Below are 57,671 nucleotides of genomic sequence, written 5' to 3' on the forward strand. Positions count from 1 at the left end.
CGGTCACCCCGATCGGCACCGGCCGCAGCCAGGTATCCAGGACCACGGCGGCGGCCCCGCGAATGGGCGCGCCGATGGTGATGGGTTCACCGGGCCGAAGTTCACCCGGCCCGGTCGCCCAGATGCTGAATTCGGTGGGGCCGTACAGGTTCACCATGCGCCGCCCGGGGGACCAGTCGGCGACCAGCTCCGGTCCGGACGCCTCACCCGCGACGGTGAGATTGCGCAGTTCCCCGAGCCCGGCCGGATTCATGGTGGCCAGCACCGACGGTGTGATCACCGCGTGCGTCACGCCCTGGGTGCGCATCAACTCTTCGAGTTCATTGCCGCCGTACACATCCGGCGGTGACACCACCAAGCGCCCGCCCATGGCGTGCGCCATGAACATCTCGTGCACGGAGGCGTCGAAGCTGGGCGAGGCCACCTGGAGCGGACTGCACTCCTGGTTCAGATCGAGGAAGGTCTCCTGCGAGGAGGCGAGGTTGGCCAGCCCACGATGGGTGAGCAGCACCGCCTTGGGTTTACCGGTCGATCCCGAGGTATAGATCAGGTAGGCAACCTGATTCAGGTCGATCGGCCCGCCGCGCTCGGCATCGGTGATGGGTGCGTCCGAGACCGTCATCACCCGTCGAATGGTGTTGAGGTCATCGAGCAGCAGCCAGTCGATACTCCCCGGCAGCGTCTCGCCGACCGCGCACACCGTCACCCCGATGGGCGCGCGCGAATCGGAGAGAATGTGTTCGATCCGCTCCACCGGATAGTTGGGGTCCAGCGGCAGGAACGCGGCCCCGGTCTTGGCCAGCGCCCACACGGCCACAATGGATTCCACCGAGCGGGTCAGCGCCAGCACCACGAACACCTCGCGTCCGACGCCGCGTCGCAGCAGCACCCGGGCGAAGCGATTGGACCAGGCGTCGAGATCGCGATAGGTCATGGTGAGCGTGCCGGAGCTGATGGCGATACCGTCCGGATCGACGCGCGCACCCGCACCGAGGATTTCGGGCAGTGTGCGCATGGGCACCGGATCGCCGCCGCGCACCGGCAGCAGCCGGCGCCGCTCGGCGGGCTCGCAGTGCTGCAGCTGCGCGACCCGATGCTGCGGGGCATTGGAGATCTGGGTGAGCAGATAGCCGAAGCGTTCCAGCAGTCGCCGCGCCTCGGCCTCGGACAGCTGATCGGCCATGAATTTCACGGTGATCCGCAGGCTTTCGGCTCCGTCAGCGGCGCGCTGCGGAATCACCATGAGGTTCAGCGGATACGGGGTGGCATCGGTGCCGGAGACCTCGAGAATCCGCATTCCGGCGATATCCATTGCCTGCGACAGTGTTTCGCGGTCGATCGGATACGACTCGAAGACGGTGAGGGTGTCGAACAGCTCCGGCAGCCCGACCGCCTGGTGAATGGCGGCCAGCCCGACATGCTGGTGATCCAGCAGCCGCGCCTGTTCGTCCTGCACCCGCGCGAGCAGATCCGCCACCCGCTCACCGGGATCGAGCCGCACCCGCACCGGCAGCGTATTGATGAACAGGCCGATCATCTCCTCGACCCCGGCCAGCTGCGGCGGCCGCCCGGAGACGGTGCCGCCGAACACCACATCGGTGCGGCCGGTGAGCATGGCCAGCAGCAGCGCCCACGCGGTCTGCACGGCGGTGTTCACTGTGGCCCCGGCCGCGCGCACGGTGGTCTCCAGGCGCGCCAGCCGCTCGGGCCCGAAATCGAGGGAGACCATGCCGGATTCGGTGGATTCGATGCCCGCCAGGCTCGGTACCGCCCGGGTCGGCGAGTCCACGCCCGCGAGCGCGTCGGTCCACGCGGCCATGGAGGCGGCATCGTCCTGTTCGCCCAACCAGGCCAGGAATTCTCGATAGGAATGCGCGGGCGCGCCGAGCAACTGTTGCCCGGTGACGGCCGAGAGGTAGCCCGCGAGCAGTTCGCGCACCACCAGCGGGGTGGACCAACCATCGAGCACCAGATGGTGATTGGTCATGAGCAGCGTGTACGCCTCGTCGCCGGTGCGAATCAGCGTGAAGCGCAGCAGCGGCGGCCGGCCCAGATCGAAACGGGTGCCCGCGTCGACCGCGATCAGTCGCTCCAGTTCGCGGGAGCGTTCCCCGGCATCCTCGATATCGGTGAGATCGATTTCCTGCCAGGGGAGTTCGGTCGCCCCGAGCAGGAGTTGCCGCGGTCCGGCGTCCGTCTCGGTGAAGACGACCCGCAGCACGTCGTGCCGGTCGAGCAGGCTCTGCGCCGCACCGTGCAGGCGTGCGCCGTCCACCCGGCCCGCCAGTCCGAGCCGGGTCTGCACGGTGTATCCGTCGGCGGTGTCGGTGTCGTAGCGGGCGTGGAAGAGCAGCCCGTACTGGAGCGGTGAGAGCGGCCAGATATCGGTGAGCCGCTCGTAATCGCGTTCCCACGCATCGATATTCGACTGTGTCACGGTGACGAGCGGGAAGTCCGAAGGGGTGTGGCCGCCCGCCCGGGACCGCCGCGCATGACCGGTGAGCGCGGTGAGCGCCGCCGCCCACAGCTCGGCGAATTCGCGCACCTGCGCCTCGCCGAGCAGCCGTGCGGCGTACGCCCAGGTCACCTCGAGCCCGGCCTCGGTGTGGATGGCGTTGATATCGATCGCCGCCGCGAGCGGTGCGGCATCGTCATTGGTGGCGTCGAAATACTTGGGCAGCCAAGGGGTGTCGGCGTCCACCGCACGACCCGCCCCGGTGCGGCCGAGGTAGTTGAAACTGAGCTGCGGTGTGTGCGCGCCCGAAAGCGCCTCCGCCGTATCCGAATTCAGGTAGCGCAGCATGCCGAAGCCGACGCCCTTGTCGGGAATCGCCCGCAGCTGCTCCTTCACAGCCTTGAGCGCCGGTCCGGCGGCCGAGCCGCCCTCGAAGGCATCGTCGATATCGATCCCGCGCAGATCCAGCGCGACCGGGTACACGCTGGTGAACCAGCCGATGGTGCGCGAGATATCCGCACCCGGCAGGATCGCCTCCTCACGACCGTGGCCTTCGAGGGTGAGCAGGGTGCGATTGTTGCCACGCCAGCGCGCCGCCGCCAGCGCGAGCGCGGTGAGCAGCGCGTCGTCCGCACCGCAGTGGAACCGTTCGGGAATGAGTTCCAAGGCGGCCGAGGACGTTTCGGCATCGATGGTGGTGCGCAGCTGTCCCATGGTCGCCACGGTGTCCACCGCGGTGTCGAAGGCGCGCGCACCGATCGGCGGATCGGGCGTCGCCAGGATCCGCTGCCACAGCCCCAGCTCCGTCGCGCGCTCCGCGGCCTGCTCGTGCTGTGCGTGCGCCCACCGCCGGAACGAGGTCCCGACCGGTTGCAGGTCCACCCCGGCCCAGGCGGTCGCCAAGTCGGGCAGCAGAATTCGCCATGTCACCCCGTCGCTGACGAGGTGGTGCAGCACGATCCACAGCAGCGGATCGGTATCGGGCGGTTCGATCAGGACGAATCGCGCCATGATTCCGGCGGCCGGATCGAGCAGATCCGCCGCATGCTCGAGCTCGGCCGCCCCGTCCCGCCCGGTGGGCGCGTGCGAGCTGTCCACGAGCGTCTCGGCCCGCACCGAACCGGGCTCGCCGACGAGCCACTCCCACTCCTCATCGGTGCGCCTGAGCGTGCTCCGCAGCAGGTCGTGGCGATCCAGCAGCGCCTGCACCGCCGGGACGAGTTGGGCCCGGCCGACTCCCGGGGGGAGCCCGATCAGCACCGCCTGCGCGTACCGCTGCCAGGATTCGCCGTGCTCGAGCATGTCGCGGACGATCGGCGTGAGCGGTATAGGTCCGATGCCGCCGCCCGGCAGTTCCCGCACCACCGGCGTGGTCACCTCGGTGGCGGCCAGCGCCAATCCCGCAATGGTCTTGTGCTCGAACACATCTCGCGCGCGCAGCGCCAGTCCGGCGGTCTTGGCCCGCGCCACCAGCTGGATGGCGATGATGCTGTCCCCGCCGAGGGCGAAGAAATTGTCGTCCGCGCCGATATCGTCGGTGCCGAGCACCTCGGCGAAGATCGAGGCGAGAATCCGTTCCCGTTCCCCCTCGGGCGCCCGTCCGGTGCGGGTGCGCGCCCCGAACTCCGGTTGCGGCAATGCCTTGCGATCCACCTTGCCCGCCGGGGTGAGCGGGAAGGTGTGCAGGACCATCACCACCGACGGCACCATATGCGACGGAAGATGATGGGCCACCGTGGCTTTCACGGCCTCGGGATCGACCGCCGCACCCGGCGCGGCGACCACGTAGGAGACCAGCGCCGTCGCACCGCTCGGGGTGGTGGCCCCTACGGTGACCACCGATTCCACGCCCGCGTGCCGCGCTACCGCGGCATCGACCTCACCCAGTTCGATACGGAACCCGCGCACCTTGACCTGGGTGTCGCCGCGTCCGGCGTACTCGAGTTCATTGCGCCCGCCGCGCCGCCGCCAGCGCACCAGATCCCCGGTGCGGTACATCCGCTCCCCGGGCGCGTACGGATCGGCGACGAAACGCTCGGCGGTGAAGGCGATGCGCTGGTGATAGCCGCGCGCCACCCCCGGCCCGCTCAAATACAGCTCACCGGTCACCCCGGGCGGCACCGGCCGCAGCCACGGGTCCAGCACCACGGCCCGCACCCCGCGGGCGGGTACGCCGATGGTGATGGGCGCACCGGGGGTGAGCGGTGAACTGAGCGTCGCGGTGACGGTGGTCTCGGTGGGACCGTAGCCATTGAGCACCGAGCGCCCCGCCCAGCGCACCGGCAGTTCGGGCGGGCAGGAATCGCCGCCGACCACCACGGTCCGCAGCCGCGGCAGAGTGTCCGGCTCCAGGGAACCGGCCACGGCCGGGGTCACATTCAGATGCGTCACCTCCAGGGTGCGCAGCACCCGTGCCAATTCCTCACCGGCGTAGGCGGCGGGCGGCACCACCGCCACCGTCGCGCCCACGGCCAGGGCGACGAGCAGCTCCTCGACCGAGATATCGAAGCTCGGCGACACCGCGTGCGCCATAACGGCATCCGAACCGACGCCGAACGCCGCCCCGGACCCGGTGGCGAGATTGGCCAGCCCCCGATGGGTGACTCCGACGCCCTTGGGCAGCCCGGTCGAGCCGGAGGTGTAGATCAGATAGGCCAGCTGGTCGACCCGCACCGGCGAACGCCGATCGGCATCGGTGATCGCACCGGAATCCGCTGCCGCCATCCGGGTTTCGGTGGATTCCTCATCCAGCACCAGCCAGCGCACCCGATCCGGCAGTGCGGCGCGGGCCCCGGTCACCGTCGCCCCGGTCACCACGCCGCTGTCGGTGAGCATATGTTCGATCCGGTCCGTCGGATATCCCGGATCGATGGGCACGAAGGCCGCCCCGGTCTGCGCGACCGCGATCATGGCCAGTACCGACTCCGCCGACCGGGGAATCGAAATGGCCACGGCCCGTTCGGGTCCCGCGCCCGCCTCGATGAGCACCCGTGCCAGTCGATTGGTGTACTCGGTGACCTCGCGGTAGGTGAAGGCGGTGCCGTCGGCGCGCATGGCGATGGCCGAGGGATCGAGCCGGGCTCCGGCACCGAGGATCTCGGGCAGGCTGCGCGGGTTCACACCCTTGCGTCCCTGTGCCGGAACGAGTTCCGCGCGTTCGGTCGCCGACAGCGCGGTGACTCCCGCCAGCGGCGCGCTCTGACCGCCGGACAGGAATCGGTGCAGGAAGTCCAGGAAGCGCGCGTGCAGGCCGGCCAGTTCCGCCTCGTCGTAGCGGTTCGGATTGGCCTGGAAGTCGATATGGGTGCGCTCGCCGCCGATCCCCGGATACACATTGACGAACAGATCGTCGATGAGTCCCGAGGTCAGTACGTGCAGCTGACCGGTGACCCCGCCGAGCCGGATGCGGGTATCGGCGAGCATGAGGTTCACGGTCGGCCCGAATCCGGCGATCTCGTCCATGGCCCAGCCGAGGTCCCGAATGATGTCCTCCTGCCGGTACCGCTGTCGGCGCAGCGCGGCGGTGAGTTCACCCTGGGTGGCGCGGATCAGCTCGCCGACGGTCGCGGCGGGCGCGGGATGCAGGCGCAGCGGCACCACATTGGCCACCATGCCGCCCGAGCGCCGCAGCGCCGCGGTGGTGCGCCCGGAGACCGGCAGGCTCAGCACGATCTCCCCGCTGCCGGTCATGGCCCCGACGAACGCGCCGAACGCGGCCACCACCACGGGGGCCGCGCTGGTGGAGAGTTCGGTGGTGATGGCCTCCAGCAGCGCCGCGGTCTCGTCCGGCAGCGCACCGCTGAGCAGGCGCGGGTGCGCGTCCACCGCCCCGGCGTGTCTGCCGAGGTACACCGGTTCGGGCATCCCGGCCAGATGCTGTTTCCAGTACTCCCGATCGGCATTGATGCGATCGGAGTTCCGGTATGCCACATCGGCTTCGACGATATTGCGGAGCGGTTCGGCCTTGCCCTCGGGTGCCTCGATCCCGTTCACCCGGCTGTTGTAGAGCTCCGAGGTGCGCTGCAGCATGGTGAGCGCGCCGACCCCGTCGAGCAGGATGTGATGCAGTCGCGAGTACCAGAACCACCTGTTCTCGGCCAGCTTCAGCATGGCCACCGTGCACAGCCGGTCGCGGGTGAGGTCCAGGGGTGCGGTGTACTCCGCGCGCATCCACGCCTGTGCGGCGGCCTCCGGATCCGGTGCGCCGCTCAGGTCGATGGTGAGAATGCGGTCGTCCAGGCCGGTGTCGACCAGCTGCCAGGGGAGTTCGTCGATCTCGAGCAGGCGCAGATAGCCGGTGCCGAACTCGCGACCGGCCTGGCGCGCCGCATCGGCGAGCAGTTCCACATCCACCGCGCCGTCGAACGAGACGTACTGCGCGATGGAGATGGGGGTGTCACGAGCCAGCTGCTGGGCGAACCAGATGCCACGTTGCGCAGCGGACAGAGCGAAGGCCGAGGTGGCAGAGCTGGAGACCATGAAACATCCTGCGTGCTCGGGTGATTCGACGGATCGCGGGTCGAAGGCGCTCGGCTCGTGCGATCAGGAGGCCAGCGGGGTCAGCTGCAGCTCCGCGGCCGAGAGCGGTGCGTCCGAACCGGTCAGGTACTGGATCAGGGTGGAGCGCTCGTCCAGCACCAGCCAGTGCGCGGTATCGCCGAGGCGGTCCCGCTCGTCCTTGACGGTGATACCGAAATCGACTCGGGCGGTGGTGATTTCGGTGGTGTACGGCACCGGGGTGGCGCCGGTCTTGGCAATGGCCTGGCGGGCCACGATCGACTCCAGCTTCGGGGTGCCGGCAATGGCGACCCGGGTGCCGGGGCGGGCGCCCATGCTCAGCAGCATGCGGGCCATCCGGTTGGACCAGCGGTCCAGCTCGGCATAGGTGAGTTCGCAGTCGCCGACCGTGGCGGCGACGGCGGTGGGGTCGGCGTGGGGGGCAAGCGGCTGCGCGCTCGTACGGCGGGGAACGAGGGTGGCTACGGGCGATTCGACCGGCTTGCACATCGGTAATCATCCTCTCGGAGATGCGGCTACGTGGTGCTGTTGGGGATGTATCCAACTGTCGTCGCATTCGGTTCGATCCGACAGCAACCTCAGTGCTGCCGATCACCCCTCCGAGGGGTGCGCCTTTCCCCACCTAGGGTGGGTGTTCGATCATCTGCCCATTTCCTCGATGGCCTGTTCGATCATGGTGATGGAGTCGCGCGGGCTCAGCGCCATGGCGCGGAGTTGGTCGAACATGACGCCGTACCGGCGGACTTCGGGATGGCCCTCGATCAACTCGTCGCTGGCGATGCCCTCCACGTACACCAGTTCGGGATCGGCGGGGTCCGGAAAGTCGAGCAGGGTGAAGGAGCCGAGCATGCCGGGGTGCGCGCCGGCGTCGAAGGGCAGGATCTGGAGGATGACATTGCGCTTGTTGGTGTGGTCCAGCAACTGATCGAACTGCTGGCGCATCACCTCTTTGCCGCCGACGAGGCGTTTGATCACGGCCTCGTCCAGGACCACCCACAGTTCGAGCGGATCGTGCTTGCCCAGCACCCGGGCGCGCTCCATACGAGCCCGAACTCGTTGTTCGCGAACCTGTTCGGAGATCTTGGGCATGGTGGTCTCGTAGACCGCGTTGGCGTACGCCTCGGTCTGCAGCAGGCCGGGGACGAAGCTGGCCTGGAAGAAGCGGGCGCTCAGCGCCTCGGCCTCGAAGTTGATGTACGCGCCGTAGACCTCGGAGACCGCATCCTCGAAAGACCGGGCCATACCGGGTTTGAGCGCGTCCACCAGCAACTGCAAGGCATCTGAACGCTGCGGCTCGGGGATGTCGTAAAGCTCCAGCATGGCGGTCAGGGTGCGGCGCTGTGGCCGGGCCTGCGCGGTCTCGATGCGGTACAGCGTGGTGACGTTGATACCGGTCTTGGCGCTGACCACCTCTTTGCTGAGGCCCGCGGTTTCGCGCATCTCGTGCAGCATCGCCGCGAGCCTGCGCAAACGTACGGTAAGCACGGTTCGCTTGCCTGCCATGGCATCCCTTTCCCCTGGCGCACTTGCCCGAACGCAGTATTGCGTTCTTGCATTTGTAAGAGCATGATCCGAGCTAGCCTATTCGTGAACAACCGATCCGATGAGCGGTATAGCTGAATCCGGAGACCAATCATGTTGGTGCGATTAGTGATGTTGTCGGGTGCTTATGGGGAGTCGCGATGACCATGTCGATAGCGGGCGCCCTGCCGACCGCTCCGCAATTGCTCTGTGCCTTCCAGGGCAGGCGTTTTCAAGATCGAGTTCTGCTCCGGACCGCGCACGCTCTGGCCGAGCTGCACGAACGCCGAGCCGAGATAGGCGATCTCATGTTGATCGCCGAGATAGATTGTCGGCGCACCGAACTCGTTGACGATATCAACGAATGGGTGGAACAGGAACTGCCGCAGCACCGTAACGGTGCGCTGCTGCACACCGAAAGTCTGGGTGCGGTGGTCGACCGCATGGCCATGAGCTGGGTGGAAGCCAACCAGGTCATCGACCACGAGGGTGCGGGCAGCGATAATACCCATAAACACTGGTACCATCTCGCCGAACTCGTGGACGGCTACACTGATCTCGTAATCGACGTGGCCGGTGGCCGTCGCCGTTTACCAGAACAATGATTCCAAATGCATTGACACAATTGATGCATTGCCACGGGACCATTGTCGCCCGCGGTGACGTCAACCGAGTCGCGCTATCCGACCAGTAGCCCGCTCGAACCGCGAGACGTCGCCCGCCCCGAGAACGGCGGGCGCAACGGGGCGCCCCGCCCGGCGTGCCGCGTGGTCGACTGGCGCGGCACGCCCGTGATGAATGCGCGGGCCGTTTCGATGAAGACTTCGCTCGATTGATCTTGATATGTCATTCGCGAAATTGCGGGTGAAATCCGGCATTTCACTCGAGTGGACGGAGTGCTGTCATGAATACGGGGGAGACAGTCGCGGCCGATCTCTATCACGGCGCTCGCGACGGCACATTCCACCTGGACCCCGCGGTCGCGCGCGAGTGCGCCGCACACTTCCTGCGATTCGCGGATTCGCTGGAACCACGCCTCGAGCAGTCCCACCGCATCCACACCCTCACCGGCTTCGGCACCCTCGATTCGGCCCGTCAGCTAAGCCGTGGCTTCGAATCCAAGGCCGTAGCCCTCACCTCCACCCTCGCAACCCTGCGATCCACCGCCCTGACCATGGCCGCCGCCCACCTCCTGGCCGCGGGCCTGCTCCAGCAAACAGACGAAACCCACTCCCGCGCACTACTTTCCGCCCGCGCGGGCCTCTGACTCCGGGACCGATCCCTCACCGGAGAACAGCTGGGCCGGTACCACTGCCAAGGTACCGGCCCAACTGGTGTGTCCACAGACGTTTCAGCGCAGTGCCGCACGGCCTTTCAGCCGGCCCAGGATGATCAGGGCGATGAGGGTGGCCAGGACCAGCAGGGTGGTGCTGGCGGCGGCGTCGAAGACCTCGCCGCGGTCGGTGGCGGCGAAGATGCTGACGGGCAGGGTTTTCCAGGTCGCGGGGTAGACCATGATGGTCGCGCCGAGTTCACCCATGGACAGGGCGATGGCCAGGCCCGCTGCCGCGCCGAGGGCGGGGAGCAACAGGGGCAGGGTGATGCGGAACAGGACGCGCACGGGGCCCGCGCCGAGGGATTCCGCGGCCTGCCGGTAGCCGGGGTCCAGGCGATCCAGCGCCGCGGAGACGCCGCTGAAGGCGTAGGCCAGCACCAGGACCGTATGGGCCAGGATGACAATCCATTTGGTGCCGCCCAGCAGCAGTGGGCGCTCGTTGAAGGCGATGAGAACGCCGAGGCCGATGGCGACCGAGGGCACCGCGACCGGGACGTGGAAGATCGCATCGGTGATGCGGCGCAACCACTGCGGGGCCTCGCGCGAGGCCAGCGCGGCCCAGGTGCCCAGGATCAGCGAGATCAGTCCGGCCAGGAGTGCGGTTTGCAGGCTGACCGAAAGGCTGGCCGATTCCTCGCCGGAGAGCACGTGATCGAAATTGGCGAAGCCGAGATCGGAAGGGAGCGGGCCGGTCCAGTGTCCGGCCAGCGCCGCCGCCACCACGGTGGCGATGGGAGCGACGAAGACCACCGCGACCACGACCGCGAAGAACGCCAGCACCGTCAACCGGCCGCGGCGAGTCCATACCAGCATGGTTCAGCTCTCCTTGCGGGCGCTGCTCAGGCGGGCGAACAGCAGCCGGTAGCCGAGGTAGAGGGTCAGCGACAGCAGCACCTGCACCGAGGCCAGCACCGCCGCGCCCGGCAGATCGAAGGTGACGATGCCGCGGGTGTAGATGAGCGCGGGCAGGGTGATGACGCCCTTGGCCCCGGTGAACAGCACGATGCCGAATTCGTTGAGCGTCAACAGCAGTACGAGACTGCCGCCCGCCGCGAGCGCGGGCCACGCCTCGGGCAGCACCACCTGGCGCAGCACCCGCCACGGCGTCGCGCCCAGGCTGGAGGCCACGTCGAGTTGTTCACGGGGCAGCTGCGCGAACGCAGCCAGCAGCGGTCGCACCACGAACGGGGTGAAGAAGGTGATCTCCGCCAGGATGATGCCCCACGGGGTCGACAGGAAGTTGATCGCGGGTTCCTTACTGCCGGTGAGGTTTCCGATGAACGCGTTCACCGCGCCCGCCGTGCCGTACAGGAAGGTGAAGGACAGCGTCACCAGGAATGAGGGCAGCGTCAGCACGGTATCGATGAGCCGCCCGACGAACTGCGCGCCGGGAAACGGTATGAACGCCAGCACGATCGCCAGGAACGTTCCCAGCACCAGGCATCCCACCGTCGAGCCGACCGCGACGGTGATGGTGCGCCACAGCGCCTTTCGCACCGACTCCTCGGCCAGCACGCGGGTCCAGGTGGAGGTTCCGCGCCCACCCGCCTTGGTGGTGGTCGATTCCCACAGCACCCGCACGATCGGGTAGACGGCCAGGAACAGCACCACCAGTACCGGCGGCAGCGTCCACAGCACCGGCCGCCACGACCGCCGCGGTGCGTTCACCTCGGGAGCCGAAGCCGCCGAAGGTGATTCGAGCAGTGCGGTCATGCCCGCACCTCGGAATCGGCCGCGGCGGCATCGGTTCCGATCCCCGGCGGAATCAGCACGCCCGCCGGATCGGGGAATTTGACGCCCACCATGTCACCGGCGACCAGCTCGGTATGGCCCGCGATATCGGCGGTGAACTCGACCGGAATGCCGTCCACGCTCAGCTGCAACCGGGTGGCCGCACCCTTCCACACCGCGGTGATCACGGTGCCGCGCAACGCATCCTGCTCGGTGAGCGGCACGATCTTCACGGTGTGCGGGCGTACGCAGAGCATGGCGTCGGCATCGGGCATCCAGTCCGGGCGGCCGACGCCCGGACGCGGGGCCTCCGCGCGCAGGGTGTGCTCGCCCACGGTGACCAGCGCCGCCGTACCCGACACATGCCGGACCACACTCGGCAGCAGATTCGCACCGCCCAGGAACGAGGCGGTGAAATCGGTGGAGGGTTGCTGCCACAGATTGTGCGCGGTATCTATATCCACCAGCCGGGCGTCGCGCATGACCGCGATCCGATCCGCCAGCGCCAGCGCCTCGGCCTGATCATGGGTCACATACAGCATCGCCGTGTCCGGCAATGCCTTTCGCAGCTGCTGCAACTCACCGAGCATGGACTGGCGCAGTTGCGCGTCCAATGCCGCCAGCGGTTCGTCCAGCAGCAGCACCTTGGGGCGGATGGCCAGCGCGCGGGCGATGGCCACCCGCTGCTGCTGTCCGCCGGAGAGCTCACGCGGCAGTCGTTTGGCATAGGACCCCATGCCGACCATCTCGAGCGCCTCGGTCACCCGGGTGGCGATCTCACTGCGCGGCACATGATGTGCCTTGAGCCCGAAGGCCACATTGTCGTGCACCCGCATATGCGGGAAGAGGGCGTAGGACTGCACCACCACCCCGATCCCGCGCTTGGCGGGGGAGAGGTTGGTGACATCGCGGCCCGCCAAGCGCACCGCGCCCGAGGTCGGCCGGACGAATCCGGCGAGAGCCTTGAGCGCGGTGGACTTGCCGGAACCGCTGGGCCCGAGCAGCGCAACCGTTTCCCCCGCGGCGACCCGCAGGTTGAAATCGGCCAGTGCGACAGTGGATTTACGGCCGCGGCCGTAGGTGACCCCGACCCGGTCGAACACGATGGCCGGTTCGACGGCGGAGGTACCGGTCACCGTGGATGTCGTCAATGCGGAGGACATGGTTGCTACTCCCGAATGTGAAATCAGCTGCCGGTGGCCTTCTGGTACGCGGCGACGTCGGTGTCGAGGGAATCCAGGACCGCGTTCCAATCCGGGTGCACGACATCGACATTGCGAACCAGCGAGGCGGGCGAGAGGGTACCGGCCGGAGCGGCGGCACCCGCGAGATCGGTGCGGGCCGAGACGGCCATGGCATCGGTCAGGGTCTTCTGGGCATCGGCCGAGAGCAGGTAGGTCATCAGCTTCTTGGCCGCGTCCGAATGCGGCGCGCCCTTGGCCAGACCCATCAGGTACGGCAGCGCGACGGTGGTCTGCTTACCGTCGGTGGTGGCGGGGAAGAAGACGTTGAACTTGGAACCCTTCTCCTTGATGGTCGCCAGGTTCATCTGCACATCGCCATTGGCGACCAGGATCTCGCCCTTGTCGACCTTGGCCTGCAACTTGCCGGTGGAGGAGGACGGGCCGACATTATTGGCCTGTAGCTTGGCGAGGTAGTCCAGCGCGCCCTGCTTGCCGTAGAGCTGCTGCAGCAGGATCAGCACCGCGGTGCCGTCACCGGCCTGGCCGGGGGTGGAGTACTGGATCTTGCCCTTGTAATCGCCCTTGAGCAGGTCGTCCCAGGTCACCTTGGCGGCCTCGACGGACGGGTTGGCGATGAAGCAGAGGTAGTTGCCCGCCAGGCTGACCCAGTTGCCGGCGGCATCCTTCTCCGAGGCGGGGAACGCGCTCAGGTCGACGCCGCTGGGCTGCAACAGATTCGACTTGGCGGCCTTCTGCATGAACGGCGGCAGGGTGACGATGACATCGGCCTGCGGGTTGGACTGCTCCTTCTCGACGCGGTTCACGACCTCGCCGGAGCCGGCCTCGACCAGATTGACCGAGATGCCGGTCTGGTCCTTGAACTTCGCGAACTGGGTCTTGTACCAGTCGCCGACACCGTCGGCGGAGTAGACGGTGACGGTCTTGCCGTCGCTCGAATCGCTGCCGGTGCCGCCGCAGGCGGTGAGGCTGAACGCGACCGCGGTGGCCGAGGTGAGAATGAGAGCGGTACGGGCGATGGTGCGTGCGAGGCGGTTGTTCTTATTACGCACGGTGACTGCAACTTTCAGTTCGTGGGGTTGGGGCGTCGAAGGGGCAGTGGGGTTCTCCGCCACCCCTCATGCGAAGCGGCGGAAATCTGTGGGGGTCAGCCGCGTTCGGCCAGCAGCAGGGCGGCGAAGTCGACGACCGACGGCACCACGTGGGTGGCGCCGGCGGCCCGCAGCTGCTCCTCGTTGTGCGCGCCGGTGAGCGTGCCCGCGACAATGCGCGCGCCCGCGGCCAGTCCGGTGCCGATATCGCTGGACGTATCACCCAGCACCGCAACGCGATCCACCGCGTCGATGCCCAGGCGCAGCAGGGCGGTCAGCACCATGTCCGGGTAGGGGCGGCCGCGCCCGGCTTCGGACGGGGCCAGGGTCAGGTCCGCGATCTCGTTCCAGCCCAGGGCATCGAGCAGTTTGTCCTGGGTCCGACGGCTGAATCCGGTGGTCAGCGCCACCTTGATACCGGCCTTGCGCAGCGCCGAAATGGCTTCTTCCGCACCGGGAATCGGGGTCACACCGGCATCGGCGAACTCGGAGTACGCGGCCTCGAAGGCGGCATTGGCCTGCTGCGCCTTGTCCTCGTCGCCGAGCAGGGCGCGAAAGACCACGATCTTGGACTGGCCCATGGTGTCGATCACGTACTGCCGGGCGGCCTCGCGCTCGGGGCCTTCGGCGGGGATGCCCGCGACGGTGGCGGCCTGCTCGAAGGCGCGAATCACCAGGCCGTCGTCGGCGACGGTGGTGCCGGCCATATCCAGGACGGCGAGGTCGATCTGCTTGTCGGACACGGTGTCTCCTTTGACGTCAGAGGTTGAGCAGGTCGGCGGTTTCCTCGCCGAGGGCCGGGCCGAGCGTCATACCGCGACCACCGGGACCGGTGATCACCCAGACGTTGTCGGCGGCCTGCGCGCGGGTCACGATCGCGCCCGGATCGATGGACTGGCTGTAGACGCCCGCCCAGCGGCGCACCACCTGCGGAAGTTTGCGGCCGAGCAGTTCCTCGGCGACGGTGACCAGGTGTTCGTACGGGGCCTCGTCCACATCGAAGTGGAACGGTTCGTCGTACTCGTGGGTGTCACCGATGGTGAGGCCGCCGTGCAGGCGCTGCACGCAGAGCAGCTGCATCTTGTGCTGCGCGGCCGTGAAGGGTTGTGCCTCTTCGTTATTGAGGCGATCCAGCTCCGGCCCCTGGAAGGCCGGGTAGTAGCGGAAGCTGTCGCCGTCGGCGAAGGCGGTGGTGAGATCCTCGCCGAGCGGCGCGGTCTGCATCATCTGCAACCGCACCCGGCGCACCGGGATATCGCCGACGAGTTCGCGGGTGAGGCCGGAGTGCGCCGCGCCCGGGCAGGAGATGATCAGATCGCCCTCGTGGCGGCGGCCTCGATCATCGAGCACCGTGGTGCCGGTGATGGTGCGGGCCTCGGTGCCACCGAAGAAGGTGTAGCGACCCGTCGCCTCCATATAGCGGCGCAGCGCGGGCAGCGCCTGGCGGGACTCGACCGCGCCGTCCTTCGAACAGTGCAGTCCGGCAAGGAATTTGCCGCGCAGCGCCGGATTGACCTTGCGCACATCCTCGGGTTCGAGCAGTTCGAACCCGCGCTCGGCGGCCGACGGATTCTTGACCGCGGCCTCGGCCACGGCGAGCTCGCTCGCACTGCGCACCAGGGTCATCGACCCCGCGGGCCGGAACCCGACACCGGGCACCTTGCCGCCGATCTCCTCCCAGAGCTGGCGCGAGCGCAGCGTGATGTCGAGTTCGTTCGCACTGCGACCGGACACCCACACCAATCCGAAGTTGCGCACGGTCGCACCGCGCGCCTCCGCCTCACGTTCGAGCTGAACGACTTCGTGGCCGCGTCCGATCGCGGCGAGGGCGTGGGCGGTGCCGAGAATGCCGCCGCCGATGATGACCAATCGCATGAGACCCATGGTGGCCAATGGTCTAGACCTAGGAGTGTTTCGTGTGCAAACGCCAGGTTAACAATTGGTATAGACCAATCTTGTGTACATTGGGGGCATGGACACAACGGACGTCGCCGGGCTGGCAGCCCCGCGCTCGGGGGGCCGTGCGCAGGCTGAAATGTCCAGTGCGAGTACCCTTTCCGCGGCGGAAGCCCGCATGCCGAAGTCGTATCGGGTCCGCACCGAACTGGAAGCGCTACTGGCCGAGTTGAACGAGGGCGACCCGCTCCCGTCGGAGCGCGACCTCGCTCTGCGCTGCGGCGTCGCCCGCGAAACCGTCCGCCAGGCGGTGCGCGAACTTCTGGTCGAGGGCCGCATCCGCCGCCAGGGTCGCGGCACGGTCGTCTCCCGCCCGAAAATGGTGCAACCCCTGACCCTGCGCTCCTACACCGAGGGCGCGCTGAAGTTCGGCCGCACCCCCGGTCGCCTGCTGGTCGACTGGACCGATGTCCCCGCCGACGCCGACACCGCCGCGGACCTGGGCCTGACCCCCGGAACCACCGTCATGCACCTGGAGCGCATCCTGCTGGCGGACGGCGAAAGGATCGGCCTGGAAAGCACTTTCATGCCCGTCCCCCGCTTCGCCGTCCTGCGCGACTTCTACAACCCCGAGACATCCCTCTACGCCGCAACCCGTTCGATGGGCGTCGACTACGCCTCCGCCACCGAACGCATAGAAACCGTCCTGGCCTCCCCCCGCGAGGCCACCCTCCTGGAATGCACCACCGCCCTGCCCATGCTTCTACTCCACCGCCGCAGTATCGGAACCGACGGCATCCCGATAGAACGCGTCCGCTCCCTCTACCGAGGCGACCGCATAGCCTTCCAGGCCACCCTCACCGACTGACCCTGTGCGAGTGTGCCCCCGCCCACCGGGCGCACACTCAATCCCGTTGCGCCTCAGCCTTTCCAGATCCCACTGGCAAGGAAGCGATCCCACTGCTCCCCGGTGAATATCAGCGCAGGCCCGCTGGGGCTTTTGGAATCGCGTACTCCGACGTGGCTGGCACCGCGGCCGACAAGGGCGACCTCCACGCATTCGCCACTCGGCTGACTGAAGCTGCTCTTGAACCATCTCGCGCCCGATAGATCCACGGTCATGACGTGTGCTCCTTTGCGTACTTCCGCATCAGCGTGCTGGTTTCGTCCTCGCTCAACGCTAACCGCTGAATGTCGTTGATCGCCCGCCGATATCGGTCGATCACCGCCTCTTGCTCGAGGAAGAGGGCACCTTCGTACCCCTCTGCGTAGACGATCGGTGGCTCCACCACTCGGTTCGAGAGTGGAGGAAATTCCAACAGGGCGAACGCTTGAACCATCAGCCAGAGTGGACTCTCCGCATCGAGCGGGATCATGCGGATGGAGATGTTCGGTCGTTCCGACAACTCGGCGAGGTGCATCAGTTGCTGTGCCATGACGTCGGGTCCGGTTGGCTTGCTGCGCACTATTGCTTCGGACAGAAAAGCGTCTATCCGAAAGGAACTGTCCTGCACACGTTCTTGCCGTCGAACGGTCAGTTCGATTCGTCGCTCCACGTCAACCGGGGACAAGTCGGGGTAGGCGGTGCGAACTATCGCGCGCCGGTAGTCGGGTGTTTGAAACAGCCCCGGAATCAGCGCGAGCTGGTGGGTGGTGAGGTGATTCGCGGCGGATTCCAGGCTCAGATAGTGGTCGAAATGCGCGAAGTATTGATCGCTGTACGCCCGCCACCAACCTTTCGTGGCCCCAGCGATTTTCGCGGCCTGATCCTGCTCGCGGACCTCCTGCCACAGGCTGAGTATCTCGTCCCGCTCGGTTCCCGGATCGTCCACCTCATAGAGGTCGAGCAGGTCCTTGAGCTGAGAGGTTGCGAGTCTGACCTTGTGGCCCTCCTCCAGTCGACTGATGCTCTGTGGCGAAATCTCCGCCTTGATCCCGGCGGCCAACTGACTCTTCTGGGCGCGCTCCCGGAGGCGGCGAAGCGTGCGCCCGAGTGCCCTACGCGGAAGCGATGATCCGGCCATTTCCTTAGCCTCGCTATCTGGGTTGTTCCGTACTGGAATGCCCCGCAGCGGTAGCCCCGTTCTCGAATGCCTCTACTGGGTAGCCCCTAGCTGGACACCAATCATTTTGCCTGAGAACGCCTTAGTGAGTGTTCCAGTTCGTCGAATTCGGGTGTCTACTGAAACCTGGGCGCCATCAACCAGCGGCGACGCAGTATCGAAAGGAGTGTCGAAATGCGGTGGGACACTTGGGCTCTGCTGTCGATCATCGTCCTCTGCCTAGTGGTGATCGCCTGGGCCGCATGGGGATTCCACAGGGATTCCCGTGATGCCCGATATCTCCGACTCCCGCTCGCAACCGGAGGACACCTCACCATCCCACTCGCGAGCGGGCACCCCACGGGATGGCGGCACCGAGGTCGGCACCGAATCCAATTCCAAGGCACCGCATCATGACCAACCCCTTCGCCCACATCCCCCGAACCGACCGCCCCGCCATCTACCACGGCCACCCGTCCGAGGACGCCGTCTACACCGCCGATGACATCGAGCGCCGCCTCCTCGACCACGGTGCCCAATGCGAAGTCGAAAACTGCCCCATGCTCCGCCACCTACGAACCCTGCAATCCCCTCCCGCCCCGAAAAAGCCACAGCACCCTTCCCACCTGCACCTGGTCCGCCCCCACACCAACCACCCCACCCCCTGACAACGGCGGTTGTCCGATTCGTTCAAGACTTATTCACTCCGACTGCGTTGACTGATTGCGGCCGTCGTCGCCATCTCGGTCAGCCCGGGGGCGTGCGGCAGTCACGACGCGGGAGCCCACTGTGCACGCTTCCACGACAACACAAGCATCGGTGCAGACCGGTGAGAGGAGTTCCGGGTATGAAGGCCAATATCTCCGCCATCACCCTGGGTGTACAAGACCTGGAGCGTTCGCTGCGCTTCTACCGGGAGGGGCTCGGGTTGTCCTCGCCCGGGGTCATCGGCACCGAATACGCCCGAGACCAAACCAATCCGGGCGGCGCGACCGCCATGTTCACCCTGGAGAACGGTCTAATCCTGTCTGTCTACGCGCGTGATGATCTGGCCAAGGACGCAGACGTCGCACTCGACCGGATGGCGGGCTCCGCGACGAGCCTGGGCTACTTCGTGGACAGTCGCGACGACGTCGACCGCGTGCTGGAACGCGTCAAGGAAGCCGGCGGCACGGTCGTCCGCGCTCCCTTGGAACGGCCATGGGGAATCTACGCGGGTTATTTCTCCGACCCCGACGAACATCTGTGGGAGGTCGTCTACTTCCTGCACGGCAACAGGCCGAACTGACACCGCACCCGCACACCGCCGAACCCGCCCGCGCCCGGACCTATTTGCGAGCACTGAAACGGCCCGAGTTCACCTCGGACCGTTGATCTTCCGAAGTGGCGGCTGGTGCCCCATCACAACGCACGGATCGCGGCATTACAGGTTGTTCGGAGCCCTCATGGCCTGTGCTCATTCCTCGAACGGTGTGATGTCCGCGCCGGGTGCAAGTCGTTTGCGGGGAGGGTAGATCGGATCCGGGTGGTGTCCGAACAAGTAGTCGCGGAAGGTTCGCAGATATTCGTTCTGATGCTGTTGATCGAGGAACGTGGTCGTGTTCGGGTCGAACCAATCGCTCGGTGTCGGACGTCGAGCGATCACGTAGTCGAGGGCTTCGCGCACCATGTCCCCATAGCTCGGCTCCTCGATGATGGCGCGGCGCAGTTCTGGTGCGTACCGCCACATCTGATCGCCCAGATAGGTGTAGGGCATCTTGCCGACCGGCCACAGCAGACTGTCGACATGCGGGATTTCGTCCCACCACTCCGGCAGTGGGTCGGGGCGCACGGCGGCCCCCGGCTGCGTGGGTGAATCCGTGCGGCGTTCCGGGCCGGAGGCGGGTGCGGCAGGATTTCGGCCGACGCCGCGGGGACGCCACGTCGGCCCGGTCCGGAGGTTGCTGGGCGGATACCAGACGCCGCGCCACACCGGGACTCCGAGAGCGCGAATGTTCACCGCAAGGTTCTCGTCCACAACGATATCCGGCGTGATGCGGCGCACCGGGCGTAACTCCACGCCCGCGGGGAGCAGATCGGCCACCATAGCCAGACAGTCCTGCTCGCCGTAGCCGGTCACACCGACGTACGATCCGGGCCAAGCCGGTTCGCGGTCCCGCTCGAATTCGATCCAGAACCGCCGCACCACGGGCATATTTGTCCCTTCGTGATCACCGATCCCTTGCACGGTAGCAACGTCCGTCCGACGCCCACCACTCGATAATCGGCACGTGCGGATGGTTGAGATGTCGTGTGGCGGAAGCCATGTAGGCGGCGAGTATGTAGTTCGGGTGCCGGTCGAGGTTGGTGCGCGCGGTCGTACTGCATGGTGGTGCGCGGGTCGGCGTGCCGGGCGGCGATCTGGACATCACGCAGGTCCACTCCGGCATCGAGCATGGTGGTGACGAAGGTGTGGCGCAGCATGTGCGGGTGCAACTTGGGCAGCCGTACCACTGCATGCTGGGATAGCCGCCGCAGACGTCTTGTGGCGCAATGCCGGTCCATCCGTCGGCCGCGCAGGTTCAACAGGATCGGACCTCGGACCCGGTTCTCGATGGCGCGGTCGATGGATCGTCCGACCGCGGGCGGCAAAGGTACGAGTGCGATCTTCGTGCCTTTGCCGACGGTGCGCAGCACGCGGTGCCCGTGTTCTTCGCCGAGATCATCGATATACCAGCGGCAAGCTTCGCTGATCCGCAACCCGAGTAGCCCCAGCATCGCAACCAGCGCGAAGTCCGGCGGGCTGTGCGAGTCCCGGGCCGCGCACAGCAGCGCTTCGAATTGCAGGTGTGAAAGTCCCAGTGTCGGTGACTCGTTCGATACTCGCGGCCTTCGCACGTAGTCCGCGGGCGACCTGTCCAGGACGCCGTCGATAACGCAGGTGCGGTAGAAACCCGCCACAACGGTTGGACGGCGGGCGATGGTGGCGGGTTTGAAGCGGCGGACTTCCTGCATCCACCGCATGTACCGTTCGACCTCGGTCCGCGCGACCGCGAGCGGAGTCAGTTGCTGCTCGGTGCACCAGGAGAAATACAGGCGCAGATCGGATTTGGTGTGGATCCGCGAGACCGCGGAGAACCGGGCGAGATAAGCCAGGGCGGCCAACCGGAGCACGAGATCGTTACCGGCGAAGGTGACATCGATGTCAGGTGAGGGAGCCATCCTTCACGATGCCGCCGAATCAGCGAACCGCCCGAGCGGACGCGCGGATCGCGGCATGACAGGACACCGGGACTTCGGCGGGAATCGGTGTACGCCGCGAATCGCGGATTTGTTGCCAGGCGTCCAGCATTCGCGTCTCGATATGATCCCATGGGCAGTGAAAAGTGCGAGCTGAAGTGCCGCGGCCGGGATTCGGAGGACAGGAAAGGTTGCCCCCCGGTCCCACTATGGTTGTCGTTGTCTCGGTGCGACAGGAAGACCATCGCCATCCAGCCGAGCAGATGTGCCGCCATCACCAAGGCCGCCACGGCAGCCATCTGCGCGAGATCACTCTTCTACCAGTGACTTTTGCCATCATTATTCAACTCGAACTCCCACCCCATGATGCCGGTGCATCTCCGTGTCTAAATGCTGTCGGTTGAATACAATTCTCCACCAGCACTTTTGAGTATCCACGCGAGTGCTGACATCGGCCGCCGACATCGCGATCGAAGCGGTCAACCCCACGGTCTCGGACGGGGCGCACTCATTTCGGCATGATGGCGTGTTCGACCAACCTCGAACCGGCTCGGCCAGCTGACATTCCGCCGCGCCCCGCTAACCGCTCTGCCCCGAGCGATCAGCGGCATTACCGCACGTTTGCAGACGGACATCCGCGTCCGATTCGAGCCGAGCGGTGAGTAGCGGGACGGGTCGACTCTGTCTTCGGACCAGGACGCTCGTTGTATCGGACTTCGATCCGGCGGCACGACAGCGTCGTTTGTCAACTCCTGCTCAACCTCGAAACGACCTTCCACCGATGCCTGCACAATGCGAACCGGGCCTGTCCCCCGGCGTCGCGCACCATTTCGTTATGCTGAGAAGATGCCCCGTGCCGGGGATCGCTGCGGGAAAAGGGAAATGTCAATGCGACGAACAGCTTTCATCGTGTCGGCGCTGGTGGTCGTCACCTGCGGCCTCACCGCGGTTGCCGGTAGTGCGGGCGCGGTGGACGATAAGGCGACCTGCGTCTCCTTCAACGATGCCTGGACCGATTTGAACAACCGGCTCGCAGCACTCGGCGGCCCGGGCTCGTTCCCCGAACTGCGGCGGATCTACCTCGACACCGCGGAGGATCTCCGCGTCGTGGCGGACGCCGCGGATCCAGGATCGCTGAAAGACGCGCTCAATACTTCTGCGGCACACATGAATCGGCTTGAGACCGCAACGAACATCGATGACTTCTACAGGGTGATGGAGGATCCCGCTCTCATCGCTGCGTTGCACGCGGCGGGCACTCCCTGCGGTCTCTGATCTCACTGCGCGGCGCGACCGGTCCGGCGTAGTGACCGGTCTCGTAAGCGCGCGCCGCGCAGCGAGTTCGATCGCCGATGGAGTCAGTTCGGAGTCGACCGTCGAACAATCGTGAATCGACCGGTTCGGTCAGCGCGGTATGCGGCATTTCCGTGCGTTGCTGAGATGTAGGGAATCGCAGATCATCGACAACACGATACCGATGAAGCCGCATCGTAACCCCGCCCATCCGGCCCCGTCGTCACGGTCGGTTGCGCGGCAATGGACGAGTACACCTCCGGCGGGCAGTAGGCCCCCGAACAGTCCGAGAAGTCGAACAAGGCGGGATTCTCCACCCACTTACCGAACACCCACAACCCGCAGGACAACACCAACAGCACCCCGAACACGATCACGTACTTCTTGAACCACACGCGCGCCATGGTAGCCCGATACCGCCCCCGTATGGCCCCGTGCATTGATGCACTGAAACTCGGCATGAGCGGGCATTCGAAGTCTGTTGCCGGGAAGGAGATCCGGTCCCATCGTGCACTGGACGGTTCAGTTGTCGAGTGATTCTGCGGTCGGGAGGGCTTGGTTGATGAGAACCGCGGCGATGGCGGCGGTGGTGGGGAGGGATTCGGTGCCTAGTACGGGTGCGGGTCGAGGCGCCGTCCAAGAGAAGGGCTAGTTGTTCGCCGAGTTGCTCGGGGTCGGATGCGCCTGCCTGGCGGGCGGTTTCGGTGAATCGATCCGCGACCGACTGCTTGTAGTCGTGGGCGCGGCGGCGCGCGGGGTGGACGGGGCCGGGTATCTCCACCGGCCGCGACCTTGCAAATACCTTGGCCCCCGGGCGGTCCGGGATGAATGTCGGTGGGTCGTGGCAGTGTCAGCCACTATGACTGGCCTCCAATGGATGTACGGCAGCGATCTACCGCTGATCAACATCACCTTCGCGCGTCAGATCAACGCCCGGGAACTGCTGGATCGGATGGGCGTCGATCAAGAGACGGTGGCGGTGCGCGGACCGGATGACTTCCACTACGACCTGGGCGGCCATCTCTACACCTCCGACGGATATGTGGTCAGCGCGGGGCACTACCGGGCCTGGGCCTGGGCGTGGGAGCACGGCAGTTGGAAAGGTGTCGAGGACAGGGGACTATTGCTGCGCGCCTCGATCGGCACCGCGGCACTGGAACTGCACGCCAGCGAGAAACCGGGCATGGATTTCCGATACGCCGAGAACGGCCGCCTCGTAACGGGACTCAACACCATGAACCTTTTCAAACGCACCGGCACCGACCCGCACCGCTTCGACCCCGAGATCCACGCCCTCGGCGCCCGACTCGAGGAAGGCGAATACGGCCCCGGCGGATCCCTGGGATTGTTCTACAAGCTCGCGGAAAACCTCGGCGTCGGACTACCTCTGGACGACCTCAACAACCGCCCCGTCCTCAGCGGCCGACTCCTGCCCCCACCCTCGCGATAGTCGCCGCGCCGACTGGGCGCCCATACCAACCATCAGATGATCGCCACGTCAGTGTCCTCGGCTTCGATGGCGGCTGTCTTCGCCTGGGGGTCAAGGCATTTGCCGATGGTGATGAACAGCAGCACGAATCCGGCGGTCAGCAGGATATGGCCCAGTCCGGCCACCAGTGCGATCACCGCGCCGCTGTCGTGGCCCAGCACGGTGAGAGTGCCGTGCACCGTCATCATGGCGACGGTCAGCACCAGACCACCGTTGTAGACCCAATAGAACCAGGAGAACAGCGAATGGCCGGTGAGCGCGAAGAGCTTCTCGAGTGCCAGCACGACCAGAAACACCAGCGTGCCGAGTGCGAGCAGATGGGTGTGCACTACCCCCAGCTGGTTCTCGCCGGTGAAGTCGTGCAGTTTGGTGATCTCGCGATAGTAGAAGCCGCTGACCACCCCCAAGATCATGTACACGTGGGCGGTATTGAGGATCAATCGCATGAGCGCGCCTCTTTCAGCAGCAGTGCGCCGGTCGCGGCGACCAGGGACGCGGTCAGCCCGTGCACCCCCAGCGCGGTCGCGGTCGAGCCGCGGCGCAACAGGATGGTGAGCATGTCTCCGGTGGGAATCAGCGCGATCGTCACGGTGGCCACACCGAGGGCGCGGCGCTGCCGTGTGGCCAGCAGCGCCAGCACGATCAGACCGGTGACGACGTCGCGGACGCCTTTGACGGTGCCGAATCCGGCGGCCCGGCCACGCGGCCAATCCGGCAGCCCGAACTGCGGACCCATCTTCTCCGGCGCGATCACATAGCCGGCACCGACACCGATGATGAAAGCGGCGCCGAGCAGTGACAACGCGGTTGCCGCCGGTGAATGGGATTGCGGCACAGTGGGTTCGTTCATTTCGACCCGGGGCATAAGGGTTCTCCTGAGAAAGAAGGGGGTCAGGATCGAGGATCGATCGGTATCGCGAGCCGGAAGGCCGCTTCGATTCGACCGGCGGCGGCCAGCGCGCGATGCTCGGCGAACGGACCGGTGATCAGTTGCACGCCGATCGGAAGTCCCGACCGCGACAGGCCCGCCGGCAGCGTAACCGCGGGCAGCGCAGGGTAATTCGCGGCGACGGTGAGGCGTTGCGCGTCATACAGCGTGTGTCACGGCTGGGTCCCGTGTGACTGTGTAGGTAGTTTCACCCTCAAACCATCGTTGGCATAACGTCACTCGGTCAACGCTCGTTCGAGCAACAATTGATTAGCCGGGCTTAACGACCGCTGCGCCGCATCGCGGGCGGTCGTAAGGGAAGGCCGATCCAAACCCTCCGGCCGCCTGATCCGGCGCGGGCCGGAGGCTTTCACCAGCACCGCCGCGCCGTGGCCACTCCGATCTCCTCCCACCTGCCCTGATGCCGAACCTCGACCCGGTAATCCCGGAGCTGATCAGCGTCCACCACTGGATAATCGGCAGCAGCGCGCATTGCGCCGACACCAAATCCATTCGGCTCATTGACCTTTCGGGATGCAGTGCGCGGTCGGCCCGAGACGGCGACGCTATCGGACATCCGGCGTCATACTGCACAGCCAGGTTTCGTGCCGACATCACCTCCCGCAGGCTCGCCCGCACATACCCCCTCGCCCCCAGTGCGGCCCGCTCGGCGTATGCGTTCGGTCGCGTCGGCACCGCATGCCGGCCTTTCGGAAGTGGGCGGGGAATTCCCTTGTCGCAAGGATTCTCAGTGCTTGTTCTGACGGTCGGTCGCGAAGTAGCTCGGTTGGTCGAGCACCCTTCGCTCAGTCGGGGAGGCGCGGGTTCGGTTCCCGCCTTCGCGACCGATCAGTGTGCACGTTTCGACCTGAGCTCGGCAGCGGCGTGCGTCCGGATCCACCCAGATCTCTACGGCTGGTTGATCTTCCGCCCGCCCTGCGGTGCAGCCTCAGCGAAACAGGCGGAAGAACCCGCGCACCTGCTCGATCAATGACTTCGGTTGTTCGAGCGCGGCGAAATGGCCACCGTGCGGCAGCTCTTCGAACCAGCGCAGGTCGGTGAACCGCAGTTCGGCCTCTCGCCTCGACGGGCGGGTGATGTCGCGCGGGTAGATCGACAGCCCGGATGGCGCGGTCACCCGGTCCCGGAAGTGGGCGAAGCTCTCCCAGTACAGGCGCGCCGAGGACGCGGCCGATGCGGTGAACCAATAGACCGAGATCTCGTCGAGGATCTGCTGCCGCGACAACGCGTCCTCGGGATGGCCGTCGTTGTCGGTCCACGCCCAGAACTTCTCGGCGATCCAGGCGGCCTGCCCCGCCGGGGAATCGGTGAGGCCGTAGCCGAGCGTTTGCGGCCGGGTCGCCTGGATCGCCGAGTAGCCCCGTCCGGTGCGCCGCATCTCCTTCTCGGCCTCGAGATTCGCCAGTTCCGCGGGCGTCGGGTCGTCGAACGTGCCCGCCGCGACGGATCCCAGGTTCAGGTGCACGCCGACAACGCGCTCGGGCGCGACCTCGCCCAGCGCGCCGGACACCGCGGAACCCCAGTCCCCGCCCTGCGCTCCGTACCGTTCGTACCCCAGCGAGACCATCAATGTGTCCCAGGCGCGCGCGGTGCGAGTGACACCCCACCCGGTTGTCGACGGCTTGTCACTCCAGCCGTATCCGGGCAATGACGGCGCGACCACGTGGAACGCGTCCGCTGGGTCACCGCCGTACGCACGCGGGTCGGTCAGCGGGCCCAGGACCTCCAGGAACTCGAGCACCGAACCCGGCCACCCGTGCGTGAGCACGAGCGGGAACGCGTCCGGCTCCGGCGAGCGCACGTGCAGGAAGTGGATGCCCAGCCCGTCGATCGTGTCGCGGTACTGCGGGAACACGTTCAGCCGTTCGGCGAACCCGAAATCGTAGTCCTCGGCCCAACTGCGGCACAGCTCCCGCGCATACGCCAGCGGCAAACCCTGTGACCAGTCGTCCACCGGCTCGCGCTCGGGCCACCGCGTCCGTCGCAGTCGTTCACGCAGGTCCGCGATCTCGCCGTCGGTGATGCGGACCTCGAATGGCTCGGCGGACACGCAAAGCTCCTTACTGGTCGGGATCACTTGCTCGAATCCGCTGCCCTTCGGACGACGCCCTGTCGCGGCAGCATCCACTGGAACCTGGCTCCGCCGACCGGTATTCCGCGCCCCAGCGGACGATGGGCGTTCGCCGACCGGCTAGCTCGCGGAGCCTTCCCGGCGCGGCGTCATCTCGCCGAGGGTGGCGGAGAGGTTGGCCAGGGCGGGGTTTCGTGCGGTCGGGGTGGCTCCGCGGGTGGTGGCGGCGGATGCGTTGTCGGCGGTGAGGCGATGGACGGTGCGTTCGAGGATGGGCAGAATTTCGGTGATTTCCATTGTGCCGGTGGCGAATCGGGCTATCAGGGCCACGACCATATTGGGCAGGATTACCGCTATGTCGTCGATGTAGGACTGGTCCAGGCCGCTCAAGGCGTGTTCGGCGATCGGGAGCAGGGCGGTGAGGCCGTGGGTGTCGAGGCGGTGGCCGCCGGGGGTGGTGCGCGCGTGATGGTAGGCCACCAGCATGGCGGGATGCTTCTCCCACGGTTCGAAGACGCCGCGCAGCACCCGGACCATGGCATCGCGCACCGATTCGCCGGGGACGACGGGCGCTACCTCGGCGTAGGCGTTCTCGGTCATCCACTGTTCGAGGGCCGAGAGGATGAGTTCATCGCGGGTGGCGAAGAGCTGGTAGATCTTGGCGAGTGAGACGTGCGCGCGGCTCGCGACGGTGCGCAATTGGACGCCGTCATAGCCGTTTTCGGCCAGCAGGTCCAGCACCACGGCGATTATTCGCCCGGACGCGTCGGACTCTTGATCTTTACCCACCCCCTCATGGTAACTTCGTTACTGGTAACTCGGTTACCACGTGTGGGTTCCCACCCCGAACCCGATCGACGGCGCACGCTCAGGTCACCCTCCGGCGGGCGAACCGTACTGTGGCTCAACGCATTACGAAAGGCCGCCCTCATCGTGGAGGGCTCATGCCCATGGCTCACATGCTCAGACCTCTGCTACGCCGATCACTCATCCTCGGGGCCACCCTCGCACTGCTGCCCGTCAGCGCCGCCTCCGGGCAGTCGCCCGCCGCAATGAATTCCGCTGTGGCACGGGCGAATTGCGGACCGGAGTCCCATCCCGAATCCGGTCTGCAAGGCGACGTCCCCGCCGCCGACCGCGACAGCGGCCGCAGCAGGGAAGGGTACAGCTGCAATATTCGGCAGCTCGGCGACTACGCCGGGCGCGGCGGCGGAATCACCTCGGTCACCTTCGACCACTGCGCCTATATCGGCACCTTCTTCCCCGGCGATCTCCTCGGCCCCGTCGAGGGCGTGCAGGTGATCGATGTCGCCGATCCGGCGAATCCGGTGCGCACCGCCAACCTCGCCGAACCGGCCATGCTGGCGGGCACGTGGGAAAGCTTGAAGGTCAATGAAACTCGCAAACTGCTGGTCGGCGCGGGCGTACCCTTCCTGACCGGTGCGGGTCTGCTGTCCATCTACGACATCTCCGATTGCGCACACCCGCGACTGCTCAACCCCGGACCGGGAACCGACCTGGCGCTACCGCTTCCGCTCACCTCGCACGAGGGCGGATTCTCCCCGGACGGCAATACCTATTGGAGCTCCGGCGTCGCGCCCGGCCTGATCACCGCCGTCGACATCACCGATCCCGCCGCGCCCCATGTGATCTGGCAGGGGCTGCCCGGACTCTCCATGCACGGCTTCGGATTCGCCGACGACGGCAATCGGATGTACCTGGCCAACAACTTCGGCGGCCTCACCGTGCTGGACATCAGCGCCGTCCAGCGCCGCGACCCGAATCCCATTGTGCCGCAACTGACGAATATGACCTGGACCGACGGCTGGGCCACCCAGCACAACATCCCGGTCAGCTTCGGCGGCACGCCCTACGTATTCGCGGTGAACGAGGCGGGTTCGGGCGGAGTGAAGATCATCGACATCACCGATGATCGAAACCCGCGGATCGTCAATACGATCAAGCTCGAGATCAACCTGCTCACCAATCAGGACAGCATGCTGGCCTCCGCTTCCGGCGGCTCGCTCTTCGGCTACGACGCGCACTACTGCGCCGCCGACCGCCCGGTCGATCCCACCGCCCTGGCCTGCGGCTGGACCTCCTCGGGCATCCGCGTCTTCGATATTCGCGATCCCCTCGACGTGCGCGAGATCGCCTACTACAACCCGCCCGCGCGCACCGGCGAGAACACCGAACGCTGGAACTCACCGCACGCCCTGGCCTCGCTCATCGGCCCGCCGCTGCTCGCCGCGCCCGCCATAGCGCAGGCGGTCATGAACGGGCAGTTCGACCTCTCGCAGGCATTGAGCGCGCGCACCGGACGCATCGCTCTGGGCGACCTCTCCACCGACTGGTGCTTCTCCGCCCCGGAATGGCACGGCAACCAGCTCTGGACCACCTGCGCCGACAACGGATTCCTCGCGCTCGAGCTGGATCCGGCCGTCTACACCCCGCCCGCGGATCAGCGCTCCACCATCGGCTCCTGATCGCCCTGCGGCACAAGCACTCTCCGCCTCTCTCGAAGGTCTCGCATGTCCGTACTCTCGCGCCGCTCCCTGCTGCTCGGAACCGCCGCCGCCGGAGCTGTACTCGCCGGAACCCGAAATAGCCCCGTGCGCAACGGAATAGCCGCGCGCGTCAACAGCATCCCACTCACCCGCGAAGAGCATCGCGTCGTCGTGATCGGCTCCGGCTTCGGCGGCGGCGTCACCGCCCTGCGCCTCGCGCGAGCGGGCGTCCCGGTGCTGGTGCTGGAGCGCGGTATGCGCTGGCCCACCGGCCCCGACGCGGAGACCTTTCCCCGCGCCTCCGCACCCGACAAACGAATGCTCTGGTATCGCTCCAGCCCCGAACTCTTCGGCAAGCCACTGATTTTCGAGCCGTACACGGGATTGGTCGAGGCGGTGCCCGGCGAGAATATGACCGCGCTGTGCGCCGCCGGTCTCGGCGGCGGTTCGCTCATCTACCAGGGCATGTCCCTCCAGCCCTCGGAAGCGGTGTTCAACACCCATCTCCCGGAGCAGTTGGACTGGCAGACCATGAATCGCGTGCACTATCCGCGCGCCACCCGCATGCTCAATCTCGCTGTCGCACCGGATGATCTGATCGCCAGCCCCAATTACGCCGCCGCCCGATACTTCGCCGATCGGGTGCGGCAGGCGGGTCTGCCGCTGTCCAAGATCCCGATGCCCATCGACTGGAACTACGCCCTGGCCGAACTGCGCGGCGAGATGAAACCCTCCTACACCAATGGCGACGGCGCCATGGGCGTGAACAATGGCGGCAAGCATTCGGTGGACGTCACCTATCTCGCCGCCGCCGAAGCCACCGGCCGGGTGACAATCCAGACGCTGCATCAGGTTTCGGAGATCGAACGCGCCGCCGACGGCCGCTGGACGGTTCATGTCGAACAGCTCGACACCTCCGGAACCGTGGTCGCGCAGAAGATCATCACCACCACGGCGCTCGTCATGGCGGCGGGCAGCCTCAACACCACCCGGCTGCTCATGCGCGCGGGCGCGAAGGGGCGGATCCCCGACCTCCCCGATGCGCTCGGACAGGGCTGGGGCACCAATGCCGACCGCATCTACGTCTGGACCGATCCGGCCTCGAATTTCGGTACCGCACAGGGCGGTCCGGTCGTCTACGGCAGTTTGAACTGGGATGACCCGCACAGCGCGCATACCGTCATCCAGGCATCCATTCCGCCGCTGTCGGTGGACCCCAAGAGCACCATGATGGTCGGCTACGGTGTCAGCGACGGTCGCGGCGAATTCCGTTACGACGCGACGACGGACGATGCCCGGCTGCACTGGCCCAGCGACGGCGACAGCTTCATCCAGGACAACCACATCGGCCCCACCACGCGTGAAATCGCCGGTCCCGGAAGCACTCTCCTGGACACCAATGCGGCTTTCCCCTCCACCTGGCATCCGCTCGGCGGTGCGTCCATGGGCGCGGTCTGCGATCTCGAGGGCAGGGTCCTGGGCCAGCGCGGCCTCTACGTCCTCGACGGTGCGCTCATGCCCGGAAACACCGCCGCCTGCAACCCATCCCTGACCATCGCGGCCGTCGTCGAACGCGCGCTCGACGCCCTGGTCGCCCAGGACGTCGGCACGGTGATCTAGATCAGCGGACCTGCGGGGCCACCTTCTCGCCGAGCAGTTCGATATTGCGCAGCACCTTCTCGTGCGGGAGCGTGCCCACGCTGGTATGCAGCATGAAGCGGTCCAGGCCGAGATCATCGCGGACGGCGGCGATCTTGCCCGCCACATAGTCGGGGGTGCCCACGAACAGCGATCCACTCTGCGAGCGCAGGGCCGCGAACTGTTCGCGGGTCATCGGTCCCCACCCGCGTTCGCGCCCGATACCGGACATGGCGCGGGCGTACGGGGCGTAGAAGTCCGCGACCGCCTGCTCATCGGTTTCGGCGACATACCCGTGCGCGTGCACCGCCACCGGTCGCGGTTCATGCCCGCCCTGCTCCAGCGCGCGGTGGTACAGATCCACCAGCGGTTTGAAGCGGGCCGGCTGACCGCCGATGATCGCGATGGCCAGGGGAAGTCCCAAAAGCCCTGCGCGGACTACGGATTCGGGACTGCCGCCGACCGCGATCCAGACCGGCAGCGGCCGGTTCTCGGTGCGCGGATAGACGATGGCATCGGTCAGCGGGGCACGGAATTTGCCCTCCCAGGTGACCGGTCCCTCCTCGCGGATCTTCAGCAGCAGCGCGAGCTTCTCCTCGAAGAGTTCGTCGTAGTCGGCCAGGTCGTAGCCGAACAGCGGGAACGATTCGATGAAGGAGCCGCGGCCCGCCATGAGTTCGGCTCTGCCATTGGACAATCCGTCCAGGGTGGCGAAATCCTGGTACGCCCGTACCGGGTCAGCCGAGCTGAGCACCGTCACCGCGCTGGTGAGCTGAATGCGCTCGGTGCGCGAGGCGATGGCGGCCAGCGCCACGGCGGGGGAGGAGGCGGCGAAATCCTTACGGTGGTGTTCGCCCACGCCATAGACATCGAGACCGGCCTGTTCGGTGACCACGGCCTCCTCGACGACCTGGCGCAGCCGCTCACCCGCGGTCGGCACCGGGCCATCCCCGCCGACGGGATGGGTCTCGGCGAATGTCGTCAGTCCCAGTTCCATGGCTTACGCCACCTTCCAATGTTGTTTCCTTGTCAACTTGTGAGCTTAAACGGACTGCGGTCCGGAAACATTCCAAGCCCCGTGACCGGGGCCGACCCGCGTCTCGCGGCAGGCGTCGCACCGGAGATCGGCCGTCGCTTCACCGGGAAATCCCCGCTGGAGGAGAGCCGTCCGCATCGGGCGGATAGTCTTGTTCCCATGTCAGTGCGCACCCGCCAACCCCTCGTTCCCGGCACGCAGTCGCCCATCCGCGAGGTGCCGAAGTCCATCGAGCGGCCCGAGTACGTCTGGAAGAAAACCGCCAACGAGGGCAGTGAGCCCTGGGTGCAGACCCCGGAGACCATCGAGGCCATGCGCATCGCGAGCAAGCTCGCCGCCCAGGCCCTGGAGGAGGCGGGCAAGGCGGTCGCCCCCGGCGTCACCACCGATGAGCTCGACCGTATCGTGCACGAATACCTGATCGACAATGGCGCGTACCCGTCGACGCTGGGCTACAAGGGCTTCCCCAAGTCCTGCTGCACCTCGCTGAATGAGGTGATCTGCCACGGCATTCCGGATTCCACCGTCATCGAGGACGGCGACATCGTCAATATCGACGTCACCGCCTACATCGGCGGCGTGCACGGCGACACCAATAAGACCTACCTCGCCGGTGATGTCGACGAGGAGGTGCGCCTGCTGGTCGAGCGCACCGAAGAGGCCACCATGCGCGCCATCAAGGCCGTCAAACCCGGCCGCGCGCTCAATGTGATCGGCCGCGTCATCGAGTCCTATGCCAACCGCTTCGACTACGGCGTGGTCCGGGACTTCACCGGCCACGGCGTCGGCCCCACCTTCCACAGCGGCCTGGTGATCCTGCATTACGACCAGCCCGCCGTGGAATCCGAGATCGAAACCGGCATGACCTTCACCATCGAGCCCATGATCAACCTCGGCGGCATCGACTACGAGATCTGGCCTGACGGCTGGACCGTGGTCACCAAGGACCGCAAGTGGACCGCCCAGTTCGAGCACACCCTCGTGGTCAACGAGAACGGTGCGGAAATCCTCACCCTGCCGTGAGTCCGCTGCCGCGCAATGGATCCCGGCCACAAGCACGCCGGGATGACGGGTGGGCGTTCGCGGGGCGCGATGCCGAGCACCTGACGTCATTGCCCGGCCGCACGTGGAATGACGAGGGGAGCGGCCGGTGAAGGGTGCGCTGCTCATCGCGGGCACCACCTCCGACGCGGGGAAAAGCGCTGTGGTGGCTGGGCTTTGCCGCATGCTGGCGCGGCGCGGGGTGAAGGTCGCGCCGTTCAAGGCGCAGAATATGTCGAACAACTCCGTCGTCACCCTGGACGGCGGGGAGATCGGGCGGGCGCAGGCATTGCAGGCGCGCGCCTGCGGGCTGGAGCCGAGCGTGCGGTTCAATCCGGTGCTGTTGAAGCCCGGCAGTGATCGGCGCTCACAGCTTGTGGTGCGCGGCAAGGCGATCGACACCGTGGGAGCCAAGGACTACTTCCGGCATCGGACCGAACTGCGGGCGATCGTGGCCGAGGAATTGGCTTCGCTACGCGCCGAATTCGATGTGGTGATCTGCGAGGGTGCCGGTTCCCCCGCCGAAATCAACCTGCGCGCAACCGATCTGGCGAATATGGGATTGGCCCGCGCCGCAGACCTCCCGGTCCTGCTGGTCGGCGATATCGATCGCGGGGGAGTGCTCGCCCACCTCTTCGGCACCGTCGCGATCCTGGAACCCGAAGACCAGCAACTCATCTCGGGCTTCATTATCAACAAATTCCGTGGCGATGTGGACCTGCTGCGCCCCGGTCTCGACCAGCTCACCGAGCTGACCGGCCGCCCCACTCTGGGCGTGATCCCGTTCGCCGAAGACCTGTGGATCGACGCCGAGGACTCGCTGGGCACCATAGCCGACGCCCCGGTGGGTCGCTCCCGGCCGCCGCTCGGCAAGGACTGGCTGACGGCCGCCGCCATCCGCCTCCCTCGCATCTCCAACTCCACCGATGTCGAGGCCCTCGCCTGCGAGCCGGGCGTCTCGGTCCGCTGGGTCACCGACCCCTCCCGCCTCGCAGGTGCCGACCTGGTGGTCCTGCCCGGTAGTAAATCCACCGTGAGCGACCTGGAATGGTTGCGCCACACCGGAATAGCCGCGGCCCTGCAATCCCGAGCGGCGACCGGCGGCCCGATCCTCGGCATCTGCGGCGGCTACCAGATGCTCGCCCGCACCATCGACGACCGAGTCGAATCCACCGCGGGCACCGTCGACGGCCTGGGCCTACTCGACCTCGAAATCGAATTCGCCGATCCGAAGATCCTGCGCCGCAGCACCGGCCACGCCCCCGGCTATCTCGACCCGGTGGGCTCGGCGGGAATCCCGGTGCACGGCTACGAGATTCATCACGGTCGGGTCCGTTCCACCGGCGACCGGCCGTGGCTGCTGCTCGACGGCGAACCCGAAGGCAGTGTGCGCGGCGCGATCTGGGGCACCCACCTGCACGGCGCACTCGAATCAGACGCCTTCCGGCGCGCCTTCCTCCGCGACGTAGCCACCCACGTCAAGGCCGATTTCGTTGTAGCCGAGGACGTTTCGGTCGACCAGATCCGCACCACCCAACTGGACCTCCTGGCCGACCTCATGGAGAAATACCTCGACCTCCCCACCCTGGAGCGCCTCATTGCCGGCGGCGCACCCACCAACCTGCCCACCCTCACCGTCGGCCGCTGAGCCACGGCACTGCCGCACGAGGATCGGTGTTCAAGACCACGTGTGACTTTCAGCCGTGGGATTGGTGATCACCGACACGCGGGAAGTGCTGTCGGCCAGGCGAATCAGTGGTCTGCGGCACTCGCGCATCCTCGATCCCGGTGAATGGTCCGGCCCGACCGGCCGAATCGGTGACGGCGATCACAGCAATCCCGCCGACACGCGTTCGCGGTATTTGCGCGCCGTGTAGCGTAATCCGATATGGAATCTCGGCAGATCACGGTCGGTGACCGCGTATGGGCCGTGCGGGTCGGCGGCACCGAATCCCGCCATCATGTGCTCCTACTACCCGACGCGGGCGATCCGGCCGACGTATACGACCGGGTCTGTGAGCGTTTGCAGACCTCGGACCTGCGCACCATCGTCATCGAGCCCGCCGCCGGGCTCGACAATGCGGCGGTCTTCGGCATCCTCGACCAACTGAAAGTGCCGTGGGCCAACCTGGTCGGCGCGGGCACCGGTGCGGACCTGGCCTGGCAACTCGCGGCGCGCGGCTTCGGCCGTTTCATGAGCCTCATCGCCGCGGGCAGCGGTCACCCGGCCGCCCCCGCCGCCGACGGCACCATCGCCGACGCCACCTGCCCCCCGGTGGAAATCCCCACCACCCTGCTGGCCACCAAACGCCTCCCGCGCGCGGCCGCTGAAGCCTCCGGCCGCTACGTCTACGGCGAATTCCGCCTGGTCCCGGTCGACGTCGCCGACGTGGCCGCCGAAGCGGGCCACGAACTCGCCACCGAAATAGTCCTCCGCACCAGCTTCTGGTGACCTGGGAGTCCACACAGCCCGTTCAGCTGAACCCCTCGGTCATCCCCGCGTGCCCCTTCGTCATCCCGGCAAGCGAACCCTTCGTCATCCCGGCATGCTTTCGGCCGGGATCCACACGCCGCGGCACCTCAGCTGACCGCGTGGATCCCGGCCAAAAGCGCGTCGGGATGGCGGACCAGGTTCGCGCCGGGAGGCGGACCAGGCTCGTGCCGGGATGGCGGACCAGATTCGTGCCGGGAGGCGGACCAGGCTCGTGCCGGGATGGCGGACCAGATTCGTGCCGGGATGGCGGACCAGGCTCGTGCCGGGATGGCGGACCAGGCTCGTGCCGGGATGGCGGACCAGGCTCGCGTTGGGATGGCGGGGAGTGATACGCGGTGGGGATGACAGCGTTGCGGGGTCAGCGAGCGTCGGTCTCCTGGGCCTTGGCCAGCCATTTCAGCCACGAATCCAGCTCGGCGAAGGCGTGGGCGCGGGGCTGCTCCGAGGACAGGAAGACGTCGTGCCGCGCGCCCTCGATCGGCACGATATTGGTGCGGTCGCCGAGGCATCCGGACCAGCGCTGGATCTGCTTCACATCCAGCACCACATCCGACACGTCCGCGGCCGGGCCGTACTTGGACATGAACCGCGTCACCTTGGAGCGCAGCACCAGCGCGGGCACGCCGATATCCAGTCCGCGATGCACGCGCGCGTGTCCCCGCCGGATCGCCCGCAACCATCCCGCGTGAACGGCGAAGCCGCTCAACGGCTTCCAATCCAGGTTGTAATCCCATTCACCGGACACGCTGTGATGCAGGCTGTCCCCGTACGTCGATACCTTGCCCAGCGGCAGCGCCGCCATGGCGCGCATCCGCCCGATCCCCTGCAACAGCGCGGTGCTCACCGGATTCCGGTAGAACGACGGCCCCTGCAGATCGAACCACGGGCTGTTCAACACCAGCCCCGAAATCCCTTGTGCGCGTGACCCGCCCGCCGCGTTGAGCCGGTTCAGCCACAGCGAGGTGACCAGCCCGCCGGTCGAATGCCCCATGACGATCACCGGCAACCCGGTCTCCTCGCGCATGATCTCCAGCGACCGGTTCAGCTCCACGTCGTACAGCGCGAGATCGCTCACATAGTGCGGCGTCTGCCCGTCCCGCGTCGACCGCCCGCACTTGCGCAGATCCAGGGCGTAGAACGCGATCCCCTGCCCCGCCAGATGCTGGGCGAGATGCTCCTGGAAGAAGTAGTCGGTGAACCCGTGCACATACAGCACGGCACCGGTCGCGACCGGCCGCTGCGCGGGCGTGTACCGGATCAGGGTGGCGAAGGCGTCGCCCTCACCGTCGGGGTCCGGTCCCAGCGGCAGTACCAGCTGCTGATACTCGGATCCCAGCACGTCGGGCTGCCAAACACCCGCGGCCTGGGTCGATGCGGACGTGGTTGCGGTGGATGACGTATCGGTGGATGACGTATCGGAGGTCACCTGGTCAATGTAAACGGCCGAGATGAAGAGTGAGCTTCGAGGCATCTCTCACATTCGGCATTTTCGTTGCCTGATTTCGGCGTGTCCAGGGGCACAATCGAACGTAGGTGAACGACGGGTAACCTAACTCCCGCTGGGTTGCCCTACACAGACAAGGAAGTCGATCAACGCCGTGTCGAACAATGCTGCCACGATTGAAAAGACCGATGTAGTCCTCATCGGCGCAGGCATCATGAGTGCCACCCTCGGCGCACTGCTTCGACAGGTGCAGCCGGACTGGTCGATCTCCGTCTTCGAGCGTCTCGACGCCGCGGCCGCTGAGTCCAGTGATCCCTGGAACAACGCGGGCACCGGCCACTCGGCCCTCTGCGAGCTGAACTACACGCCGCGGGCCGCCGACGGCTCGGTCGAGATCGCCAAGGCGATCGATATCAACGAGCGCTTCCAGGTCTCGCGCCAGTTCTGGTCGTATTCGGTCGAGAACAATGTGCTGGCCAACCCGTCGAACTTCATCAACCCCATCCCGCACGTGAGCTTCACGCATGGCGCGGACGGCGTGGAATACCTGCGCAAGCGTCATGAGGCGCTGTCGCGGCATCCGCTGTTCGAGGGGATGGAGTACATCGCAGACAAGGACGAGTTCTCCCGGCGACTACCGCTGATGGCCAAGGGCCGTGACTTCTCCGATCCGGTCGCGCTGAACTGGACCGACTACGGCACCGATATCGACTTCGGCGAGCTCACCAAGGAACTGCTGGCGTACCTGGGTCGCTCCGGCGGCGATATCGCCTTCGGGCACGAGGTGAAGAACCTCACCAAGCAGTCCGACGGCTCCTGGCTGGTGAAGGTCCGCAATTTGCGCACCGGCAAGTCCCGCGTCATCAACGCCAAGTTCGTGTTCGTCGGCGCGGGCGGCGGCGCGCTGCCGCTGCTGCAGAAGTCGGGCATCAAGGAGATCGCCGGTTTCGGTGGTTTCCCGGTGTCGGGTCTGTTCCTGCGCTGCAAGAACCCGGAGCTGATCGCCCGGCACGAGGCCAAGGTCTACGGCCAGGCTTCGGTCGGCGCGCCGCCGATGTCGGTGCCGCACTTGGACACTCGCGTCATCAATGGTGAGCGCGGCCTGCTGTTCGGCCCGTACGCCGGGTGGACGCCCAAGTTCCTCAAGGACGGCAAGAACACCGACCTGTTCAAGTCGGTCAGGCCGAACAACCTGTTCTCCATGCTCGGCGTCGGTGTCACCGAGATGAGCCTGGTGCAGTATCTGGTCTCCGAACTGCTCAAGTCGCAGAGCGGTCGCGTCGAGGTGATGGAGGAGTTCCTCCCGCGCGCCGAGGGCAAGGACTGGGATCTGATCATCGCCGGTCAGCGCGTGCAGGTGATTCGCCGCAAGGGTGCGGGCGGTGTGCTCGAGCTCGGTACCGCGGTCGTCGCGGCCGAGGACGGCACCATCGCCGGTCTGCTCGGCGCGTCGCCGGGCGCATCGACCTGTGTGAGCGCCATGCTCGATGTGATGAAGCGCTGCTTCCCGAGCGAATTCGCTTCGTGGGAGCCGAAACTCAAGGAGATGGTGCCCTCGCTGGGTGTCAAGCTCTCGGAGAACAAGGCGCTGTTCAACGAGGTCTGGGACTGGTCGCAGAAGGCCCTGCACCTGGATGCCGCCAACACGCCCGAGCATTCCGGGGTCGCATCTCACGCCTAGGTGTGATAGCAACAATCGATGATGTCAACGGTTGCTCTCAAAAGGTCGTGGGCCCAGGATCTGGATACCGCGACGCTGTACAAGCTGTTGAAACTTCGCGTAGAAGTCTTCGTCGTCGAGCAGAAGTGCGCCTACCCGGAACTGGACGGTCTCGACCTCGGCGTCGAGACCCGGCACTTCTGGCTCGATGACGAGGGTGAGGTCATCTGCACCCTGCGTCTGCTCGAAGAGCATGATGATGGCGTGAAGTCCTTCCGCATCGGCCGCCTCTGCACCACCCCGGCGGCCCGCGGACACGGCTACACCACCCGCGTCCTGCAAGCAGCCCTGGCCGAGGCGGGCTCCGGCGCCACCGTCCGCCTCAACGCCCAGACCTACCTGGTCGACATGTACACCAAGCACGGCTTCAAAATCGACGGCGAAGAGTACATCGAAGACGGCATCCCGCACATCCCGATGCGCCGAGGCTGACCGGAAGCACAAGTCCCGCAACCACTCCCGGTTGCGGGACTTTTTCGTGCCGAGTCGACCGCCCTGGACATCCGGCTATCTGGACGCGATGAGACCCCGTCAGTCCGGCATGTTTTCGGCCGGGATCCACCAGCGGCACTTCAGCGGGTTTCGTGGATCCCGGCCAAAGGCGCGCGGGGATGACGGGGTACGCGAGGGTCTATTCGACGTGCATGCGCTGACGCAGGCCCCCTCTCGACGTTTGCCGCCGCCATTACTTGCACGTGCACGCCGGGGCGTCGCGGAGCTGTGGCGGTGGGGTGGGTCGTCGGCGGGCTCGGATTCTGGGCGGTGCTGTTCGGGGTGAGGGCGGGGTCACGGTGGGTGGGGATGCTCGCCCGCATAGAGTTGGGGGCGTGTCCGTCTCCTCTGTGGCTTACTCCGAATCCAAGCGTGCGGCCTCCGATGTCGAGGCCGGGTTTCCGTTCTCGGCGGTGGTGGGGCAGGAGCGGTTGCAGCTGGCGTTGATTCTCTGTGCCGTGCATCCCGGAATCGGCGGGGTGCTGGTGCGAGGCGAGAAGGGGACGGCCAAGTCGACCGTGGTTCGGGCGCTGGCGCAATTGCTGCCCCCGGTGGTGGACGAGAGTGGGGCAAGGCCCGCTCGGCTGGTAGAGCTGCCCGTGGGGGCCACCGAGGACCGGGTGGTGGGGTCGCTCGACCTGGAGCGGGTGCTGCGCGATGGGGAGCAGGCGTTCAAGCCCGGTTTGCTCGCGGCCGCCCACCACGGCGTGCTGTATGTCGACGAAGTGAATCTGCTGCACGACCATCTGGTCGATGTGCTGCTCGATGCCGCCGCCATGGGACGCGTGCATATCGAGCGCGATGGCGTATCGCATTCGCACCCGGCGCGATTCGTGCTCGTGGGGACCATGAACCCGGAGGAGGGCGAGCTCCGCCCCCAGCTGCTGGACCGATTCGGCCTCACCGTGGATGTCGTCGCCTCGCGCGAGGTGGACGTCCGGATGGCCGTGGTGCGCCGCCGCCTCGACTTCGAAGCCGATCCCGCCGGATTCGCCGCCGACTACGCCCCGGCCGATCGTGAAGTGGCGGAACGCATTCTGACCGCGCGCGACCGCATCGCCGATGTCACGCTCGACAATGTGGAGCTGCGCCGCATCGCCGCGCTCTGCGCCACCTTCGATGTGGACGGTATGCGCGCCGACCTGGTCGTCGCCCGCACCGCGACCGCGCACGCCGCCTGGCGCGGCGGCGAGACCGTCACCGAAGCCGATGTGCGCATTGCCGCGGAACTCGCACTGCCGCACCGGCGTAGGCGCGATCCCTTCGATGAACCGGGCATCAGCCAGGAGCAGCTCGACGATGCCATGGCGCAGGCGGCCGAGGAAGCGGCTCGCGCCGGTGACGACCTGGGAAAAGGTGAAGCGGCTCCGCAGGATGATGCGGAGTCGCAGGAATCGAATCCGGACGACGATCCCGACGGTCCCGGTGGTGGCGCGGATACGCTTGCGGGCGAATCGGATTCGTCGCGGGGTGCCGATCGGCAGCACTCAGCGCAGCTGGACGGCGGTGCCCCGGATACCACCGATGACGGCCCATTGGTCGGTCCGCACGACGGCCCTGCGGACAATCGGGATTCGTCCACCCTCGACAGCTCGGCCGGTTCGGACTCGCCGCAGCGTCCAGGCGACCGCGACGGCGACCCGGAGGGCAAGGGCGACAAGCCATCCAAGCGTGAGGGTCGTTCCGCCGCACCCACCCGATCCATCGCCAAGCCTCCACGCTGGGAGGTCCCCGGCGTAGGGGAGGGTGCTCCCGGCCGTCGCTCGCGCGCCCGGACCCGTCAGGGCCGTGTAGTGCGCGCGACGCCCGAGACCGGTACCGGTCTGCACCTGCTCGGCACCATCTTCGCCGCCGCCCCGCACCAGCGGGCCCGCGGTCGCCTGTCCGGGCCGCTCGAATTCGCCCCCGGCGATCTGCGTGGCGCGTATCGCGAAGGGCGAGAAGGCAATCTGGTCGTGTTCGTGGTCGACGCCTCCGGTTCCATGGCCTCCCGCGACCGCCTCTCCGCTGTGACCGGGGCAGTGGTGGCCCTGCTCCGCGACGCCTATCAGCGTCGCGACAAGGTGGCCGTCATCACCGTTCGAGGTCAGGATGCCGAACTGGTTCTGCCCCCGACCTCCTCGGTCGATATCGCCGTCCGCCGCCTCGCCGATATGCGCACCGGTGGCAAAACCCCACTCGCCCAAGGGCTTCTGAAGGCCCGCGAGGTCATCCACCGCGAGCACATTCGCGATCCGCACCGCCGCCCCATGCTCGTCATGCTCACCGACGGCCGTGCCACCGGCGGTCCGGATCCGGTCCCGCGCGCCCGCGCCGCGGCTCGCCTGCTGGCCAATGAATCGGTCACCGCGATGGTCGTCGACTGCGAACGCGGCATGATCCGCCTCGGACTTGCCCGCGACCTGTCCCGAGAACTCCGCGGCGGCTACCTCCAACTGGCGGAGCTGACCGGCGATTCCGTGGCCGGAGTGGTCCGAGCCACCCGCGCCGCCTGATCCGTCGTTCGATCACCGGAAATCGAGCCGGCATCGACCGCGCCCGCGCCGTCGTGATGCCCCGGTGCTGCCTCGGGCGACGCGGGAACTCATGGGGGCGATCGATCGTAGGAATGAGCGTGGATCGGCGGGAGAAGAAGAGACGGCTGTTCGATCGGAGCGATGCCGTGGAGGTGGGAGCCGATCTTGGTACCGAGATCGTTACGGCGGCCGCTCGGGCGTTTGACGACACTGACGGAGCGCGTCAGCGGTCGAAGTAGCCGTCAGCGATTACGGCAAGTCAACTGTAGCGGGGACTGGCAACGGCCCATCACCCCTCGGTTCCGCTGGCGCTTCCCATCCTTGGGGACGGGGATTGCGGCTCGCGCAGCTAATCTCTGCGCACAAAGGTTGCGATGACGGGATGTGTTCGTTGACCGAACTGACCGAGCTCGTAGAGCAGCTCGCGCGGGAGTTCGCCCAGACCGGCGCGACCGCGGGCACGTTGTCTCTCCACCAGAGTCGTTTCGGAAACGGGCTTAGCCAATCCTCGCTGGTCGGTGCGATGGCACCGATGCAGCCGACGAGGACAGGCGACTTGTTGCGCACAGTCCGCGCGGAGCTGGGTGCCGGGATAACCGATGTGCTGCAGATGCGGCTTCGGCTCGCAGGCGATTCCTACGAGTTCCAATATCGCTGTACCTCGGAAACCGACGCCGACCACAGCTGGGACTTCGCCACACAGCTGATACTGGACCCCGACTACCGCTATCCGGGGCACGCACGGCCGACGACCGAGGTCGTAGCTGGCGCACCCGACGACCGGCCCACCGACGCGGACACCCTCGCCGCGTTCGGCGCGATGGTTCGCGAGTATGTCGATCTGTACTCCGAGATCAATGGGAGCGCGCCGGAGTTCGGGGCCGGCTACACCGAACAAGCTATTGCCGCCGCTGAAGCACGTATCGGACTGAGACTGCCCGAAGACCTTCGAGCGTTGTATCGACTCGTGGGCTACGAAGGCGACGACCGAGGACTGCTGGGATTCACACGGCTTTACCGTCTCGACCACGTCGCCGAGGCATACCAGCACGGCGATAACGATCAGCTCCGCCTCAACTGCGGACCGGCAGGAGCAGGGGCATGGGATGACTCGCTGTTCGCCTCGTCGCGGGTGGTGGTCGAAGCGTGGCCGCACGACACTGTACGACGTATCTCACGCAGCCCGTACTGGGTGATCATCGGCAACAGCGACCGCACCGTGTACGCGGTGGACCTCAACCCTGGCCCGTGCGGACAACACGGCCAACTGATCGGATTCGAAACGAGCGGCTGGTATTCAGCCCGCTGCGTGGCCGACTCGGTAAGCCAACTGCTGCAGCGCAGGATCGACTCGCTCCGCGCGGAGGCGAAAGCTGAAGAATCCGAGGATCGTTCGGATTCGGGAGCGACCGCCCCTCAGTATTCCCGACATCTCAGCAGCGCTGACGGTCCTATTGCTAGTCTCGACGACCGCTTCGCCGTGCAGGAACTCGAAATCCTCGACCGCGACTTCGTCGATGCAGACGAGCTCACGGTGTTGCCGATGCTTCGGATACTGACCGTGTGGGGTGTGCGAGCGGCCAACCTGGCGGTGCCGCACGATATCCCCCTCGAACACTTGACGATCAAGGGATCGCGCATCGACCTCGCCCCCCTGGCGGGGCATCCGACGCTGTGGGACGTGCGATTGGGCGGGGCGGAATATCCGGTGCGTATCGGTTCATTGGCGACCGTGAAATCGCTGCAGCGACTGGACATTTCCGGTGTTGACGTAGTCGACTTGGAAGTGTTGGCGGATCTCCCGAATCTTCGTGTGCTAGTGGCGAATTCAAGGCAGTGGCGTGATCTGAGCGCGCAGGATGCCATACCACCGCGGCTTGCCGCTGCGGAACTGACCGATGAGGTCTCATTCGAAACCGAGATCGCCTGGGCCGCCGACCTGGGTGTTCAATCCGAACTGGCAGCACTTCCCGTGATCCGCGGCACTTTGTCGAACGTGCAGCGTGTGCAGGAACCCACCGACCCGGATTCGTATGTCGAGAGCCTAATGAACAGCCTCGAGCAGCAGTTCGAATCTTGAGCTCAGGAATCCTCTTGCATGACATTGGCTTGTCTTCACGTGTGTACTTCTGGATGATTGCCGCTTCCCGGCCTACCGCGGTCCCAGTCGGTGATCGTCTCGTCCCGGGCGACGCGGGAACTCATGGGGGCGATCGATCGTAGGAATGAGCATGGATCGGCGGGAGAAGAAGAGACGGCTGTTCGATCGGAGCGATGCCGTGGAGGTGGGAGCCGATCTCGGTACCGAGATCGTTACGGCGGCCGCTCCGGGTCTGATGCGCGGGTTGTTCGCGGGGATCGGGCGGCTGGTGTCGGCGATCGCGCACGCATGGACCTGAATCGTGCAATACCCGGGCGCGGAGGGCGCGGCCGGCGTATGGCACCGTGGTGGGCGAGTGGCCGGTGGCCGGCCAGCCGGCGGTGAGAGGAGTTCGGTCGATGCCCAAGGGTGTTCCGTTGGCGGAGAGCATTCCCGATGACGGGTTGACCACGCGGCAGCGGCGCAATCAGCCCGTGCTGGCGGTGCATACCGGGCCGGGTAAGGGAAAGTCGACCGCGGCGTTCGGGATGGCGCTGCGGGCGTGGAATCAGGGCTTCGATGTGGCGGTGTTCCAGTTCGTGAAGAGCGCCAAATGGAAAGTGGGGGAGGAGGCCGCCTTCCGCGCCCTGGGCCGGTTGCACGAGGAGACCGGCGCGGGCGGGGCGGTCGAATGGCACAAGATGGGCGAGGGCTGGTCCTGGACCCGCAAGCAGGGCTCCGATGAGGATCATGCCGCCGCGGCACTGGCCGGATGGCAGGAGATCAAACGGCGCATCGAGGCCGAACAGCACCGATTCTACGTGCTCGACGAGTTCACCTACCCGCTCAAATGGGGCTGGGTGGATGTGGACGAGGTCGTCCGGACCCTGCGCGATCGGCCCGGCAACCAGCACGTCGTGATAACCGGACGTGATGCCCCGCAGGCACTGATGGACGCCGCCGATCTCGTCACCGAGATGACCAAGGTCAAGCACCCGATGGACGCGGGCCGTAAGGGCCAGCGCGGCATCGAATGGTGAGCTCGGGCCACTCGGCGGGATTGATGGGCCCCGGACCCCTCGGCATGCGGGGGTACGCGGTGACCGCGCCCTCGTGCCGAAACACCGCTCATGCCGGAGGCAGCCGGTGAGTGTGCCGGCCGTGGTGATCGCCGCACCTGCCTCGGGTAGCGGAAAGACCACTCTCGCAACCGGATTGATCGGTGCGCTACGGCGCGCCGGACATCGGGTCGCACCGTTCAAGGTGGGCCCCGACTATATCGATCCGGGCTATCACGGCCTGGCCGCCGGACGCCCCGGCCGCAATCTGGATCCGGTGCTCTGCGGCCCCGAACGCGTTGTCCCGCTGTACCGTCACGGCAGCGCCGACTGCGATATCGCCGTGGTCGAAGGCGTCATGGGCCTGTTCGACGGCCGCATCAACGACAACAACGCCGACCCCATCGCCGAGGGTTCCACCGCCCAGATCGCCGCCATGCTCGGCGCCCCGGTAATCCTGGTCGTCGACGCCCGCGGCCACAGCCAGAGCCTGGCCGCCCTCCTCCACGGGTTCGCCACCTACGACAGCGGAATCCGTTTGGGCGGAGTCATTCTCAACCGCGTAGGCAGCGAACGCCACGAACAGGTCCTGCGCGCCGCCTGCGCCCGAGTCGGCCTCCCCGTCCTGGGCGCCCTCCCGCGCCTGGCCGAACTAGCGGTCCCGTCAAGACATCTCGGCCTGATCCCCGCGGTTGAGCACGGCTCCGCCGCCCACTCCGCCGTGGACGCCATGACGGATCTCGTCGCCGCCCACATAGACCTCCCCGCCGTGGTCGCCCTGGCCGGCTCCCGAACCTCCGGTCCGGCTTGGGATCCGCGCGCCGAACTGCGCGAGGCCGCCGAACTCGGAGTTGTCGCCGGACTCACCGTCGTCACGCAGATCGGCGGCACCGCTGAATCAGGCACTGGCGTAGGCAGTTTCGTCGATATTCCGGAACCGAGCACGGGCGGCGATATCGCGGAGGCCGCGCCGACGAATGTCACCGAAGGTGTATCAGCCGAGCGAAGCGATGGCCCGGTGATCGCCGTGGCAGGCGGCGCAGCCTTCACCTTCGGCTACGCCGAGCACCGCGAACTCCTGGAGGCCGGAGGAGCCCGGGTGGTGGTCTTCGACCCCGCCCGCGACGAACTCCCCACCGGCACAGCGGGTCTCGTCATTCCCGGCGGCTTCCCCGAGGAGCACGCCGCCGATCTCGCCGCGAATACCCCACTGCTGGCGGCAATCGCCGACCAGGCGAGCCGGGGCCTGCCCATCCACGCCGAATGCGCGGGCCTGCTCTACCTGACCCGCTCCCTCGACGGCCACCGCATGGCCGGAGTGATCGAGGTGGATGCCGAGTTCGGTCCCCGCCTCACCCTCGGCTACCGAGATGCCGTGGCCCTCACCGACTCTCCCCTCTGGAAAGCGGGCGAACGAGTCCGAGGCCACGAATTCCACCGCACCCGCCTGGCCACCCCACCCACCACCCCGGCCGCCTGGGCCTGGCGTGCCCCCTCCGGCGAAACAGTCCGCGAAGGCGCAACCCTCCACAACGTCCACGCCTCCTACCTCCACACCCACCCCGCCGGAAACCCCACCGCCATAGCCCGCTTCGTCACCGCCGCGAAAACCTTCGCCAGCACCCGCACTCCGGCATGACCCGCTCCAACCGGCTGCCCGACGCACCGTGCGCTGTCGCCGCCATCGACCCCGAACGACCATCCGGGCGCGAATTCCGCTCCCGCCCAGAGAGTGTTGACACGGAGCCGGACCGAGGGTCGCCGGGCGTGAGCGCATGACATCCCGCGACCTCCCACCCGGCCCCTACGCGGTGGGGATCGGGCTGCGCGCGGGAGTGGAAGCCGCCATCATCGCCGCTGCTGTCCGAGAATGCCTGGGCGATTTGAAGATCGCATGCCTGGCAACGGTCGATCGTCGCGCGGATGAGCCGGGGCTCGTAGGCGCGGCGCAACTGCTCGGAGTGCCGGTCGTGGTATTCCCCGCCGATCAGCTGGCCCAGGTCGCGGTGCCGAATCCCTCGGCCCGTACCGCTGAGGCACTCGGCACGCCCAGCGTCGCGGAGGCCGCCGCCCTCTTGGCCTCGCAGGGCGGCGAACTGGCCGTGCCGAAAACCGTTATCAGCGGAATTACCCTGGCCGCCGCATTGATTCGCGATTGATCCCGAAGCCGTCGCCGTGATGGGCCATCTCACCAGACTGAGCCGCTAGTGATTCCAACCGTCACCCCGGCATGCTTTTGGCCGGGATCCACACAGGCTGTGCTCGAGTATGTTTCGGCGGATCCCGGCCAAGAACCGCAGTATCACCGGCTCATGCCGCGATGGTCGGCGGCTGGCACTTGATGTCCAGGTGCCTTCGCGTCGCGATCCCGGGTGCCCGTGCGGCCTCGGCGGGAAATGGGTCCGCCGCGCTCGCCGACTGGTTGGGGTATCGGCGGGCGCGGCGGGGGAGCGGGTCACGCGCGGGTGGCTCGCTCGATTCGGAGTGGGGTCAGGGGGCTACCGAACCCCAGTCGGCGAAGCCGGTGGGGTCGTGGCGGCCGAGGGAGCCGTGTTCGAACAGGCCCCAGCCCTCGGCGTCGCCGCAGCGGGCTTTGCCGACGTGGTCGATGACGCCGAAGGGGATGCGGCCCGCGTGGGCGGGATCGGTGAGGTTGTAGACCTTGCTTTCGGACCAGTCGCGGCCCTTCCACTGGCCGTGCTGCCAGTCCGGGTCGCCGCCGTAACCCGCGCCGACGTGCAGGGCGATGAAGGTGCCCGCTTCGACCTCCACCTCCAGGGGCTTACCGTCGGGGGTGGTGAGTTCCAGGCGCAGCGCGGTGGGGATGCGGGTGCCGGACTTGTAGGTGAGATGCACTCGCGGCCAACCCAATTGCTCGATGCGCCCGTCATGCCAAATGCGGGTGGCGTCGTTGAGGGTGCGGAAGCCGTTGGGCTCCTCCTGCACGATGACGATGATCGAGAAGTCGTCGAAGCGCAGCGGCACGTACAGCCACCAGAAGCCCTCGGAGGGTTCGGATGCCCCGCGTCCCGGCGGATCGGATTCCCCGACCGGGCGGATACCCCAGGACCGGTCTCGCGTCCCCATCCAGCTCGACGGATCGACGGTGAAGTCGGTGCCGTCCACATGCAGTGTGCCGGACCAGGATCCGACCTGCGCGAAGCGCTGCGCCTCGATCATCGCCTTGTTCATGCCGGTGATGATGGTGTGCGCCTCCTCCTGCACGACCGGGAACGAACCCTCCCAGGTCATATCGAAGGACAGATCGTCGTGCTCGCAGATCACCCGCAGCTTGCGCAGCGGCTCGATCACCTCGATGCGGTAACCGCCGACCGCGAGATCCAGCCCGCGCTGTTCCAGCGCATCGGAGAATCGCACAGCGTGCTGGATATCCCCGCGCCGCACGGTGGCGAACGCATCGGTCACACCGAGATTCGGGTACACGCCGAACCCGGTGACCAGCATCAGATCACCGCCGGTGTCGATGGCGTTGTAATAGCTGCGGTCGTAGAAGTTCTTGTCGCTGCTGGCAACTCGCGCCATCGGCTGCGGAGTCTGGTGGATCGGGTATTCGTCCAGAGGACCGATCATGGGTCGCATTTGATCTCTCAATCCCAGGCGTAGGTGCCGTCGAGGAGCGCCTCGAGCAGTTTGCGGTGCATGACGTAGTCGTCGCGGTCGGCGGTATCGGTGTCCTCGCCGAAATGGATCATGCGGCGCTTGATGCGGGCCATGACGATGCCGTGCCGCAGTGCCGCGTAGGTGAGATACCAGTCCAGATCCCGCACGGTATGCCCGGTGTACTCCTGGTACAGCTTCTCGATATCGCTGCGGCGCAGGAAGTCCGGGAGTCCGGGCTGATCGAACTGGGTGGCGATATCCTGGAAGAACCGGTGAATCAGGATGGGCCAGGCCACATCCAGCTCGCGCGGCCCGATGGCGGCCATCTCCCAGTCCAGCACCGCGGCGGTCTCACCGGTATCCTCGGAGAACATGATGTTGCCCGGTCGCGCGTCTCCCCAGCTGAGCACATCCGGTCCGGAGTCGCCCGGCCAGTTCTGCTCCAGATACTCGAAGGCGCGCTCCAGCAGCGGGATTCGGAATCCGTCATTGGCCAGCGCCCAGTTGTACCACCGCTTCTGCGCCTCGAAGTGCCGGCGCAGCGCCGACCCCTCGCCGTGCAGCATGGGGAACTTCTCCTCGGGATTCTCGATCCCGTGCACCTTGGCGATGGCCTCGACCGTCTTGCGGGTGATCTCCAACCGCTCCTCGGGGGTGGAGTCGAAGACCCAGCCGAAGAACACGTACGGCGGATTATCTTCCGCCACACGGCCGTTCACCCGTCGCATGACGAAGAACGGCGAGCCGAGGATGGCGGCGTCGCTCTCCATCCAGCACAGCGGCGGCACCGGAATATCGGTGGCCTCGGCGACCCCGGCCATGACGGCGTATTGGGTCTCCAGGTCGTAGTTCTCGAAGACCGGGAAGGCGCTCTGCTCCGGCGGCATCCTGGCCACGAAGGAGCCGCCCGCGGCTTCGCCGTCCTTGGTCCACTCGGCCTCGAACAGCAGTGTGGTGCTGGACATGCCACCCGCCTGCGGTTTGGTCAGCGACGTCACGCGCGGCGCGTCATCGGCGTCGACCTTGGTGGCGAGCCACGCCGCCAGCTGCTCCGCGAGTTGATCATTGTCCCGGTCCGAGACGGTGAGTTCCCATCTCTGGTTGGGGTCCTCGGCCGACATTCATTTCCTCCTGCAGTGGAAAGACAGGCGTGCCAGCGCGGGTCCGGGCCGGTGGGCTCGTTTGTGACGCGATTAACACGGTGTTCCGAAATGTAACGTGTTCCAGGCCGACTGTGCAGGGGTTCGGCGTGCGAGTACCGGTGAATGGGATGTGTCTCGACGCTGAATCTGGTAAGTCGCTAGTGCTGGCACGTAGTCCTGAAGGCGTACCTCGCTCCCGCACCGCAGGGGTAAACCCGGAGCGGGAAACGCGACCTCGGGTTCTTCCGGAACGGCGCCCGCGATTCCTACGCTCGGAAGTGAGTGATTCCGAACTCTTCGGCGTCTGGAATGTCACGGAGGTCACCCGCGACGGCCAGTCGGTGCCACCGCTGCTCACCGATGAGACCCGTTGGCGGCGCGTCATTTTCGACAATCCGCAGTACGCCGAGTGCCAGAGTATGAATGACAGCCTGACCTTGGTGCTGACCGAATACGACACCGGCGCACACCATCTCACCATGAGCGCGCCCACCGGCACGGACCCGCGCGCGACATCCACCTACGAGCGCCCCGCGCAGGACCGCCTGATCCTGACCGGTGAACTCGACGGCCATCCGGTGACCATGACCCTCACCCTGGTGGACGCCGATCGAATGCCGGTGCGGCAGGGCGGATTACACCTCATCCAGGATGAACCCGACGGTGTGCGGTAACCGGTTTCAGTTCGGAATATCGCCGATCTGATTGGCCCAGTTGGGATTCGGGGCGAAGAACTCGCCCCGGGTCATGAAGGCGCGCAGGGCATCGGCACGACCCAGCAACTGCCCCGCCAGCCAGGCGGTCGGATAACCGAGGTACCCGTACACCCCCGTAGTGCAGGGGAACGATGCCCGCGCGCAATCCGGTTGCCCCTGCACATCATTGTGATTCGGCCCGACGAGTGTGCCCCACACCTTGGGAATCGCCGCCGGAATCGCCTCGTAGTACGCCTGCATCGATTGCGGTCCGATAACCTGCCGGGGCAGCGCCTGCGTGGACGGTGAGATCAGGAAGTCCGAGGAGCCGTTCACCAGGAATACCGAACCCCCGGTCAATCTCCCGGTATCCGGGCACCGGGATCCCGTCGCGCAGAGGAGCTGAATGGGTAATTCGATCGGCACCACGGTCTTGATCCGCCCACCCGAATCGGTCATGGCATTGAGCGCTCCGGTCGCACCCTGCGAATGCCCCACCGCCCCAATCGCATTCGGGTCGAGGTGATTGTGGAAGATGCTCGCCGGGTCGGCGGCCTCGTCCAAGAGGAAGTCCACGGCCCCGCCGATATCCACCCCCGAACCGGTCCGCTGATTCTCGGTGGCGATCACCACGAACCCCCAGGACGCCAAATGCGTGAGCAGATAGGCGTATTGGCTCGGCGCCGCATCGGTGCCGTCACCCCAGGTGATGATCGGATGCCGGAATCCGCCCGCCCCGATATCCGTCGGATACCAGATGTCATACGCCGCACCCGTGGAATCGCAACAGCCGAATGCCTTTCGCGCGGTCACCGCCCACGGTCCGGGCTGTGCGAAGGTCGCCTCGACCCCGATCGCCGGAACATACGGGTCCAACCAGGTGGCGTGCCTGTCGGCCGCGGCGGGCGCGGCACACGGCAGCAGTAGAGCGGTCACCACAGCGAGTATTCGAGCGACGACGCGGCGAGTCATAGCGAAAGAGCATAGAAAACCGCGGGTCGATTGCCCGGCAGACGCACGGGCCGCCCGGGAATTCGCATGCGGCGCACACCGTTTACAACACTCGTGACGACACTCCCCGAGGATCTGAAGAGTCATATCGACAAGTCGAACGTCTTTGCCACGGTGGCGACGCTCGGCAAGGACGGACAACCCCATCTCACCGTGGTATGGCTCATTCGTGAAGGCGACGAACTGGTCTTCTCCACCACGGTGACGCGTCAGATGTACCGCAACCTGGCTCGTGACCCGCGCGCGACGGTCATGATCAACCCGCCGGAGAACCCGTACGTCTACGCCGAGATCCGGGGCACGGTGGCCTTCGAACCCGATCCGGAGCGCGCGCTGCCGAACCGGATCTCGCATAAGTTCACCGGTAAGCCCTACGCCGAATTCAATCCCGCCTCGGTCAATGATTCCGAGCGAGTGATCGTGCGCATCACTCCCGCCAAGGTCATGAGCCGCATCTGACACCGGTGCGCGAGGCGCTCGTTACCGGCACCACCCCGGCGGTGAACGGGCCGCGGTGCGGTCTGTAACGGTTGCCGTGCGAAGGCCGGGCGATTGTCGGGTTCGTCCGGCCACGCCGTAGGCTCAATCCTTGTGCCACACACGTCAGCCGCATCCGATGAACAGCCCGCCGGGGATCCGAACTACCTGGTCGGGCTCGATTTGAACGGCCGCCGCGTCGTTGTCGTCGGCGGCGGGACCGTCGCGCAGCGACGGCTCGGACTGCTCATCGCCTCCGGCGCCGACGTACATGTGATCAGCCGCGAGGCCACCCCGGCCGTGGAGGGTATGGCCACCTCCGGGCAGATCACCCTGGAGCTTCGGGGGTACGCCGACGGCGATCTCGACGGCGCGTGGTACGCCATGACCTGCACCGATGAACCCGAAACCAATGCCGCCGTGGTCGAAGAGGCCACCCGCAGGCGGATCTTCTGCGTCCGCGCCGACAATGCCCGGCTCGGCACCGCCGTCACCCCCGCCACCGCGCGCTACGACGGTATGAGCCTGGGCGTGCTCGCGGGCGGTCAGCACCGGCGTTCGGCCGCGGTGCGCAACGCCCTGCTCGAGGCGCTGCAATCCGGTGTGGTGACCGATGATTCGGCCCCCGTCACCCCCGGCGTCGCGCTGGTCGGCGGCGGTCCCGGCGACCCCGATCTGATCACCGTGCGCGGCCGTCGACTGCTGGCCCGCGCGAATCTCGTTGTCGCGGACCGGCTCGCGCCGCCCGAGCTGCTGGCCGAACTCGGTCCGGAGGTCGAGGTGGTGGACGCGGCCAAGATTCCGTACGGCCGGGCCATGGCGCAGGAGGCCATCAATACCGCGCTCATCGAGGGCGCGAAGGCGGGCAAGTTCGTGGTCCGCCTCAAGGGCGGCGACCCGTACGTCTTCGGCCGCGGTTACGAGGAGCTCGAAGCCTGCGTCGACGCCGGTATCCCGGTGACGGTCGTGCCCGGTGTCACCAGTGCCATCTCGGTGCCCGCGCTGGCCGGAATCCCGGTCACCCATCGCGGTGTCACCCATGAATTCGTCGTGGTCAGCGGGCATATCGCCCCGGATCATCCGGATTCGCTGGTCGATTGGCCCGCACTGGCGAAACTGCGCGGCACCCTCGTTCTGCTGATGGCCGTCGAGCGCATCGACAAGTTCGCCGCCGCTCTGCTCGCCGGCGGCCGCGCCGCGGACACCCCGGTCACCATCGTCCAGGAGGGCAGCCTGCGCACCCAGCGCATTGTCCGCGCCGACCTCTCGACCGTCGCCGATCGTGTTCGCGCCGAAGGCATTCGCCCCCCGGCCATCATCGTCATCGGCCCGACGGCCGGTTTCACCGCCGGAGCCCCGGAGAACACCGCCGCCGAAGCGCACTGACACCATGTGCGGGGCTGGATCTTTCGCCCCCCGCCACACCGGCATGCTTTCGGCCGGGATCCACACCGGCAATGTTCCAGCGGTTTTCAATGGATCCCGGCCAAAACCGCGCCGGGATGACGGGGTGGGTGGCACCGCTATCACGGCGTCCTTCGCGCGAAGCTCACCCGGTTGGGTGTGGCGGGTATCCATTACAGTGTCGGGGTGCTCGATAATCCCGCTGCGACGATGCAGTATCCGGTGACCAAGCGGGCGTTCGGCCTCGCGATTCTCGTATTGAGCGGGCTACAGCTGATGGTGGTGCTCGACGGCACCGTCATGATTCTGGCGCTACCGCGACTACAGGAGCAGCTCGGTCTGTCCAGCGCGGGCAGTGCCTGGACGGTGACCGCCTACGGTCTGCCCTTCGCCGGGCTCATGCTGCTCGGCGGCCGGCTCGGCGACTCCTTCGGTCGCAAGCGCATGCTGATTCTGGGCGTCGCCCTGTTCACGGTGGCCTCCGCGCTGTGCGGCAGCGCGCAGAACGAAGCCTGGCTGATCGCCGCCCGCGCCCTGCAGGGCACCGGCGCCGCGATCGCCGCGCCGACCGCGTTCGCGCTGGTGGCCAGCACCTATGCGCCGGGACCGGCGCGCAATCAGGCCATTGCCATTTTCGGATCCATGGTCGGCATCGGCTCGGTCGGCGGTCTGGTGATCGGCGGTGCGCTGACCCAGTTGGATTGGCGCTGGATCTTCTGGATCAATGTGCCGATCGGCATTCTCATCGTCATCGGCGCCATCAATGAACTGCGTGATACCGCGCACCAGCGCATCTCGCTCGATATCCGAGGGGCGGTACTGGGCACGCTCGCGTGCGTGGCCATTGTGTTCGGCGCGACCGAAGGTCCCGAAATGGGTTGGGACAGCCCGATTATCCTGGGTTCGGTGATCGGCGGACTCGTTCTGCTGATCGTCTTCATCTTCGCCGAGCGCAATGTGGCCAATCCGCTGCTGCCGTGGTCGCTGTTCGACAGCCGCGATCGTGTCATCACCTTCATCGCCATCTTCCTGACCTCCGGCGTACTGGGCGCGACGACCTTCTTCGTGGCGCAGTTCCTGCAGAATGTGCTCGGCTACAGCCCGCTCATGGCGGGTCTGGCCAGCATTCCGTTCACCCTCGGCGCGGGCGTCGGCACCGCCGTGGCCTCCAAGGCCGCGCAGTATGTGGCCCCGCGCTGGCTGCTGTTCGCCGCCGCCCTGGTGCTGGCGGGCGGACTGTACTTCGGCTCCACCATCGACGGTTCGGTCGAATACTTCCCGACCCTGCTGCTCCTGCTGTGCGTGGTGGGCTTCTGCGTCGGCACCGCGATCGTGATCCTGCCGCTGTGCGTGCTGGTCGGGGTGGATATGGCGCATATCGGACCGCTGTCGGCGGTCGGCCAGATGTTCATGAATATGGGCACCCCGTTCGCGGTCGGCGTGCTGAGCCCGGTCGCGCTGTCGCGGACGCTGTCCCTGGGTGGGTCCACCGAGAAGGTCACCGAAATGAGCCCGCTCGAAATCGAGGCGCTCGGCAGCGGTTACACCCTGGTGCTCCTGGTCTGCGCGATCGGCACCGCGGTGCTCGGCATTCTCGCGCTCACCCTGCGCTACACCCCCGCCCAGTTGCAGCAGGCCCAGCACGCGCAGGACGAGGCGCAGAAGTCCTAGGGAACGCGCGTCACCGCGATCGCCGATTCGCTCAGGCTGCCGAGATGAGCATGCCGCCCTTTTCGGCGACCGCGGTCACCATGGCGTAGTCGGCGCCCCCGCGTGGTGCCAGAGTGTGAGCAGTCGCCCGTCCGCGCCGATCACCACGTCTTCCGGTCCCCTGTCGGGTAATTCGAGCAATCGCTGGGCGGGCATCTCCGGACTGCTCCGGATATCACGGGCACGGGGCGTGGCATGCGGCGGCTTCCACCGGCGAGGCCGCCCGCGAGGTGGGGGAGGACCTGGTCCGCCGCTACCGCAACCGCACCGGCGCTATCAGACCGTCGAACACCTGGCCACCATGCTCGCGGTCATCGACGACCTCGCCGCCGATGCTGGGTGTCGCCCGCGCAGACGACCGCCGCCCGGTCCAAGGTGGGATCGGGCGGCGGATGTGGCGAATCGGTTGGGTCAGAGCAGCTTCCAGGCGCTGGACAGCGCGCCGCGGACGATCTGCTCGATCTCCTGGAATTGCTGCGGTCCGCAGATCAGCGGCGGAGAGAACTGGATGACCGGTTCGGCGCGGTCGTCGGCGCGGCAGTAGAGGCCGTTGGCGAACAGTTCGCGAGAGACGTGGTTGCGCAGGATGCGGGTGGATTCCTCATCGGTGAAGCGCTCACGAGTGTTCTTGTCCTTGACCAGTTCGACGGCCCAGAAGAAGCCCGCGCCCCGGACCTCACCGACGATCGGGAGGTCGTTCAGCTTGGAAAGCGTTGTGCGGAAGGCGTCTTCATTGTCGAGCACATGCTGATAGATGCCCTCGTTCTCGAGAATATCGAGATTCGCCAGCGCCACCGCGCAGGACACCGGATGCCCGCCATAGGTGGAGCCGTGCATGAACATGCTCTCGGTGCGCTGGAACGGCTCCATGATCCGATCGCTGATCATTACCGCGCCCAGCGGCGCGTAGCCGGAGGTGAGCCCCTTGGCGGTGGTGATCATATCCGGCTGATAGCCGAAACGCTGTGCGCCGAAAGCGGTTCCGAGTCGCCCGAACGCGCAGATCACCTCATCGGAGATGAGCAGCACATCATGGCGATCACAGATCTCGCGCACGCGCTGGAAGTATCCGGGCGGCGGGACGAAACAGCCGCCGGTGTTCTGCACCGGTTCCAGGAAGACCGCGGCCACGGTCTCCGGGCCCTCCATGAGAATGGCTTCCTCGATGCGGTCCGCCGCCCACAGCCCGTAGGCGTCGTAGTCGTCGGTGTGCTCGGTGGCCCGGTAGAAATTCGTATTCGGCACCCGAATCGTGCTGGGTACCAGGGGCTCGAAAGGTGCTTTGGCGCCGGGGATTCCGGTGATCGACAGCGCGCCCAGCGAGGTGCCGTGATACGCCATGGAGCGGCTGATCGCCTTGTGCTTGGTCGGCTTGCCGATCACCTTGAAGTACTGCCGCGCGAGTTTCCACGCGGTCTCGACGGATTCGCCACCGCTGACGGTGAAGAACACGCGATTGAGATCGCCCGGTGCGGAGGCCGCGAGCCGGTCGGCCAATTCCAGGGCGGGGGGATGGGCGTAACCCCAAATCGGGAAGTACGGCAGCGTCCGCATCTGCCGGGCCGCGGCCTCGGCGAGTTCCTCGCGTCCGTGGCCGACCTGCACCGCGAAGAGTCCGGCCAGCCCGTCCAGGTACCGCTTGCCCTTGTCGTCATAGAGGTATGCACCTTCACCCCGGACGATGACCGGGGTGTCGGCCTCATCCTGTCCGTTGTGGCTGGCGAAGTGCATCCAGAGATGGTCACGGACGATGCGGGCGGCATCGGCGTGGACGGGCTCGGCCGTGGCGGTCATGGTGGGACTCCTCGAAGTCTTGTATTACTTCGGTTATCCCACATTCGAGCCAGTTCAGCAACCGATTTCGTTGTTACAACATTGTCAGCTTCGGATTTCGTTGCCGATTTAGCGCGTGCCCCACTTGTAGGTCTGCTTGTTCAATTTCAGATAGACCATGATCTCCGCATGCCGCACGTCCGCCAGTGCCCGAATCCGATTGGAGACCAGATCGAGCAGGGCTTCGTCATCCGGGCAGACCGCCTCGCAGAGGATGTCGTAGCGCCCCGCGCACACCACCACGTAGTTGATCTCGTCGATGGTGGAGAGCGCATCGGCCACCGCCTGCACCGGACCGTCCACCGTGATGGCGATCATGGCCTGCCGGAACAGCCCGACCTGCAACGGGTCGGTGACCGCGACAATCTGGATGACGCCCGCATCGGAGAGCTTCTGCACCCGCTGCCGCACCGCGGCCTCGGACAGCCCCACCGCCTTGCCGATGGTCGCGTAAGCGCGCCGTCCGTCTTCCTGCAGCTGGGCGATGATCCGCTTGGAGATGTCATCGAGCGCCGGGTTGGTCCGGCTGGTGGTCAGATCGCTCACCCCCGCCATCCTTCCCGACCCGGTGTCCTCCGGCCAATCGTGTTGCGCGGCGGCGCGTCGCGACCGTTCTCGCCGACCAGCCACTACTGCCCGGTACGGGTACTCTCGGTCCGGGGGGTTGACGGTGCTGTATATCGATCAGCGCCCATGGCTTCATGAGGACGTACTGCTGTTGAACAGGATTCCCCGCCTGGCTCTGATGCTGGTGATTCCGGCGCTGCTCTTCCTCGTCCCGTGGTGGGTGCTGGTGTTCACCACCACCTCCGGTGCGGTGTGCTGGGCATTGTCGGCGCTTTTCGTACTCGGCTATATCGGCCTGCCCGCCGCCATGTTCACCGGTCACGGCCCGCGGCAATCGGATACGGCCGCCCTGGTCGGCGATACCGCCCTCGG

Annotated in this window: 51 protein-coding genes and 1 tRNA gene (2 of these 52 only partly in view); 25 read left to right on the plus strand and 27 right to left on the minus strand. The window is 66.6% G+C overall.

What is annotated here, in order from left to right; translation table 11 throughout:
- The 3 genes from NA10_RS13520 to NA10_RS13530 all read right to left on the minus strand — a co-directional run.
- Positions 1-6,934: the 5' portion of a non-ribosomal peptide synthetase gene (locus NA10_RS13520; protein WP_067567974.1), read on the minus strand. 6,263 nt of this gene lie to the left of the window's left edge; 6,934 of the gene's 13,197 nt are visible here — the first part of the coding sequence; it begins with the start codon at positions 6,932-6,934; its stop codon lies off the left edge, out of view.
- Positions 6,935-6,997: 63 nt separating this feature from the next.
- Positions 6,998-7,462: an AMP-binding protein gene (locus NA10_RS13525; protein ID WP_067567975.1), complete on the minus strand. Its 465-nt coding sequence runs from the start codon at positions 7,460-7,462 to the stop codon at positions 6,998-7,000.
- A gap of 150 nt (positions 7,463-7,612) precedes the next feature.
- Positions 7,613-8,476 carry a helix-turn-helix domain-containing protein gene (locus NA10_RS13530; RefSeq protein ID WP_067567976.1) on the minus strand — a complete coding sequence of 288 codons (864 nt, stop codon included), beginning with the start codon at positions 8,474-8,476 and terminating at the stop codon, positions 7,613-7,615.
- 263 nt (positions 8,477-8,739) lie between these two features.
- Here NA10_RS13530 and NA10_RS13535 point away from each other — a divergent pair, with 263 nt between their 5' ends.
- Both NA10_RS13535 and NA10_RS13540 read left to right on the plus strand, forming a co-directional pair.
- A complete protein-coding gene (locus NA10_RS13535; protein ID WP_067568110.1) occupies positions 8,740-9,099 on the plus strand; it encodes a DUF4254 domain-containing protein in 360 nt (119 codons plus the stop codon).
- 299 nt (positions 9,100-9,398) lie between these two features.
- Positions 9,399-9,761 carry a hypothetical protein gene (locus NA10_RS13540; RefSeq protein WP_067567979.1) on the plus strand — a complete coding sequence of 121 codons (363 nt, stop codon included), beginning with the start codon at positions 9,399-9,401 and terminating at the stop codon, positions 9,759-9,761.
- Between the two features lie 84 nt (positions 9,762-9,845).
- Here the strand turns inward: NA10_RS13540 and NA10_RS13545 are convergent, their stop codons facing one another.
- The 6 genes from NA10_RS13545 to NA10_RS13570 form a co-directional block, all read right to left on the minus strand.
- Positions 9,846-10,643: an ABC transporter permease gene (locus NA10_RS13545; protein WP_067567981.1), complete on the minus strand. Its 798-nt coding sequence runs from the start codon at positions 10,641-10,643 to the stop codon at positions 9,846-9,848.
- Positions 10,644-10,646: 3 nt separating this feature from the next.
- Positions 10,647-11,543, minus strand: coding sequence for a 2-aminoethylphosphonate ABC transporter permease subunit (locus NA10_RS13550; protein ID WP_067567983.1), 897 nt, complete (start codon positions 11,541-11,543; stop codon positions 10,647-10,649).
- Entirely contained in the window at positions 11,540-12,724 is a 1,185-nt protein-coding gene (locus NA10_RS13555; RefSeq protein WP_067567984.1) for an ABC transporter ATP-binding protein, read from the minus strand. The genes NA10_RS13550 and NA10_RS13555 overlap by 4 nt, the downstream gene beginning before the upstream one ends.
- A 23-nt stretch (positions 12,725-12,747) precedes the next feature.
- A complete protein-coding gene (locus NA10_RS13560) occupies positions 12,748-13,815 on the minus strand; it encodes a 2-aminoethylphosphonate ABC transporter substrate-binding protein (RefSeq protein WP_067567986.1) in 1,068 nt (355 codons plus the stop codon).
- A 95-nt stretch (positions 13,816-13,910) separates the two neighbouring features.
- On the minus strand, positions 13,911-14,597 hold the full coding sequence (locus NA10_RS13565) for a phosphonatase-like hydrolase (protein ID WP_084514600.1): 687 nt from the start codon (positions 14,595-14,597) through the stop codon (positions 13,911-13,913).
- A 16-nt stretch (positions 14,598-14,613) separates the two neighbouring features.
- Positions 14,614-15,729, minus strand: a complete 1,116-nt coding sequence (locus NA10_RS13570) for a TIGR03364 family FAD-dependent oxidoreductase (RefSeq protein WP_067568114.1) — start codon at positions 15,727-15,729, stop codon at positions 14,614-14,616.
- 160 nt (positions 15,730-15,889) lie between these two features.
- On the opposite strand from NA10_RS13570, the gene NA10_RS13575 reads away from it, so the two are divergent.
- Positions 15,890-16,618: a GntR family transcriptional regulator gene (locus NA10_RS13575; RefSeq protein ID WP_067567988.1), complete on the plus strand. Its 729-nt coding sequence runs from the start codon at positions 15,890-15,892 to the stop codon at positions 16,616-16,618.
- Between the two features lie 53 nt (positions 16,619-16,671).
- Here the strand turns inward: NA10_RS13575 and NA10_RS35540 are convergent, their stop codons facing one another.
- Entirely contained in the window at positions 16,672-16,872 is a 201-nt protein-coding gene (locus tag NA10_RS35540; RefSeq protein ID WP_084514603.1) for a DUF397 domain-containing protein, read from the minus strand.
- Positions 16,869-17,774, minus strand: a complete 906-nt coding sequence (locus NA10_RS13580; protein ID WP_067567990.1) for a helix-turn-helix domain-containing protein — start codon at positions 17,772-17,774, stop codon at positions 16,869-16,871. The genes NA10_RS35540 and NA10_RS13580 overlap by 4 nt, the downstream gene beginning before the upstream one ends.
- Before the next feature lie 865 nt (positions 17,775-18,639).
- On the opposite strand from NA10_RS13580, the gene NA10_RS37540 reads away from it, so the two are divergent.
- Positions 18,640-19,080 carry a VOC family protein gene (locus NA10_RS37540; protein WP_067567994.1) on the plus strand — a complete coding sequence of 147 codons (441 nt, stop codon included), beginning with the start codon at positions 18,640-18,642 and terminating at the stop codon, positions 19,078-19,080.
- Positions 19,081-19,248: 168 nt separating this feature from the next.
- Here NA10_RS37540 and NA10_RS13595 read toward each other — a convergent pair whose 3' ends face one another.
- Together NA10_RS13595 and NA10_RS13600 are read right to left on the minus strand one after the other, a co-directional pair.
- The gene (locus tag NA10_RS13595; protein WP_218021511.1) at positions 19,249-19,911 is read right to left on the minus strand and encodes a hypothetical protein; all 663 of its coding nucleotides are present in this window, start codon (positions 19,909-19,911) and stop codon (positions 19,249-19,251) included.
- Positions 19,908-20,936 carry a tyrosine-type recombinase/integrase gene (locus NA10_RS13600; RefSeq protein WP_218021512.1) on the minus strand — a complete coding sequence of 343 codons (1,029 nt, stop codon included), beginning with the start codon at positions 20,934-20,936 and terminating at the stop codon, positions 19,908-19,910. The genes NA10_RS13595 and NA10_RS13600 overlap by 4 nt, the downstream gene beginning before the upstream one ends.
- Positions 20,937-21,857: 921 nt before the next feature.
- On the opposite strand from NA10_RS13600, the gene NA10_RS13605 reads away from it, so the two are divergent.
- Entirely contained in the window at positions 21,858-22,286 is a 429-nt protein-coding gene (locus NA10_RS13605; RefSeq protein WP_157556467.1) for a hypothetical protein, read from the plus strand.
- A 182-nt stretch (positions 22,287-22,468) separates the two neighbouring features.
- Here NA10_RS13605 and NA10_RS13610 read toward each other — a convergent pair whose 3' ends face one another.
- Entirely contained in the window at positions 22,469-22,699 is a 231-nt protein-coding gene (locus NA10_RS13610) for a hypothetical protein (RefSeq protein ID WP_157556469.1), read from the minus strand.
- Positions 22,700-23,163: 464 nt separating this feature from the next.
- On the opposite strand from NA10_RS13610, the gene NA10_RS13615 reads away from it, so the two are divergent.
- Positions 23,164-23,754, plus strand: coding sequence for a DUF6461 domain-containing protein (locus tag NA10_RS13615; RefSeq protein WP_157556471.1), 591 nt, complete (start codon positions 23,164-23,166; stop codon positions 23,752-23,754).
- 32 nt (positions 23,755-23,786) lie between these two features.
- Here the strand turns inward: NA10_RS13615 and NA10_RS13620 are convergent, their stop codons facing one another.
- The 3 genes from NA10_RS13620 to NA10_RS39505 are packed head-to-tail and all read right to left on the minus strand — an operon-like array spanning position 23,787 to position 24,888.
- Entirely contained in the window at positions 23,787-24,239 is a 453-nt protein-coding gene (locus tag NA10_RS13620; RefSeq protein WP_067568004.1) for a DUF2871 domain-containing protein, read from the minus strand.
- Positions 24,230-24,658 (minus strand): DUF4267 domain-containing protein, encoded by a 429-nt coding sequence (locus NA10_RS13625; protein ID WP_245677189.1) that lies wholly within the window; start codon positions 24,656-24,658, stop codon positions 24,230-24,232. The genes NA10_RS13620 and NA10_RS13625 overlap by 10 nt, the downstream gene beginning before the upstream one ends.
- Before the next feature lie 26 nt (positions 24,659-24,684).
- Positions 24,685-24,888, minus strand: a complete 204-nt coding sequence (locus NA10_RS39505; protein ID WP_157556481.1) for an amidase family protein — start codon at positions 24,886-24,888, stop codon at positions 24,685-24,687.
- 605 nt (positions 24,889-25,493) lie between these two features.
- Between NA10_RS39505 and NA10_RS13630 the strand changes: the two genes are divergently transcribed.
- A tRNA-Glu gene (locus NA10_RS13630) sits at positions 25,494-25,566 on the plus strand.
- A gap of 104 nt (positions 25,567-25,670) precedes the next feature.
- Here NA10_RS13630 and NA10_RS13635 read toward each other — a convergent pair.
- Complete coding sequence (locus NA10_RS13635; RefSeq protein ID WP_067568006.1) at positions 25,671-26,792, minus strand: epoxide hydrolase family protein; 1,122 nt, start codon at positions 26,790-26,792, stop codon at positions 25,671-25,673.
- 141 nt (positions 26,793-26,933) lie between these two features.
- Complete coding sequence (locus NA10_RS13640) at positions 26,934-27,602, minus strand: TetR/AcrR family transcriptional regulator (protein ID WP_245677190.1); 669 nt, start codon at positions 27,600-27,602, stop codon at positions 26,934-26,936.
- Positions 27,603-27,772: 170 nt separating this feature from the next.
- Here NA10_RS13640 and NA10_RS13645 point away from each other — a divergent pair, with 170 nt between their 5' ends.
- Together NA10_RS13645 and NA10_RS13650 are read left to right on the plus strand one after the other, a co-directional pair.
- Positions 27,773-29,299, plus strand: a complete 1,527-nt coding sequence (locus tag NA10_RS13645) for an LVIVD repeat-containing protein (RefSeq protein WP_067568118.1) — start codon at positions 27,773-27,775, stop codon at positions 29,297-29,299.
- Positions 29,300-29,344: 45 nt separating this feature from the next.
- A complete protein-coding gene (locus NA10_RS13650; protein WP_067568010.1) occupies positions 29,345-30,940 on the plus strand; it encodes a GMC oxidoreductase in 1,596 nt (531 codons plus the stop codon).
- 1 nt (position 30,941) lies between these two features.
- Here the strand turns inward: NA10_RS13650 and NA10_RS13655 are convergent, their stop codons facing one another.
- Entirely contained in the window at positions 30,942-31,955 is a 1,014-nt protein-coding gene (locus NA10_RS13655; RefSeq protein WP_067568012.1) for an LLM class flavin-dependent oxidoreductase, read from the minus strand.
- 198 nt (positions 31,956-32,153) lie between these two features.
- On the opposite strand from NA10_RS13655, the gene map reads away from it, so the two are divergent.
- The 3 genes from map to NA10_RS13670 all read left to right on the plus strand — a co-directional run bounded on the left by map (position 32,154) and on the right by NA10_RS13670 (position 35,487).
- Entirely contained in the window at positions 32,154-33,017 is an 864-nt protein-coding gene (gene map, locus NA10_RS13660) for a type I methionyl aminopeptidase (protein ID WP_067568120.1), read from the plus strand.
- A 127-nt stretch (positions 33,018-33,144) separates the two neighbouring features.
- Complete coding sequence (locus tag NA10_RS13665) at positions 33,145-34,683, plus strand: cobyric acid synthase (RefSeq protein WP_067568014.1); 1,539 nt, start codon at positions 33,145-33,147, stop codon at positions 34,681-34,683.
- 240 nt (positions 34,684-34,923) lie between these two features.
- Positions 34,924-35,487, plus strand: a complete 564-nt coding sequence (locus NA10_RS13670; protein ID WP_067568016.1) for a hypothetical protein — start codon at positions 34,924-34,926, stop codon at positions 35,485-35,487.
- 400 nt (positions 35,488-35,887) lie between these two features.
- Here NA10_RS13670 and NA10_RS13675 read toward each other — a convergent pair whose 3' ends face one another.
- Complete coding sequence (locus NA10_RS13675) at positions 35,888-36,955, minus strand: alpha/beta hydrolase (RefSeq protein ID WP_373862368.1); 1,068 nt, start codon at positions 36,953-36,955, stop codon at positions 35,888-35,890.
- Positions 36,956-37,187: 232 nt separating this feature from the next.
- Between NA10_RS13675 and mqo the strand changes: the two genes are divergently transcribed.
- The 8 genes from mqo (at position 37,188) to NA10_RS13710 (ending at position 46,998) form a co-directional block, all read left to right on the plus strand.
- Positions 37,188-38,654 carry a malate dehydrogenase (quinone) gene (mqo, locus tag NA10_RS13680; protein ID WP_245677191.1) on the plus strand — a complete coding sequence of 489 codons (1,467 nt, stop codon included), beginning with the start codon at positions 37,188-37,190 and terminating at the stop codon, positions 38,652-38,654.
- An 18-nt stretch (positions 38,655-38,672) separates the two neighbouring features.
- The gene (locus NA10_RS13685; protein ID WP_067568020.1) at positions 38,673-39,125 is read left to right on the plus strand and encodes a GNAT family N-acetyltransferase; all 453 of its coding nucleotides are present in this window, start codon (positions 38,673-38,675) and stop codon (positions 39,123-39,125) included.
- Between the two features lie 395 nt (positions 39,126-39,520).
- Complete coding sequence (locus NA10_RS13690; protein WP_245677192.1) at positions 39,521-41,680, plus strand: magnesium chelatase subunit D family protein; 2,160 nt, start codon at positions 39,521-39,523, stop codon at positions 41,678-41,680.
- A 412-nt stretch (positions 41,681-42,092) separates the two neighbouring features.
- Positions 42,093-43,781: an SMI1/KNR4 family protein gene (locus NA10_RS13695; RefSeq protein ID WP_169812575.1), complete on the plus strand. Its 1,689-nt coding sequence runs from the start codon at positions 42,093-42,095 to the stop codon at positions 43,779-43,781.
- Between the two features lie 151 nt (positions 43,782-43,932).
- A complete protein-coding gene (locus NA10_RS36685) occupies positions 43,933-44,100 on the plus strand; it encodes a hypothetical protein (protein WP_157556473.1) in 168 nt (55 codons plus the stop codon).
- 100 nt (positions 44,101-44,200) lie between these two features.
- Positions 44,201-44,821: a cob(I)yrinic acid a,c-diamide adenosyltransferase gene (gene cobO, locus NA10_RS13700; RefSeq protein ID WP_067568027.1), complete on the plus strand. Its 621-nt coding sequence runs from the start codon at positions 44,201-44,203 to the stop codon at positions 44,819-44,821.
- Positions 44,822-44,927: 106 nt separating this feature from the next.
- Positions 44,928-46,478, plus strand: coding sequence for a cobyrinic acid a,c-diamide synthase CobB (locus NA10_RS13705; protein WP_245677193.1), 1,551 nt, complete (start codon positions 44,928-44,930; stop codon positions 46,476-46,478).
- A gap of 136 nt (positions 46,479-46,614) precedes the next feature.
- Positions 46,615-46,998, plus strand: coding sequence for a cobalamin biosynthesis protein (locus NA10_RS13710; RefSeq protein WP_067568029.1), 384 nt, complete (start codon positions 46,615-46,617; stop codon positions 46,996-46,998).
- A 331-nt stretch (positions 46,999-47,329) separates the two neighbouring features.
- Here the strand turns inward: NA10_RS13710 and NA10_RS13715 are convergent, their stop codons facing one another.
- Both NA10_RS13715 and NA10_RS13720 read right to left on the minus strand, forming a co-directional pair.
- A complete protein-coding gene (locus NA10_RS13715; protein ID WP_067568031.1) occupies positions 47,330-48,430 on the minus strand; it encodes an Rv3169 family protein in 1,101 nt (366 codons plus the stop codon).
- Between the two features lie 17 nt (positions 48,431-48,447).
- Positions 48,448-49,581, minus strand: coding sequence for a phosphotransferase family protein (locus NA10_RS13720; RefSeq protein WP_067568033.1), 1,134 nt, complete (start codon positions 49,579-49,581; stop codon positions 48,448-48,450).
- Positions 49,582-49,880: 299 nt separating this feature from the next.
- On the opposite strand from NA10_RS13720, the gene NA10_RS13725 reads away from it, so the two are divergent.
- A complete protein-coding gene (locus NA10_RS13725; protein ID WP_067568035.1) occupies positions 49,881-50,276 on the plus strand; it encodes a hypothetical protein in 396 nt (131 codons plus the stop codon).
- A 6-nt stretch (positions 50,277-50,282) separates the two neighbouring features.
- Here the strand turns inward: NA10_RS13725 and NA10_RS13730 are convergent, their stop codons facing one another.
- Positions 50,283-51,269 carry a poly(ethylene terephthalate) hydrolase family protein gene (locus NA10_RS13730; protein ID WP_157556475.1) on the minus strand — a complete coding sequence of 329 codons (987 nt, stop codon included), beginning with the start codon at positions 51,267-51,269 and terminating at the stop codon, positions 50,283-50,285.
- Between the two features lie 93 nt (positions 51,270-51,362).
- On the opposite strand from NA10_RS13730, the gene NA10_RS13735 reads away from it, so the two are divergent.
- The 3 genes from NA10_RS13735 (at position 51,363) to NA10_RS13745 (ending at position 54,860) form a co-directional block, all read left to right on the plus strand.
- Positions 51,363-51,767: a PPOX class F420-dependent oxidoreductase gene (locus tag NA10_RS13735; protein ID WP_245677194.1), complete on the plus strand. Its 405-nt coding sequence runs from the start codon at positions 51,363-51,365 to the stop codon at positions 51,765-51,767.
- Between the two features lie 132 nt (positions 51,768-51,899).
- The gene (cobA, locus tag NA10_RS13740) at positions 51,900-53,171 is read left to right on the plus strand and encodes a uroporphyrinogen-III C-methyltransferase (RefSeq protein WP_067568041.1); all 1,272 of its coding nucleotides are present in this window, start codon (positions 51,900-51,902) and stop codon (positions 53,169-53,171) included.
- A gap of 228 nt (positions 53,172-53,399) precedes the next feature.
- Positions 53,400-54,860, plus strand: coding sequence for an MFS transporter (locus tag NA10_RS13745; protein ID WP_067568127.1), 1,461 nt, complete (start codon positions 53,400-53,402; stop codon positions 54,858-54,860).
- Positions 54,861-54,935: 75 nt separating this feature from the next.
- Here the strand turns inward: NA10_RS13745 and NA10_RS39510 are convergent, their stop codons facing one another.
- The 3 genes from NA10_RS39510 to NA10_RS13755 form a co-directional block, all read right to left on the minus strand.
- Complete coding sequence (locus NA10_RS39510; RefSeq protein WP_373862369.1) at positions 54,936-55,055, minus strand: hypothetical protein; 120 nt, start codon at positions 55,053-55,055, stop codon at positions 54,936-54,938.
- Positions 55,056-55,310: 255 nt separating this feature from the next.
- Positions 55,311-56,693, minus strand: coding sequence for an aspartate aminotransferase family protein (locus tag NA10_RS13750; protein ID WP_067568043.1), 1,383 nt, complete (start codon positions 56,691-56,693; stop codon positions 55,311-55,313).
- 108 nt (positions 56,694-56,801) lie between these two features.
- Positions 56,802-57,287: an Lrp/AsnC family transcriptional regulator gene (locus tag NA10_RS13755; protein ID WP_067568044.1), complete on the minus strand. Its 486-nt coding sequence runs from the start codon at positions 57,285-57,287 to the stop codon at positions 56,802-56,804.
- 115 nt (positions 57,288-57,402) lie between these two features.
- On the opposite strand from NA10_RS13755, the gene NA10_RS13760 reads away from it, so the two are divergent.
- Positions 57,403-57,671, plus strand: partial view of a metallophosphoesterase gene (locus tag NA10_RS13760; protein WP_307188389.1) — the start only. 802 nt of this gene lie beyond the right edge of the window; 269 of the gene's 1,071 nt are visible here — the first part of the coding sequence; the start codon lies at positions 57,403-57,405; the stop codon falls past the right edge of the window.

Source organism: Nocardia acidivorans NBRC 108247 (assembly GCF_001625085.1).
GTDB classification, from domain to species: domain Bacteria; phylum Actinomycetota; class Actinomycetes; order Mycobacteriales; family Mycobacteriaceae; genus Nocardia; species Nocardia acidivorans.

Coding starts and splice junctions, on each gene's coding strand:
- NA10_RS13525 (WP_067567975.1), bottom strand. CDS start 7,462: ATGTGCAAGCCGGTCGAATCGCCCGTAGCCACCCTCGTTCCCCGCCGT.
- NA10_RS13530 (WP_067567976.1), bottom strand. CDS start 8,476: ATGGCAGGCAAGCGAACCGTGCTTACCGTACGTTTGCGCAGGCTCGCG.
- NA10_RS13540 (WP_067567979.1), top strand. CDS start 9,399: ATGAATACGGGGGAGACAGTCGCGGCCGATCTCTATCACGGCGCTCGC.
- NA10_RS13545 (WP_067567981.1), bottom strand. CDS start 10,643: ATGCTGGTATGGACTCGCCGCGGCCGGTTGACGGTGCTGGCGTTCTTC.
- NA10_RS13550 (WP_067567983.1), bottom strand. CDS start 11,543: ATGACCGCACTGCTCGAATCACCTTCGGCGGCTTCGGCTCCCGAGGTG.
- NA10_RS13555 (WP_067567984.1), bottom strand. CDS start 12,724: ATGTCCTCCGCATTGACGACATCCACGGTGACCGGTACCTCCGCCGTC.
- NA10_RS13570 (WP_067568114.1), bottom strand. CDS start 15,729: ATGCGATTGGTCATCATCGGCGGCGGCATTCTCGGCACCGCCCACGCC.
- NA10_RS13575 (WP_067567988.1), top strand. CDS start 15,890: ATGTCCAGTGCGAGTACCCTTTCCGCGGCGGAAGCCCGCATGCCGAAG.
- NA10_RS35540 (WP_084514603.1), bottom strand. CDS start 16,872: ATGACCGTGGATCTATCGGGCGCGAGATGGTTCAAGAGCAGCTTCAGT.
- NA10_RS13580 (WP_067567990.1), bottom strand. CDS start 17,774: ATGGCCGGATCATCGCTTCCGCGTAGGGCACTCGGGCGCACGCTTCGC.
- NA10_RS37540 (WP_067567994.1), top strand. CDS start 18,640: ATGAAGGCCAATATCTCCGCCATCACCCTGGGTGTACAAGACCTGGAG.
- NA10_RS13605 (WP_157556467.1), top strand. CDS start 21,858: ATGCCCCGTGCCGGGGATCGCTGCGGGAAAAGGGAAATGTCAATGCGA.
- NA10_RS13615 (WP_157556471.1), top strand. CDS start 23,164: ATGACTGGCCTCCAATGGATGTACGGCAGCGATCTACCGCTGATCAAC.
- NA10_RS13620 (WP_067568004.1), bottom strand. CDS start 24,239: ATGCGATTGATCCTCAATACCGCCCACGTGTACATGATCTTGGGGGTG.
- NA10_RS13625 (WP_245677189.1), bottom strand. CDS start 24,658: ATGCCCCGGGTCGAAATGAACGAACCCACTGTGCCGCAATCCCATTCA.
- NA10_RS13645 (WP_067568118.1), top strand. CDS start 27,773: ATGCTCAGACCTCTGCTACGCCGATCACTCATCCTCGGGGCCACCCTC.
- NA10_RS13650 (WP_067568010.1), top strand. CDS start 29,345: ATGTCCGTACTCTCGCGCCGCTCCCTGCTGCTCGGAACCGCCGCCGCC.
- NA10_RS13655 (WP_067568012.1), bottom strand. CDS start 31,955: ATGGAACTGGGACTGACGACATTCGCCGAGACCCATCCCGTCGGCGGG.
- map (WP_067568120.1), top strand. CDS start 32,154: ATGTCAGTGCGCACCCGCCAACCCCTCGTTCCCGGCACGCAGTCGCCC.
- NA10_RS13670 (WP_067568016.1), top strand. CDS start 34,924: ATGGAATCTCGGCAGATCACGGTCGGTGACCGCGTATGGGCCGTGCGG.
- mqo (WP_245677191.1), top strand. CDS start 37,188: ATGAGTGCCACCCTCGGCGCACTGCTTCGACAGGTGCAGCCGGACTGG.
- NA10_RS13685 (WP_067568020.1), top strand. CDS start 38,673: ATGATGTCAACGGTTGCTCTCAAAAGGTCGTGGGCCCAGGATCTGGAT.
- NA10_RS36685 (WP_157556473.1), top strand. CDS start 43,933: ATGGATCGGCGGGAGAAGAAGAGACGGCTGTTCGATCGGAGCGATGCC.
- cobO (WP_067568027.1), top strand. CDS start 44,201: ATGCCCAAGGGTGTTCCGTTGGCGGAGAGCATTCCCGATGACGGGTTG.
- NA10_RS13710 (WP_067568029.1), top strand. CDS start 46,615: ATGACATCCCGCGACCTCCCACCCGGCCCCTACGCGGTGGGGATCGGG.
- NA10_RS13715 (WP_067568031.1), bottom strand. CDS start 48,430: ATGATCGGTCCTCTGGACGAATACCCGATCCACCAGACTCCGCAGCCG.
- NA10_RS13720 (WP_067568033.1), bottom strand. CDS start 49,581: ATGTCGGCCGAGGACCCCAACCAGAGATGGGAACTCACCGTCTCGGAC.
- NA10_RS13730 (WP_157556475.1), bottom strand. CDS start 51,269: ATGACTCGCCGCGTCGTCGCTCGAATACTCGCTGTGGTGACCGCTCTA.
- NA10_RS13745 (WP_067568127.1), top strand. CDS start 53,400: ATGCAGTATCCGGTGACCAAGCGGGCGTTCGGCCTCGCGATTCTCGTA.
- NA10_RS39510 (WP_373862369.1), bottom strand. CDS start 55,055: ATGCCCGCCCAGCGATTGCTCGAATTACCCGACAGGGGACCGGAAGAC.
- NA10_RS13750 (WP_067568043.1), bottom strand. CDS start 56,693: ATGACCGCCACGGCCGAGCCCGTCCACGCCGATGCCGCCCGCATCGTC.
- NA10_RS13755 (WP_067568044.1), bottom strand. CDS start 57,287: ATGGCGGGGGTGAGCGATCTGACCACCAGCCGGACCAACCCGGCGCTC.